The 56594-nt window shown below is 52.6% G+C and carries 61 protein-coding genes (2 of these 61 running past the window's edge); 26 read left to right on the forward strand and 35 right to left on the reverse strand.

Annotation, left to right across the window (positions count from 1 at the left end; translation table 11 throughout):
- The 4 genes from asd to JQC75_RS15620 form a co-directional block, all read left to right on the forward strand.
- Positions 1–267, forward strand: the end of a protein-coding gene (asd, locus tag JQC75_RS15605) for an archaetidylserine decarboxylase (RefSeq protein ID WP_203324946.1). The gene continues 597 nt to the left of window position 1, outside the view; only the last 267 of its 864 coding nucleotides appear in the window; its start codon lies off the left edge, out of view; the stop codon is at positions 265–267.
- On the forward strand, positions 267–1142 hold the full coding sequence (locus tag JQC75_RS15610) for a DMT family transporter (protein ID WP_203324947.1): 876 nt from the start codon (positions 267–269) through the stop codon (positions 1140–1142). The genes asd and JQC75_RS15610 overlap by 1 nt, the downstream gene beginning before the upstream one ends.
- A gap of 71 nt (positions 1143–1213) precedes the next feature.
- Positions 1214–4417, forward strand: coding sequence for a mechanosensitive ion channel domain-containing protein (locus JQC75_RS15615; protein WP_203324948.1), 3204 nt, complete (start codon positions 1214–1216; stop codon positions 4415–4417).
- A 14-nt stretch (positions 4418–4431) separates the two neighbouring features.
- Positions 4432–5154 (forward strand): glycerophosphodiester phosphodiesterase, encoded by a 723-nt coding sequence (locus tag JQC75_RS15620; RefSeq protein WP_203324949.1) that lies wholly within the window; start codon positions 4432–4434, stop codon positions 5152–5154.
- A gap of 10 nt (positions 5155–5164) precedes the next feature.
- Here the strand turns inward: JQC75_RS15620 and JQC75_RS15625 are convergent, their stop codons facing one another.
- Positions 5165–5497 carry a DUF3392 domain-containing protein gene (locus JQC75_RS15625; RefSeq protein ID WP_203324950.1) on the reverse strand — a complete coding sequence of 111 codons (333 nt, stop codon included), beginning with the start codon at positions 5495–5497 and terminating at the stop codon, positions 5165–5167.
- A 54-nt stretch (positions 5498–5551) separates the two neighbouring features.
- Between JQC75_RS15625 and JQC75_RS15630 the strand changes: the two genes are divergently transcribed.
- Both JQC75_RS15630 and JQC75_RS15635 read left to right on the forward strand, forming a co-directional pair.
- Positions 5552–6478 carry a D-2-hydroxyacid dehydrogenase gene (locus tag JQC75_RS15630; RefSeq protein WP_203324951.1) on the forward strand — a complete coding sequence of 309 codons (927 nt, stop codon included), beginning with the start codon at positions 5552–5554 and terminating at the stop codon, positions 6476–6478.
- 247 nt (positions 6479–6725) lie between these two features.
- A complete protein-coding gene (locus JQC75_RS15635) occupies positions 6726–6917 on the forward strand; it encodes a (2Fe-2S)-binding protein (RefSeq protein WP_203324952.1) in 192 nt (63 codons plus the stop codon).
- Between the two features lie 151 nt (positions 6918–7068).
- On the opposite strand, the gene parC is transcribed toward JQC75_RS15635, so the two are convergent.
- The 7 genes from parC to nudF are packed head-to-tail and all read right to left on the reverse strand — an operon-like array spanning position 7069 to position 14957.
- Positions 7069–9339: a DNA topoisomerase IV subunit A gene (gene parC, locus JQC75_RS15640; RefSeq protein WP_203324953.1), complete on the reverse strand. Its 2271-nt coding sequence runs from the start codon at positions 9337–9339 to the stop codon at positions 7069–7071.
- Positions 9336–10472 carry a PQQ-dependent sugar dehydrogenase gene (locus JQC75_RS15645; protein WP_203324954.1) on the reverse strand — a complete coding sequence of 379 codons (1137 nt, stop codon included), beginning with the start codon at positions 10470–10472 and terminating at the stop codon, positions 9336–9338. Before JQC75_RS15645 ends, parC begins: the two co-directional genes overlap by 4 nt.
- A gap of 38 nt (positions 10473–10510) precedes the next feature.
- Complete coding sequence (gene parE / locus JQC75_RS15650) at positions 10511–12397, reverse strand: DNA topoisomerase IV subunit B (protein WP_203324955.1); 1887 nt, start codon at positions 12395–12397, stop codon at positions 10511–10513.
- Between the two features lie 55 nt (positions 12398–12452).
- Positions 12453–13028 carry a YqiA/YcfP family alpha/beta fold hydrolase gene (locus JQC75_RS15655; RefSeq protein ID WP_203324956.1) on the reverse strand — a complete coding sequence of 192 codons (576 nt, stop codon included), beginning with the start codon at positions 13026–13028 and terminating at the stop codon, positions 12453–12455.
- Positions 13029–13056: 28 nt separating this feature from the next.
- On the reverse strand, positions 13057–13896 hold the full coding sequence (cpdA, locus tag JQC75_RS15660; RefSeq protein WP_203324957.1) for a 3',5'-cyclic-AMP phosphodiesterase: 840 nt from the start codon (positions 13894–13896) through the stop codon (positions 13057–13059).
- A 15-nt stretch (positions 13897–13911) separates the two neighbouring features.
- A complete protein-coding gene (locus JQC75_RS15665; protein ID WP_203324958.1) occupies positions 13912–14346 on the reverse strand; it encodes a DUF1249 domain-containing protein in 435 nt (144 codons plus the stop codon).
- On the reverse strand, positions 14343–14957 hold the full coding sequence (gene nudF, locus JQC75_RS15670) for an ADP-ribose diphosphatase (protein ID WP_380797631.1): 615 nt from the start codon (positions 14955–14957) through the stop codon (positions 14343–14345). Before nudF ends, JQC75_RS15665 begins: the two co-directional genes overlap by 4 nt.
- 239 nt (positions 14958–15196) lie before the next feature.
- Here nudF and tolC point away from each other — a divergent pair, with 239 nt between their 5' ends.
- A complete protein-coding gene (tolC, locus tag JQC75_RS15675; protein WP_203324959.1) occupies positions 15197–16495 on the forward strand; it encodes an outer membrane channel protein TolC in 1299 nt (432 codons plus the stop codon).
- A 58-nt stretch (positions 16496–16553) separates the two neighbouring features.
- Here tolC and JQC75_RS15680 read toward each other — a convergent pair whose 3' ends face one another.
- The 3 genes from JQC75_RS15680 to JQC75_RS15690 are packed head-to-tail and all read right to left on the reverse strand — an operon-like array spanning position 16554 to position 18762.
- Positions 16554–17294, reverse strand: coding sequence for a TIGR04219 family outer membrane beta-barrel protein (locus JQC75_RS15680; protein WP_203324960.1), 741 nt, complete (start codon positions 17292–17294; stop codon positions 16554–16556).
- 2 nt (positions 17295–17296) lie between these two features.
- Positions 17297–18268 carry a DUF2333 family protein gene (locus tag JQC75_RS15685; protein WP_203324961.1) on the reverse strand — a complete coding sequence of 324 codons (972 nt, stop codon included), beginning with the start codon at positions 18266–18268 and terminating at the stop codon, positions 17297–17299.
- Between the two features lie 14 nt (positions 18269–18282).
- Positions 18283–18762, reverse strand: coding sequence for a copper chaperone PCu(A)C (locus JQC75_RS15690; protein WP_203324962.1), 480 nt, complete (start codon positions 18760–18762; stop codon positions 18283–18285).
- A 29-nt stretch (positions 18763–18791) separates the two neighbouring features.
- Here JQC75_RS15690 and JQC75_RS15695 point away from each other — a divergent pair, with 29 nt between their 5' ends.
- Positions 18792–19532, forward strand: coding sequence for an enoyl-CoA hydratase (locus tag JQC75_RS15695; protein WP_203324963.1), 741 nt, complete (start codon positions 18792–18794; stop codon positions 19530–19532).
- A gap of 73 nt (positions 19533–19605) precedes the next feature.
- Here the strand turns inward: JQC75_RS15695 and JQC75_RS15700 are convergent, their stop codons facing one another.
- The 3 genes from JQC75_RS15700 to dusA all read right to left on the reverse strand — a co-directional run bounded on the left by JQC75_RS15700 (position 19606) and on the right by dusA (position 21394).
- On the reverse strand, positions 19606–19797 hold the full coding sequence (locus JQC75_RS15700; protein ID WP_203327250.1) for a PspC domain-containing protein: 192 nt from the start codon (positions 19795–19797) through the stop codon (positions 19606–19608).
- A 142-nt stretch (positions 19798–19939) separates the two neighbouring features.
- Entirely contained in the window at positions 19940–20209 is a 270-nt protein-coding gene (locus JQC75_RS15705) for a hypothetical protein (RefSeq protein ID WP_203324964.1), read from the reverse strand.
- A gap of 204 nt (positions 20210–20413) precedes the next feature.
- Positions 20414–21394: a tRNA dihydrouridine(20/20a) synthase DusA gene (gene dusA / locus JQC75_RS15710; protein ID WP_203324965.1), complete on the reverse strand. Its 981-nt coding sequence runs from the start codon at positions 21392–21394 to the stop codon at positions 20414–20416.
- 191 nt (positions 21395–21585) lie between these two features.
- Between dusA and JQC75_RS15715 the strand changes: the two genes are divergently transcribed.
- The gene (locus JQC75_RS15715) at positions 21586–22050 is read left to right on the forward strand and encodes a chemotaxis protein CheX (protein ID WP_203324966.1); all 465 of its coding nucleotides are present in this window, start codon (positions 21586–21588) and stop codon (positions 22048–22050) included.
- Positions 22051–22098: 48 nt separating this feature from the next.
- On the opposite strand, the gene alr is transcribed toward JQC75_RS15715, so the two are convergent.
- The gene (alr, locus tag JQC75_RS15720) at positions 22099–23187 is read right to left on the reverse strand and encodes an alanine racemase (protein WP_203324967.1); all 1089 of its coding nucleotides are present in this window, start codon (positions 23185–23187) and stop codon (positions 22099–22101) included.
- A 30-nt stretch (positions 23188–23217) separates the two neighbouring features.
- A complete protein-coding gene (gene dnaB / locus JQC75_RS15725; RefSeq protein WP_203324968.1) occupies positions 23218–24624 on the reverse strand; it encodes a replicative DNA helicase in 1407 nt (468 codons plus the stop codon).
- Positions 24625–24745: 121 nt separating this feature from the next.
- On the opposite strand from dnaB, the gene JQC75_RS15730 reads away from it, so the two are divergent.
- The gene (locus JQC75_RS15730; protein WP_203324969.1) at positions 24746–26935 is read left to right on the forward strand and encodes a S46 family peptidase; all 2190 of its coding nucleotides are present in this window, start codon (positions 24746–24748) and stop codon (positions 26933–26935) included.
- Positions 26936–27138: 203 nt separating this feature from the next.
- A complete protein-coding gene (locus tag JQC75_RS15735; protein ID WP_203324970.1) occupies positions 27139–30132 on the forward strand; it encodes a TonB-dependent receptor in 2994 nt (997 codons plus the stop codon).
- 251 nt (positions 30133–30383) lie between these two features.
- Here the strand turns inward: JQC75_RS15735 and rplI are convergent, their stop codons facing one another.
- The 4 genes from rplI to rpsF are packed head-to-tail and all read right to left on the reverse strand — an operon-like array spanning position 30384 to position 31835.
- Complete coding sequence (gene rplI / locus JQC75_RS15740; RefSeq protein WP_203324971.1) at positions 30384–30833, reverse strand: 50S ribosomal protein L9; 450 nt, start codon at positions 30831–30833, stop codon at positions 30384–30386.
- 40 nt (positions 30834–30873) lie between these two features.
- A complete protein-coding gene (rpsR, locus tag JQC75_RS15745; RefSeq protein WP_011761169.1) occupies positions 30874–31101 on the reverse strand; it encodes a 30S ribosomal protein S18 in 228 nt (75 codons plus the stop codon).
- 11 nt (positions 31102–31112) lie between these two features.
- Positions 31113–31418, reverse strand: coding sequence for a primosomal replication protein N (priB, locus tag JQC75_RS15750; protein ID WP_203324972.1), 306 nt, complete (start codon positions 31416–31418; stop codon positions 31113–31115).
- 9 nt (positions 31419–31427) lie between these two features.
- Positions 31428–31835, reverse strand: coding sequence for a 30S ribosomal protein S6 (gene rpsF / locus JQC75_RS15755; protein WP_203324973.1), 408 nt, complete (start codon positions 31833–31835; stop codon positions 31428–31430).
- Positions 31836–32058: 223 nt separating this feature from the next.
- On the opposite strand from rpsF, the gene JQC75_RS15760 reads away from it, so the two are divergent.
- Positions 32059–32805 (forward strand): DUF481 domain-containing protein, encoded by a 747-nt coding sequence (locus JQC75_RS15760; protein ID WP_203324974.1) that lies wholly within the window; start codon positions 32059–32061, stop codon positions 32803–32805.
- 71 nt (positions 32806–32876) lie between these two features.
- On the opposite strand, the gene rlmB is transcribed toward JQC75_RS15760, so the two are convergent.
- From rlmB to zapE, 7 genes are all read right to left on the reverse strand, one after another.
- Positions 32877–33617: a 23S rRNA (guanosine(2251)-2'-O)-methyltransferase RlmB gene (gene rlmB, locus JQC75_RS15765; protein WP_203324975.1), complete on the reverse strand. Its 741-nt coding sequence runs from the start codon at positions 33615–33617 to the stop codon at positions 32877–32879.
- A complete protein-coding gene (gene rnr / locus JQC75_RS15770) occupies positions 33618–36044 on the reverse strand; it encodes a ribonuclease R (protein WP_203324976.1) in 2427 nt (808 codons plus the stop codon).
- A 35-nt stretch (positions 36045–36079) separates the two neighbouring features.
- Positions 36080–36694 carry a tetratricopeptide repeat protein gene (locus JQC75_RS15775; protein WP_203324977.1) on the reverse strand — a complete coding sequence of 205 codons (615 nt, stop codon included), beginning with the start codon at positions 36692–36694 and terminating at the stop codon, positions 36080–36082.
- A gap of 117 nt (positions 36695–36811) precedes the next feature.
- Complete coding sequence (locus tag JQC75_RS15780; protein ID WP_203324978.1) at positions 36812–38107, reverse strand: adenylosuccinate synthase; 1296 nt, start codon at positions 38105–38107, stop codon at positions 36812–36814.
- Positions 38108–38455: 348 nt separating this feature from the next.
- On the reverse strand, positions 38456–38848 hold the full coding sequence (gene rpsI, locus JQC75_RS15785) for a 30S ribosomal protein S9 (protein WP_011761177.1): 393 nt from the start codon (positions 38846–38848) through the stop codon (positions 38456–38458).
- A gap of 14 nt (positions 38849–38862) precedes the next feature.
- Positions 38863–39291, reverse strand: coding sequence for a 50S ribosomal protein L13 (rplM, locus tag JQC75_RS15790; protein ID WP_011761178.1), 429 nt, complete (start codon positions 39289–39291; stop codon positions 38863–38865).
- A 282-nt stretch (positions 39292–39573) separates the two neighbouring features.
- Complete coding sequence (gene zapE / locus JQC75_RS15795; RefSeq protein WP_203324979.1) at positions 39574–40683, reverse strand: cell division protein ZapE; 1110 nt, start codon at positions 40681–40683, stop codon at positions 39574–39576.
- Positions 40684–40924: 241 nt separating this feature from the next.
- Here zapE and JQC75_RS15800 point away from each other — a divergent pair, with 241 nt between their 5' ends.
- Complete coding sequence (locus tag JQC75_RS15800) at positions 40925–42274, forward strand: DegQ family serine endoprotease (protein WP_203324980.1); 1350 nt, start codon at positions 40925–40927, stop codon at positions 42272–42274.
- A gap of 95 nt (positions 42275–42369) precedes the next feature.
- Positions 42370–43440, forward strand: a complete 1071-nt coding sequence (gene degS, locus JQC75_RS15805) for an outer membrane-stress sensor serine endopeptidase DegS (RefSeq protein WP_203324981.1) — start codon at positions 42370–42372, stop codon at positions 43438–43440.
- Between the two features lie 110 nt (positions 43441–43550).
- Here the strand turns inward: degS and JQC75_RS15810 are convergent, their stop codons facing one another.
- The 8 genes from JQC75_RS15810 to mlaF form a co-directional block, all read right to left on the reverse strand.
- Positions 43551–43724 (reverse strand): hypothetical protein, encoded by a 174-nt coding sequence (locus tag JQC75_RS15810; RefSeq protein WP_203324982.1) that lies wholly within the window; start codon positions 43722–43724, stop codon positions 43551–43553.
- 89 nt (positions 43725–43813) lie between these two features.
- Complete coding sequence (gene murA, locus JQC75_RS15815) at positions 43814–45070, reverse strand: UDP-N-acetylglucosamine 1-carboxyvinyltransferase (protein ID WP_203324983.1); 1257 nt, start codon at positions 45068–45070, stop codon at positions 43814–43816.
- A gap of 14 nt (positions 45071–45084) precedes the next feature.
- Positions 45085–45342 carry a BolA family protein gene (locus JQC75_RS15820; RefSeq protein ID WP_203324984.1) on the reverse strand — a complete coding sequence of 86 codons (258 nt, stop codon included), beginning with the start codon at positions 45340–45342 and terminating at the stop codon, positions 45085–45087.
- Positions 45343–45365: 23 nt separating this feature from the next.
- Positions 45366–45656, reverse strand: a complete 291-nt coding sequence (locus JQC75_RS15825; protein ID WP_203324985.1) for an STAS domain-containing protein — start codon at positions 45654–45656, stop codon at positions 45366–45368.
- The gene (locus JQC75_RS15830) at positions 45653–46291 is read right to left on the reverse strand and encodes an MlaC/ttg2D family ABC transporter substrate-binding protein (protein WP_203324986.1); all 639 of its coding nucleotides are present in this window, start codon (positions 46289–46291) and stop codon (positions 45653–45655) included. The genes JQC75_RS15825 and JQC75_RS15830 overlap by 4 nt, the downstream gene beginning before the upstream one ends.
- 14 nt (positions 46292–46305) lie before the next feature.
- Entirely contained in the window at positions 46306–46776 is a 471-nt protein-coding gene (mlaD, locus tag JQC75_RS15835) for an outer membrane lipid asymmetry maintenance protein MlaD (protein WP_203324987.1), read from the reverse strand.
- A gap of 40 nt (positions 46777–46816) precedes the next feature.
- Complete coding sequence (gene mlaE / locus JQC75_RS15840) at positions 46817–47539, reverse strand: lipid asymmetry maintenance ABC transporter permease subunit MlaE (protein WP_420832833.1); 723 nt, start codon at positions 47537–47539, stop codon at positions 46817–46819.
- Between the two features lie 46 nt (positions 47540–47585).
- Positions 47586–48398, reverse strand: coding sequence for a phospholipid ABC transporter ATP-binding protein MlaF (gene mlaF, locus JQC75_RS15845; RefSeq protein ID WP_203324989.1), 813 nt, complete (start codon positions 48396–48398; stop codon positions 47586–47588).
- A 182-nt stretch (positions 48399–48580) separates the two neighbouring features.
- Here mlaF and JQC75_RS15850 point away from each other — a divergent pair, with 182 nt between their 5' ends.
- The 12 genes from JQC75_RS15850 to mgtE form a co-directional block, all read left to right on the forward strand.
- Positions 48581–49543 (forward strand): calcium/sodium antiporter, encoded by a 963-nt coding sequence (locus JQC75_RS15850; RefSeq protein WP_203324990.1) that lies wholly within the window; start codon positions 48581–48583, stop codon positions 49541–49543.
- A gap of 43 nt (positions 49544–49586) precedes the next feature.
- Positions 49587–50564, forward strand: a complete 978-nt coding sequence (locus JQC75_RS15855; protein WP_203324991.1) for a KpsF/GutQ family sugar-phosphate isomerase — start codon at positions 49587–49589, stop codon at positions 50562–50564.
- Positions 50564–51112: a 3-deoxy-manno-octulosonate-8-phosphatase KdsC gene (gene kdsC / locus JQC75_RS15860; protein WP_380797652.1), complete on the forward strand. Its 549-nt coding sequence runs from the start codon at positions 50564–50566 to the stop codon at positions 51110–51112. Before JQC75_RS15855 ends, kdsC begins: the two co-directional genes overlap by 1 nt.
- Entirely contained in the window at positions 51109–51666 is a 558-nt protein-coding gene (gene lptC / locus JQC75_RS15865; protein ID WP_203324992.1) for an LPS export ABC transporter periplasmic protein LptC, read from the forward strand. Before kdsC ends, lptC begins: the two co-directional genes overlap by 4 nt.
- Positions 51653–52207, forward strand: a complete 555-nt coding sequence (lptA, locus tag JQC75_RS15870; RefSeq protein ID WP_203324993.1) for a lipopolysaccharide transport periplasmic protein LptA — start codon at positions 51653–51655, stop codon at positions 52205–52207. The genes lptC and lptA overlap by 14 nt, the downstream gene beginning before the upstream one ends.
- Entirely contained in the window at positions 52204–52935 is a 732-nt protein-coding gene (lptB, locus tag JQC75_RS15875) for an LPS export ABC transporter ATP-binding protein (RefSeq protein ID WP_203324994.1), read from the forward strand. The genes lptA and lptB overlap by 4 nt, the downstream gene beginning before the upstream one ends.
- Positions 52936–53046: 111 nt before the next feature.
- A complete protein-coding gene (locus tag JQC75_RS15880; protein ID WP_203324995.1) occupies positions 53047–54528 on the forward strand; it encodes an RNA polymerase factor sigma-54 in 1482 nt (493 codons plus the stop codon).
- Positions 54529–54558: 30 nt separating this feature from the next.
- Positions 54559–54846, forward strand: a complete 288-nt coding sequence (hpf, locus tag JQC75_RS15885; RefSeq protein WP_011761196.1) for a ribosome hibernation promoting factor — start codon at positions 54559–54561, stop codon at positions 54844–54846.
- 2 nt (positions 54847–54848) lie between these two features.
- Positions 54849–55292 carry a PTS IIA-like nitrogen regulatory protein PtsN gene (gene ptsN, locus JQC75_RS15890; RefSeq protein ID WP_203324996.1) on the forward strand — a complete coding sequence of 148 codons (444 nt, stop codon included), beginning with the start codon at positions 54849–54851 and terminating at the stop codon, positions 55290–55292.
- Positions 55289–56140, forward strand: coding sequence for an RNase adapter RapZ (rapZ, locus tag JQC75_RS15895; protein WP_203324997.1), 852 nt, complete (start codon positions 55289–55291; stop codon positions 56138–56140). The genes ptsN and rapZ overlap by 4 nt, the downstream gene beginning before the upstream one ends.
- Positions 56127–56402, forward strand: coding sequence for an HPr family phosphocarrier protein (locus JQC75_RS15900; RefSeq protein ID WP_203324998.1), 276 nt, complete (start codon positions 56127–56129; stop codon positions 56400–56402). Before rapZ ends, JQC75_RS15900 begins: the two co-directional genes overlap by 14 nt.
- A gap of 70 nt (positions 56403–56472) precedes the next feature.
- Positions 56473–56594 carry the beginning of a magnesium transporter gene (gene mgtE, locus JQC75_RS15905; RefSeq protein ID WP_203324999.1) on the forward strand. The gene runs 1243 nt beyond the window's last position, so 122 of the gene's 1365 nt are visible here — the first part of the coding sequence; its start codon is at positions 56473–56475; the stop codon falls past the right edge of the window.

Consider the following 56594-nt stretch of genomic DNA (forward strand, 5'->3'; position numbering starts at 1 on the left):
GTGGGTGCCACCATAGTGGCCAGCATTGAAACTGTGTGGGCCGGCACGGTTACGCCGCCAACCGGCAAAAAAGTCTTTACCTGGGACTACCCCACCGAAGGTCCCGAAGCTCTTACACTGGAAAAAGGCGCCGAAATGGGCCGCTTTAAGCTTGGCAGTACCGTGGTGATGTTGTTTGCCAAGGATGCCATCGATGACTTCGCCGAGGGTGTAAAACCCGAAGCCGTTACCCGTATGGGCCAGCCGTTCGCCAAGCTGGAGGACTGATGTCCAAAACCTCGTCGGGACTGCTTGAGTTACATTCGGCGGTATTGCTGTTTGGCGGTACCGCGCTTTTCTCCAAGCTCATCCCGCTCGGGGCACTCGATATCACCGTCTATCGCTGCGCCATCGCCGCCCTGGTGTTGGCGCTGATTGTAAAGGCCACCCGCCATCCTCTCAGACTTGGCAACACCAGAGATTATGGTATTGCCCTGGCCCTCGGCATTATTGTCAGCCTGCACTGGGTTACCTATTTCGCCTCAATGCAAATGTCCTCAGTGGCCATAGGTATGATTGCGTTTTTTACCTATCCGGTCATGACAGTACTGATAGAACCCCTTATCAACGGTACCCGTCCAGACCTGCGTGACCTTATCTGTGGCATAGCCGTACTCGCAGGCGTAGCGCTGCTGATCCCTGAGGCCAGTTTGGGTAACGATATCACCCTGGGGATTTTGGTCGGGGTGCTGTCAGCGGCGCTCTTTACCGCCCGCAACTTGCTTCACAAGCGCTATTTTGCCCAGTACACCGGGCCCCAGGCCATGTTCTACCAAACACTGGTTGCCGCGCTCTTTCTGGGCAGTTTTGTTGAATCGACCCCACAAGAGCTGAGCACTGATGTTTGGCAGCTGTTAATCCTGCTTGGCGTTATCTTTACCGCCACGCCACACGCCCTTTTCACCTCTGCGCTGCGGCATTTAAGCGCTAAAACTGTGGGCTTGGTGTCCTGCCTGCAACCCTTCTATGGCACTTTACTGGCACTGTTGCTGCTGGGAGAATCCCCCAGTGCCAACACCCTGGTAGGCGGCCTGCTGGTTGTAACCACCGCGATATTTGAAACCGCCCAAAGCCACAAATCACTGCAACAAAAAAAGTCCTGACACAAACATACAAATTCCTGTTTGCTTTGGTAACATGCTTTAGGTATTCAAATTTGCCTCGATCCGGTGCCATGATACGTACTCTGCTGATAGCGCTTGTTTTTATTAGTTTTCTTTGCGAGGCCAACTCCCCACTGCAGTTGGATAAGCGTTTTGGTTTTACTTCAAACCAACCCCAATCGCAGTCAACACCGGAACAGCAGACTCAGGAAATACTAAGCAATATCGAAACGCTATCCCAAATAGCTGGGGAGTATCAAGATAAGTTCCTGACTTTCGACACCGAAAAAGCCGCACTTAATAAAGCCTTTGCCAGCGCGCAAAAAGAGCTGAACTTGGCACGCAGACAGGATTTGAATCAACAGGCTTCAGCCGCACATCTTCGCCTGTCCGAGCTAAAGGAAACCGAGATCCAGCTGCTCCAGCAACAAGCCAGCTTGCTGCAAAGGCACAATCAGTTACCAACGCTGGTGTCTTCAGCACGCCAAGCGTTAGTGCAACATCAAAAGTCGCCCTTATTAACGCCGGATACTGCCGCAGGAGTATTACAACAAACCCAACGACACTATTACGAACAAAACTTGGCAACACTGGAAACGGAACAAGCCACAAGCCAAACACGTATCGAGCTTGTCCAGCTGCGTCTAAAAGTGGTGCGATCCCAGCTTAAGCAACAGGAACTCTTTATTGAAAAGCTTAATCGCGCCATAAGTGACGATCGTCAGGCAATTACCGAGGCGACTCTCGCTGATAGTTTATCCCCCGCAGACGACCATGATGACGATTTGGTTCTTCGGCTTAAAGCCAGCAACGAGCAACTCGGACAGAAGCTGCAAAACCTGACACTGCAAATTGATGATGTTGTGAAACAGCAGGAAGCTGCCGAAACGCGCTCACAGCAACAATCGCAGCAAATTTCCAATATCCAGACGCAGATTGCCTGGGTGAAGACCAACTCAGCCTTTGGCGAGCGCTTTCTGCAAATGTTACATAATCTCCCCAAGCCACCCAACCCCCAAGCGTCAGAACGTCAGATTGCAGAAACGCGTTTAGCCCGATATCAAATTGAGCAATATCTAGCCCTGAATCAGGAGCAGCTTAATCAACAAGACCAGTTTAGCCCGGTTCAATATGACTTGCTGACTGCCGAAAGTAAGCTGCTGAAGCAGCTAATGCTGAGCTTTGATCAACTGCTGAGCGAGCTGGCCAAACTCAAGGTGAGCCAAGAGAATCTGCTTGACCAATACCACACCTTAAAAAACACCCTGAGTGAACATCTCTTTTGGGTGCCCAATGCAGCACCGATAGGCAAACTTTGGATAACAGACTTGCATCGCAGCCTTATTTGGCTGTTTCAGCAAGCGCCTTGGCAACAGTTGTCTCAAGCACTCGATGAACAAGGTGAGTATTGGTCTTGGTGGTTGATTTTATTGGTACTTTGCCTAGCGATACAGGACATTATCAAACCGCATTTTTACCGGGCACTAAACCGCTTAACCGCTCCGGTTGGCAAGGTAACTCAAGATAATTTTATGTACACACTTGAGACCTTGTTGGTCACAGTGGCTTACGCACTTATCCTCCCGAGCCCGGTGATCCTTGCAGGCGCCTTTTTTATGTTGAGCCAATATAACCTCGTACAGGCAGTAGGCTGCAGCTTGCTGGTTATGGGATGTGCATATCTGGTGTACCGCATAATGTTTTTGCTGTCGATGGATAATGGCCTTCTAATTGGCCATTTTGCTCGACCGAAGGAGATTATTGACTTCAGCAAAATGCGCCTGAAATCCCTTATGCTACTCACCATCCCCTTAGTGGCCATCGTCAGTTTTGCCGAAGTCTTAGGGCTGTCGCTGCTCCGTAATAGTATTGGTCGTGGTGCTTTTATCCTATTATGTTTTCAGCTTTTTTGGTTCTATCGGGATATGGTGAAGTTTGCCAATAAATACAAATCAGAACAGCAGGGCCCTAGTAAAAATCGCCGACTGCTGCAACGCCTTTTGTGGATGGTTGTACTACTGACACCCGTAGTCAGTGCGGTGCTTGCCTGGCGGGGTTTCTATTTCACTGCGTTCCAGTTGTTACTGCAGCTGCAACTTTCATTGCTGTTGGTACTGGGCTTTGTGCTTTTGTATCAACTAATAAAACGTTGGATGCTGATTGAACGGCGCCGGATTGCCTTCGACCGCGCCAAGGCGAGACGTGCCGAAAAATTATCTCAGCGTGAACGAGGTGAGACATTACTTGGGGACAACCTCGATGTCTACGAAGAACCATCTGTCGATTTGGAAACCATCTCCAGTCAGTCATTGGGACTGGTGCGCTCACTGCTGATACTCGCCTTTCTCGCCAGCCTGATTGGCCTGTGGACTCAAACTCACTCAGCAATGTACTCTCTATTGGATGGCATCAATCTTTGGAACAGTACAACACTGATTGATGGCAATGAACAAATGGTACCTGTAACCTTAAAGTCGGTACTGTTTGGCATTCTTTTCATCGTGTTTTCGCTAATTATTGCCACCAATCTGCCAGGCCTGCTCGAATTGGTGCTTTTGCAACGGTTGGATTTATCGCCAGGTACCGGCTTTGCCATCAGTACTGTGAGTCGTTATCTGGTGGTAATGCTGGGCACCCTGGTGGGCTTCTCTACGTTGGGCATGGAATGGTCCAAGTTGCAGTGGCTGATTGCCGCCCTGTCTGTGGGCCTGGGCTTTGGCTTGCAGGAGATTTTTGCCAACTTCATATCAGGCCTAATCATACTGTTTGAAAAGCCAGTGAGAATTGGTGATACGGTCACCATCCGGGATCTTTCAGGTACCGTGAGTAAAATTCAAATCCGCGCCACCACCATCATAGATTGGGACAGAAAAGAAATTATCGTCCCCAATAAAGCCTTTATTACAGAGCAGCTGATCAACTGGTCCCTGTCCGATCCGATAACGCGGGTCATCATCAAGGTCGCCGTGGCCAGAGATTCAGATCCCGCCAAGGTTGAAGCCAGCCTATATCAGGCTATCGAGGAATGTGAGCATGCCCTGCCTAATCCAGAGCCTGAAGTCTGGTTTGCCGGTTTTGGTCAGCATACCCAGGACTATGAAGTCAGAGCCTATGCTAAAGACATGGGCAGCCGCTGGCCGCTCAGACACGACCTGCATAAACGCATCCGAACCAAGCTGAAAGAAAATAATCTGGAACTGGCCTATCCACAGATGGAAATCACCATCAAACAAGGGGGTGCGCCAAGTCGTGATCCCCAGATCCAGCTGCGCTGAGCCAAGGAGAATCCATGTTAATTTTCGCTCACCGGGGGGCCAGCGGTTACGCCCCGGAAAATACCCTCAAGGCCATGGCCTTGGCACTGGAGCTGGGGGCAGAAGCTGTGGAACTTGACGTGCATAACGTCGAGGGAGAATTGGTGGTCTTCCACGACAGGCGTTTGGAAGGCAAAAGTAATGGCAAGGGGCTCATTCACCACCAAACGCTGACAGAGCTTCAAAAGCTGTCGGTGCGCGGTGAGCCTATTCCTACCCTATGGCAGGTACTTGAACTCCTTAATGCCCGCTGCATAGTCAATATTGAATTAAAAGGCATACACACGGGCGAGCCCATGAAGGCCATGTACCACAGGGCCATGGCCGAGCTGGGTTATTCTCCGGAACAGCTGCTGATTTCCTCTTTTAACCATCCTGAGCTGGCAGCCTTTAAAGCCGCAGTGCCCGAGGCACGAATTGCGCCGCTTTTGGGCTCGCTTCCACTGGACGGCGCTGCCATCGCAGGGCAGATGCAGGCCTGGTCTCTGCATCTTGATGTGAGCTTTATCAGTCAGGCTATATTGGACCAAGCCCACGCAATGGGGGTGAAGGTATATGTTTACACAGTGGATGATGGCGATGATATCCGCGCGCTTGCAGCCATGGGGGTTGACGGGGTATTTGCCAACTACCCCGATGCGGCAAAGAAGGCCCTTGGCGAGCCTTCAAGCTTCGATTATCAACATTGGTTCGGCTGATGCTGGGGCATCAAAGCTGGCGCTGACGCTGCGCCCATACCCCAATAAAGATAAAACTTAACACCAGTACAGGCACCAACCAGGTGCCTGTCAGCCCCCTGAGCCCCGTCGCCAACTGTGGCGCCAGCCAAACAATTAATATCCCAAAGCCAAACGCATTGATGAGAATAAACAGGCTGGTCCTCACCACAAAGTGACGTGCACCCACCAGTCTTTGCATCGCGCGATTGATATCCGGCGCCAATACGATAAGCACACAGGCCACCAGTGCCGTGGCAATTTCTGACATCCAGGGATGAAGAGATGCCGCCAACTTATTACAGAGTACTTGAATTGTTTCCATACGACTAAAGTAGTTATGATAGCGCAATAACTACAAGAATAAGGGGAACTCACCTTGAGACACAAGCTACTGCTTCTGACCCGCGAAAATGAGCGTTACCGCAGCTTATTGGCTTCCTGCCATCTACCGGAACTTGAACTGCTGGATGACAATCCGGCCAACATTCGACTGGCCGATATTTGGCTGGCGGAGCCTGGGCTTGCCGCCCCCCTTGTTAATCACGCCACTGAACTGCGCTGGATGCAGTCTACCTTCGCCGGGGTCGACTTGTTGGTTAAGCCCCGCCAACGGCGTGACTATCTACTCACCAACGTGCGGGGCATTTTCGGCCCGCTGATGAGTGAATACCTCTTTGGTTACCTGCTCGCCCGGCAACGGGAACATGCACTCTACAAAAGCCAACAGCAACAAAAAATTTGGTTACCGGGCAGCTATAAAACCCTGCAAGGTTCAGAGCTGTTGCTGCTTGGCACGGGATCCATTGCCAAGCATCTGGCCCAAACCGCCAAGCACTTTGGCATGAGAGTCACAGGTATCAATCGCAGCGCCAAAGCCACCCCGGGCTTCGATGAAGTGGCCACTCTGGATGCCTTGCCAACACTCATGGCAAGGGCTGATGCCATTGCCAGTATCCTGCCCAGTACCGAGGCTACCCGGGGCATCTTAAATGAACAGATACTGGCGCAGATGAAACCCGATGCGGTGCTGTTCAATCTTGGCCGGGGTGATGTGCTCGATCTGGATGCGCTGGAGCGTCAGCTCAGGCAACATCCGCAGCAGCAAGCGGTATTGGATGTGTTTAATCAGGAGCCGCTGCCGGAAGAACACCCGATTTGGGGGCTTGGCAACGTCATCGTCACGCCGCATATTGCCGCACCGAGCTTTCCAGAGCAGGTGGCCGAGATTTTCAGCAGCAATTATCACAAGTTTCTCCTCGGAGAGACCCTGTCCCACAGGGTGAACTTCGAACGAGGCTACTAATACAAAGCTTTGAAAAAGCATGAGAAAAGGCGCTATGTGCGCCTTTTTTATTGACCGTGAGCTTTTGGTAAAACCTAATTTCAGCCAAAAGAGCACGGGTTTTCGCCAGCTTTGGGCATTGAGTCTGGCCTGTTTGCAGATAACCGCTAAGTGAGAAATAGCTCACTTATATAAAAAAGCGTTATTGATGATGAGAACGGTTTTTATTTATAATCCACTGCATTCAACCACCGGAGCATTTTTCATCATGTATGTCTGTGTTTGTTATGCCGTAACAGATACCCAAATCCAGGAAGCCGTTCATCAGGGCGATACCACCCTGGCCGCGGTGAAAAAGCGCCTGGGTGTGGGCAGCCAATGTGGCAAGTGCATTCAGACAACTCTTGAAGTGATTCAGCGCCAGCTGGACGTAGAGCCCAATTACTACGAAGTGGCCTGATACGACCACATTGCTACCTCGCAGACGCAGTGCATTGACCGCTATTTAAGAAGCATTTGTTGCGCCCCGTTCGACACAGATTTCAATAAAAAAGCACTGCCACGGCAGTGCTTTTTTATGATTGTGTGTAACACGGGTGCATCCCAAGACCTTACAAGGCGGGGGTGTCACCTTCGCCCAGCTCGACACTGTCTACCCGCTGCAGACCTCTTGGCAGCTTGGCGCCACGACGGCCCCGCTCCCCTCGATAATGCTCAAGATCCGAGCTCTTCAACGTCAGCTTACGCTTACCTGCCCAAAGGGTCACGGCGGAATCTGCCGGCACCAGATGCAAATGTGTCAGGAGTTCTTCCCGGTTCTTGGCCCGCTCACTGGGAATACCGATAATTTTATTGCCCTTACCCTTCGCCAGTTGCGGCAGGGCATCCAGCCCAAAGACCAGCATTCTGCCTTCATTGGTGATGGCCAGAATGGATGGATTGGCGTCTTTATCCACCCGGCGGGGCGCCAGCGCCTTGGCACCGGATGGTAAACTGAGCAGCGCCTTACCTGCCTTGTTACGGGAGATCATGTCGGCAAAGGAGCACACAAAGCCATAACCCGCGTCACTGGCCAGCAGGTAGTGCTGCTGCTCTTCACCCAGGAGCACATGCTCCATGGTTTCGCCCGGCGCCATATTAAAGCGGGTGGTAATAGGCTCACCCTGACTTCTCGCCGACGGCAGGGTATGGGTATCGGTGGAGAAGGCGCGACCTGAGCTGTCGATAAATACGCTTTGTTGGTTACTGCGCCCCTGTGCTGCACACAGGAAGCTATCACCCGCTTTATAAGAGAGGGCGCCTGCGTCTATATCATGGCCCTTGGCACAGCGTACCCAACCCTTTTCTGAAAGCACCACGGTCACGGGTTCGGTGGGCAGCAGCTCCTGCTCGGTCAGGGCGCGGGACTCTTCACGCACCACCAGCGGCGAGCGGCGATCGTCACCGTAGGTTTCGGCATCCTTTTCCAGTTCTTTCTTAATCAGGGTCTTGAGACGTCGCTCCGAACCCAGGATCTGCTCCAACTTATTACGCTCTTCCTCAAGCTCGCTCTGCTCGGTTTTGATTTTCATCTCTTCGAGTTTGGCCAGATGACGCAGCTTGAGTTCCAGAATGGCTTCGGCCTGGCGATCAGACAGACCGAAACGCGCCATCAACTCGGCCTTGGGATCATCATGGAAGCGGATGATCTCAATCACTTCGTCAATATTGAGGAAGGCAATCATCAAGGCTTCAAGGATGTGTAAGCGCGCCAGCACCTTGTCCAGACGGAACTGCAGGCGGCGACGCACGGTTTCGGTGCGGAACACCAGCCACTCGGCCAGCATGTCCTTGAGGCCTTTTACCTTGGGACGGCCATCGAGGCCAATCACATTGAGGTTAACCCGATAACTCTTTTCAAGCTCAGTGGTGGCAAAGAGGTGCGCCATCAGCTGTTCCACATCTACCCGGTTGGAGCGTGGTACCAATACCAGTCGCACCGGATTTTCGTGGTCAGACTCGTCGCGCAGGTCCGTCACCATCGGCAGCTTTTTCGCCTGCATCTGGGCAGCGATTTGCTCAAGGATCTTGCTGGAGCTCGCCTGATGCGGCAGAGCAGAGATCACCACCTCACCGTTTTCCATCTCGTAGACGGCGCGCATCCTGATGGAACCACGGCCAGACTCGTAAATCTTGGCAATTTCATCGGCGGGGGTAATGATTTCCGCCTCGGTGGGATAATCGGGGCCCGGTACCAGCTCCATCAAGCGATTGAGCTCGGTAGCAGGGTTGTCGATTAACTCGATACAGGCGCGGGTCAGTTCGCGGGCGTTGTGGGGCGGAATATCCGTCGCCATACCCACAGCAATACCGGTGACCCCGTTGAGCAGAATGTGGGGCAAGCGCGCAGGCAACACCTTGGGTTCTTTCATGGTGCCGTCAAAGTTGACGCCCCAGTCCACGGTGCCCTGTCCAAGCTCTGAGAGCAGCACTTCAGAGAAGCGGGACAGCCTGGCTTCTGTATATCGCATGGCCGCGAAGGATTTGGGATCGTCAGGTGCACCCCAGTTACCCTGACCGTCAACCAGTGGGTAGCGGTAAGAAAACGGCTGCGCCATCAATACCATGGCTTCGTAACAGGCACTGTCACCGTGGGGGTGATATTTACCCAGCACGTCACCCACGGTGCGGGCGGATTTCTTGTGCTTCGACTGGGCATTGAGGCCCAGTTCGCTCATGGCATAGACGATACGTCTTTGCACCGGTTTGAGGCCATCACCGATATGGGGAAGGGCCCGGTCCATGATCACGTACATGGAATAGTTGAGATAGGCCTCTTCGGTGAAGCGCCTCAGGGGCATTTGCTCCACACCATCCAGGCTTAAGTCAATGGCGTCACTCATGGTTGCTCTTCCTGCGTTGGCGCCTCTTCTTCGGCTTCATGCCTGTAGAAGAACCGGTAAACGTTGCCTTTCAAATCGTCAGAGATAAACAGTGAACCGTCGGCGCCCAATGCCATGCCATAGGGTCGGGCCACCGGAAACTCACCATCCAGAAAGCTTATCAGGGTCTCACGGCGCTTTACTTCCCCCTGGTCCAGGGTAAGCACCACTATCTGGTAGCCAATTTTGCTCGACCGGTTCCAGGAGCCGTTTTCTGCCACCAGCAACTGGTTATGATATTCCGCCGGAAATTGCTCGCCGCGATAAAACAGCATCCCCATGGGAGACACGTGGGCGGGCAGTTCATAAACCGGGCTCACTACCTTGAGGTTTTCAGGCTTCTCGTAGGCGGGCTCAATCACATTGCTGGCGTGCACATAGGGAAACCCATAGTGCATACCCTTGATATCGATTCGGTTTATTTCGTCCGGGGGCAGGTTGTCGCCCATCCAGTCCCGGCCGATATCGGCAAACCACAGCTTGCCATCTTCCGGAGCCCAGTCCATGCCGCGAACGCTGCGCACCCCAGTGGCAATCTGCTCACTGGCACCTGTATCCACATCGATGGCGATAACAGAGCCGAAAGGCGACTCGGCCTCACACACGTTACAGGGTGCACCTATGGCGATATAGAGCCGGCCATCGGGGCCAAATGCCATATAGCGGGCACTCTTTTTGGTATCGCCGGGGAGTTTGGAATAGATCTCTTTGGGGCGCCCTGGACGACGAAGGCGCTGCTCAATTTCTTCATAACGCAGAATTTTGTCATCCAAGGCCACATAAAGATGGCCCTTGTGGAAGGCAATGGCTTCGGGATTGTCCAGGCCTTTACCCACCACATAGCGGCGATCCACGCGTCCGTCGTTATTGCTGTCGACCAACGCCGTGATTGTGCCCCCTTTGCCAGAGCCAACAAACAGGGTGCCATTGTCGCCCACGGCGAGCTGCTTGGCATCCTCAAGCTCTGAGGCATATTGGGTGATACCAAAGCCCTTGGTGACAGTGATTGTCATCGTTTGCTCGGCCTGAGTCTGCGTCGCCAAGCAGGCGAAGCAGGCAATCAGCAAGCGGCCGAGGTGTGTATTACTCAACATTCTCTTTAGCCTGTTATCGTTATCATGGGCAGGCAACCTTAGATGATTGCCAAGTCGCCTTTGGTTTCAAGCCAAGTTTTTCGATCGCCGGAACGTTTTTTCGCCAGCAACATGTCCATCAGTGCAACGGTATCGTCGCTGTCGTCTATGGTCAGCTGCACCAGACGACGGGTATTCGGGTCCATAGTGGTCTCACGCAGCTGCATGGGGTTCATTTCACCCAGCCCTTTAAAGCGAGTCACCTGAGGCTTACCTTTTTTACCTTCGGCGGCAATCCGGTCGAGGATCCCCTGCTTTTCCGACTCATCGAGGGCGTAGTATACCTCTTTGCCGATGTCGATACGGAACAGCGGCGGCATGGCGATGTACACATGACCCCGCTCCACCAGTACCCGGTAGTGCTTCAGGAAGAGTGCGCACAGCAAGGTCGCAATGTGCAATCCGTCCGAGTCGGCGTCTGCCAGAATACACACCTTGCCATAACGCAGCTCAGAAATATCATCGCTGTCGGGGTCGCAGCCGATTGCCACAGAAATATCGTGCACTTCCTGGGATGCCAACACCTGTGAGGCCTCAACCTCCCAGGTATTCAAGATCTTGCCCCGAAGCGGCATGATGGCCTGAAACTCGCGATCACGCGCCTGCTTAGCGCTGCCGCCTGCCGAATCCCCTTCCACCAAAAAGAGTTCTGAAGTCATGGGATCCTGGCCGCTGCAATCGGTCAGCTTGCCGGGTAAAGCAGGTCCCGCCGTGACCCTTTTACGGGCGACTTTCTTGGCCGCTTTCAAACGCTTCTGGGCGTTGGAGATACACATCTCCGCCAGCATTTCGGCCAAGTCAGTGTGGGAGTTCAGGTACAGGGAAAACGCATCGCGCACTATGCCGGATACAAAGGCCGCACTTTGACGACTGGAGAGCTTCTCCTTGGTTTGACCGGCAAACTGGGGGTCTTGCATCTTGATGGACAAAATGAAGGCCGTTTTATCCCAGATATCTTCTGGACTGAGTTTTATCCCGCGGGGAATGAGGTTTCGAAACTCACAAAACTCCCGCATGGATTCCAAAAGCCCCTGACGGAAGCCATTGACGTGGGTGCCTCCAAGCGGGGTTGGAATGAGGTTCACGTAACTTTCGGCCAGGTATTCGCCGCCCTCAGGTAACCAGGTAATGGCCCAGTCAGCGGCTTCATGATTACCGGCCAGACTGCCTACAAAAGGCTCGGGAGGCAACATGGGGACATCCCCTACGGCACTCTTCAAATAATCTGTCAGCCCCGCTTCAAAGTACCATTCATGCACTTCACCGCTTTGCTTATTGGTAAATTTGATCCTGAGGCCGGGGCACAGTACGGCCTTGGCTTTCAGTAGATGTGTCAGTTTGGTAATGGAGAAGTTGGGTGAGTCAAAATAGCTTGGATCAGGCCAGAAATGTACCCGGGTACCCGTGTTGCGCCGACCGCAGGTGCCGGTCACAGTGAGATCTTCAACCTTGTTACCGTGTTCAAAGGCCATCTCGTAGACCTGGGCATCACGACGAACGGTAATTTCGACACGGCGGGACAGGGCGTTAACCACAGAAATACCCACGCCGTGCAGACCACCGGAAAATTGATAGTTTTTATTGGAAAACTTACCACCCGCGTGGAGTTTGGTGAGGATAAGTTCAACCCCGGTTATGCCCTCTTCCGGGTGGATATCCACCGGCATACCCCGACCGTCGTCGATAACTTCAAGGGAATTATCGGTGTGCAGAATAACATCGATACGAGTTGCGTGCCCCGCCAGCGCCTCATCCACACTGTTGTCTATGACTTCCTGCCCCAGATGGTTGGGGCGTGTGGTATCGGTATACATACCGGGACGGCGCTTAACCGGCTCAAGGCCGTTCAACACCTCAATGGCATCAGAATTGTATTGGTTGGTCATGGCGCACGTTATTCTTCGTTATTCAGGCCATGGTGCGGCCCTGCGAGTCGGTTTGTCAAGGTAACTCTAAAAAAGCGGCAATATCCGGTAATTGCCGCTCAAAACCCACAAAACTGTGGTCTCCACCGGGTTCTATCAACATCCGGCAGCAATGGTATTTGCCGAGGGCCAGGCGGTAGTCCAGCACCTCGTCACCGGTTTGCAATAATACAAAAAAACGGTCGGGATTGGCTATCGCAGCAACATCATAGCGCTTGAGCGCTTCGCGGTGGGATGGCAACACCTGATAGTCCTCTCCGGTGTAGGGATTGTGCTGCGGCCCCAAAAAGGTTTCAAAAAGATCGTAGGGCGAAACGGCGGGATTAATCAGCGCGGCCTTTCCGCCGTAGGTTTCCGCCAGATAAGTGGCAAAAAAGCCCCCGAGGGAAGAACCAATAAATCTCAGCGGCTCGCCCCGCGCTTTGGCCTCTTCAGTTATCTGGCACAAGAGTGAAGCAGCCTGGTCAATATCTGCGGGCAATTGCGGCTGCACCAAGCGGAGACCGGCATGGTGGGCCGCGACAAAGTTTGCACTCAGTACGGCTTTTTCAGACTGCGGGGAGCTGTTGAATCCATGAATATAAAGCAGCATACATCCTCAGGCTGCGGTCTGCTGAACCTCAGTAACCGCTGGAGCTGTGGTCCGGGGCAAACCGATTGCCCGGCACACGATAAACATGTGTATGAATGCTACCATCGCTCAAAAGCTCCAGCAAACGGTAGCCGGGCTGCAGATGGTCAAGGGCAAAGTAAGGCGACTTGGGCTTGAATTGAATACAGGTAGAAGGCGTCGCCATCAGCGGCAGCTCGCCCTCGGCGGTGGCATAGACTTCATCCACGGCCTGATGCACATGCCCCCAGAGAATGCCTTTAACCTGAGGGTATGCTGAAACCCGGGCAAGAAAGTCGCGGCCATTGTCCATACAGTGCTGATCGAGCCAGGCACAATCCATCAGGATGGGATTATGGTGCATCACCAGCAATGTATGATGATCGGGAAACTCGGCGATGGCTCGGTCAATGAGTGAGAACTGCAGCTCCCCCATATGACCGCCGGGCTTTCCCCGCACGGTACTGTCCAGCATCAGAATTTGCCAGTTGCCAATCAGGATTCGCTGCTGACCAAAGACCCTTGGGCCTTGCATATGCAGGTTCATGACCCTGGGGTCATCATGGTTGCCGGGCAGGTAATGGCAAGGTAAATCAAGAAACTCGATGGCCTCTACGAAGTTGCGATAGGAATCAGGAGTGTAATCCTGACTGATATCACCGGTAGCAAGCATCAGGTGCGCGGGATAATGGGTGGCATTGAGAGTATTAAGCACAGCCGCCAGGCTCTGAGTGGTGTTCACGCCCAGCAGTTGTCCGTCGTTGCTGGCAAATAAATGTGGATCGGTGATCTGCACCAGACGCGCAGCTTCCCCTTCTGCCAACGAATATTCAACAGCCTCTTTCAGCACTATGTCTACCCACAATTAAGACCGCACTGCCGATTGATATCGACAGCCAATCTTCAATAACTCTTCCAGGAATGCATTTACCTGGTACTTTTCATCACTTTGGTACATTCGCAAATTGGGATAATCATACACCGCACTGAGGAGTGAAAACTGCCGACCAGTTAACACTTCTGCTAATTTAGCATCATGATAAATCCGAACCAATACCTTAGGGTCTTCAACCAGCGGAGTTTTTCCAAGTGGACGGGAAATTTCGACCAACTGAGTGTAGCGGGTATTTTCCACCAGCGTGATTTTAAGAATGCCGTGGCTGCCGCGAACACTGACGGGTGCATCCATGGCAAGCGCAGAGGGGAGCCAGCGCAGCAATAACGCATAGTTCCTGCCACACAAGGCCAAAAAGCCGTTGAGATCCGGCTGATATCTGGCTTTTACTCCCTTGCTGTTCAAAGGTCACTCCGTCTGAGTTTATGCCTGTTCAGCTCCAGCCACTGCAGACCAATCACGGTTGAGCCGTTATCGATTTCACCGGTTTCCACCATGGCATAGGCCGCTTCGCGGCTCATCACATGCACCCGAATATCCTCATGCTCATGGGCCAGGCCATGCAGGCCAGCGGCCTCACTGGCATCAACCTCGGCCAGAAAACAATAAAAGCGTTCACTGCAGCCTCCCGGGCTGGAAAGATAACTGCCGATGGGCAGCATTTGCGAAGCCGTAAGCCCCGCTTCTTCCATCAACTCTCTGCGGGCAACGTCCTCGGCCGATTCGCCTTCTTCAATCATGCCGGCCACCAACTCCAGCAACCAGGGATACTCAGATGTGTCCAATGCCGGAAACCTGACCTGCTCAATCAATACCACCTGGTCAGTCACAGGGTCATAGGGGAGCACCACCACAGCGTGGCCGCGTTCAAACACCTCCCGCGAGACGACCTCACTCCAGCCTCCGGCAAACAGGCGATGGCGAAACTGATATCTGACCATCTTGAAAAAACCCTGATACAGGGTGCTTGAGTCCAGTACTTCAATGTCTTCGCGACGGAAGAGTCTGTTAAACATTCGCGGCTCCATGACGACGTGATTCACTTATTATCATGGGTTTCGCACAAAGATTTAAAATAAAATCTGTTACACTTCGGGTTTGACTCAAAAATGGTTGATTTTTTAGTATTTCAACCATTAACTTTTAGCTGTTTCGGGAAGCGTCGGGAAGCGCGAACCGCCCGGATTAAGGGCATGTGATTTTAATCCAGTTAATAACCCCGCCTTCGGGGACATTGTCTCAATAAGGACAGCCAATGAAATTCAAGCTCAGCTCTCTGTGCGCCGCCGTGCTTCTGGCCGCCGGTGCATCAAATGTCCATGCCGATGATCTGCTGCAAATTTATCAGCAGGCACTGACCAACGATCCTCTGGTTCTGCAGGCTCAGGCTCAGCGCAACGCGCTTTACGCCCAGATTGAAGAAAACCGCGCTCCCCTGCTGCCAACCATCAGTGCCAACGTTGGTTACAACAAAGCATGGAACGATCCATCTGAAGACTCAGATGGTTTTACCGGCGGCGTTAAGCTGAACCAGGTGATTTACGATCACAGCGCCTGGGTAGGCCTGTCCCTGGCTGAAAAAGCCGCAGCCCAAGCCGATGCGGCTTATGCCTCTGCGCTGCAAAACCTCATTATCCGAGTGACCAAAGCTTACTTTGACGTGCTCAAGGCCAAGGACAACTACGAGTTCCAGGGCGCAGAGAAGCGCGCCATTGAGCGTCAGCTCGAGCAGACCAAGCAGCGTTTTGCCGTGGGATTAACCGCAATGACCGACGTGCACGAAGCACAGGCTCAATATGACCTGGCTTCTGCCACCGAAATTCTGGCGGAAAACACACTGTCAAACAGCTATGAAGCGCTCCGTGAAATCACTGGTATCGATCACAAGTCTATCAATGTGCTGGATACCAATCGTTTCAGCGCTGCCTCCCCTGCCCCGGCCGTTCCCAATGAATGGATCAAGATGGCAGAGAACAACAGTACTGACCTGCTGACCCAGCGAATTGGTAAAGACATTGCCGAAGAGACGATTTCACTCTACAAAGCAGGCCACTATCCTTCACTGAGCTTGAGTGCCGGTTATTCCAAGGGCTTCGAGCAGACGCCAGGCCCTGACTTCGACAACAGCTCGATTGGCATCAACCTGTCTATCCCCATCTTCGAAGGCTTCAGGGTCTCCTCCAAGGTGGAACAGGCCCAATACAAGTATGTGGAAGCCAGTGAGAAGCTGGAGCAGACGTATCGCCGTGTAGTGAAGGATGTACGAAACAACTTCAATAACGTGGGTGCCTCAATCAGCTCTATCCGCGCCTATGAGCAATCCGTGCTGTCGTCCGAAAGCGCGCTCGGTGCCACTCAGTCAGGATTTGAAGTGGGTACCCGTACCATAGTTGACGTACTCAACCGTACCCGTGACCTCTACGACTCCAAGCGTAAGCTGTCTGATGCGCGTTACAGCTACATCAGCTCGGTTCTGGCCCTGAAACAAGCCGCCGGTACCCTGAATGAAGATGATGTTATCGCCATCAACAACGGTTTGAAGACCGCTGAATAATCGCAGCCAGTATAAAGAAACCGCCTGATGGCGGTTTTTTTATCGCGCTGATTCTTAATCAGAAAAGCAGTTCAACACCGGCAAAATAGCCTTTGAAACTGCTGTCAGTGCTGATGCCATCGAAGTTGTTCACATCAAAGCTGAACTCACGGTAGCCGGCACGAACCCGGGTATCGAGGGCAATGCCATCAAACTCCCAGCCCAGCCCCACGCTGTAATCGTACACCTGGCTTTCATCCAGCCCCGCCATCAGGTCGGCAAAGCCGTAGAGGCCCAGACCTGGCAGCCCAACCACAGCGCTGGCGTAGCCCATGATGATGCCATCGGTAAAGTCCTTCTGAGCGGCGGCGCCTGCAGCATTACTGATGCGCAGTGAACCGTTCATCTTTTTGTAGGCCCCACCCACATCCAGCGACACTATGTCGTTGTCCAGCAGTTCGTAATAGAGCACAAAGTCGGTGTTGCTCAAATCCATGGTGCTGTAGAGCTCACCGTTGAAAGGAATGCCGCCGAACGGCAGGGTCACATCTGCATTAAACCCATCTTCTTCAAGGCGATTTTCACGGATCAGCAGATTCGGCAGCAAGGGCACAGGATGCTCAATGGCAAACCAAACACTTGCCTGACCCGAAGTGTCATAGTCAAATCCGTGCAGGTTACCGGCATCGTCAGGTACATTGCCTTTGGCATCGGCGTGCCAATAATCGGCACCGACTTTAAAACCAACAACCGTGGCCGCATTGGCAGAACAAGCGGCAAAAGCGGAAAGCAGTGAAGCAGCCAGAATGGTTTTTTTCATAATTAACCCTGTGAAAGCAAATTGGTTAAATCAATGAGCGCCGCATTGGCGCGGGAGACGTAATTGGCCATAACCAGTGAATGGTTAGCCACATAGCCAAAGCCTGAACCATTGAGGACCAGCGGGCTCCATACGGTCTGCTGGGTGGATTCCAGCTCGCGAATGATCTGCTTTAAACTGACTTCGGCATTTTTCTTCTTGAGCACATCGGAAAAATCGACCTCGACGGCTTTCATGAAGTTGAGTAAGGCCCAGCAAGAACCGCGGGTCTCATAGAACACATCATCAATTTGCCACCAGCTGGTTTTGATTTGCTGCGCGGCTAAATTGGGCGTGGATTGACGCGCCGAATTATCCCCGGCCAAATCCGTATTAAGCCTTTCCTGGCCAACACTGGCAGAGAGCCTCTGTGACATGCTGCCAAGGCGTTTTTGCACCTCTTTAAGCCATTCGTTGAGGTTATCGGCGCGGGCATAGAACTGCGCATCCCTGTTACTGGTATCGGCAATGCGGGCACGGTAGAGTTTCAGCAGTTTGACCGCGTCGCTGTATTCACTTTCCGCGCTGGGAACCAGCCAGGAGGTGTGATCGATATTGAGCTTGGAGTGCGCCTCCAGCAAGTCATTATCGGCGGTCGATTGTGACTGGGAGCGACTGAACTCTTTGCGCATCACCAGCGCCAAATCGCGCACCTGCTCCAGGGCGCCAAACTCAAACGCCGGCATATTGTCCATAAACACCGACGGTGGCGTGGTGTCGTTGGATAGCCAACCGCCTTGTTTATTCAGAAGCGTTTCAACGGTATTTATGAGTGAGGAGGTGGTGGCATAACCTACCACCTGCTGGCCGTTTTCAGCATTGAGCACTTCCGGCTCGAGCACATCAGGTTCGACACTCCACCAGACACTGACGCCATACATGATGACGACCACAACGGCCGCTACGCCAGCGACCTTTTTCCATGTCACTTGCATCTTGAATTACTCCTTTAATGATGATGGTGATGATGCTCATCTGCCTGAGCATTCCCGGCCTTGGCAACCGGCAGTTTGATCTCAAGCGTCTGACCATCCTTGAATTTAAGCAGCAGCGTCACGAGGTTTCCTTCGGCGAGCGGCGATGCAAGGCCAAGCAGCATGACATGGTCTCCCTGCTCACCCAGCACCAGAGTGCCATGGGATGGCAGGTCAAAACCTTCAACCTGGCGCATTTTAACGATGTCATTTTCTGTCAGCAGGGTATGAAGCTGTGCTTCTTTGGCGATGTCGGTTTCAACGGCAACCAATTCGGTGGCAGGGCCATGATTCTCGAGGGTGAAATACGCTGCAGTGTTGGGGGCAGAGGGTGGCATGGCACGCACAAAACCATCCTTTACTATAATCTCTGCCATGGCAGGCATGGACAGCAGACCAACCAGGCCGAAATTAAACATGTGTTTGAATATCGATTTCAATGTCATACACTCCATGTCAAGCCAAGCAATTTGAGGACAACCCCATGAGTAAAATACTCGTCAAGGATCTGGATGGCGTGCGGGTCATCAGTTTTAACCGCCCGGAAAAACGCAATGCTTTAGACCTTGATATGTACAGCCAGCTCACAGAATACCTTATGCAAGGTGAGAGCGACAATGACATTCGAGCCTTCTTGCTGACCGGTGAAGCCAATTGTTTCACATCGGGGAATGATGTTGCTGACTTTTTACAAAACAGTGAATTAGGTCCAAATCATCCTGCCGTACGCTTCCTGTATTGCTTGCTGGAGCTCAAAAAACCTGTGGTGGCGGCGGTGAGCGGCAGCGCCGTTGGCATAGGCACCACGTTGCTGCTTCACTGCGATCTGGTTTATGCCGATAACAGCGCAAAATTCCAGCTGCCCTTCGTCAATTTGGCATTGGTGCCCGAGGCAGGCGCAAGTATCTTACTGCCCGAGTTGGTTGGCTATCAAAAGGCTGCTGAACTCTTACTGCTCGGGGAACCCTTCGACGCCGAGACGGCATTGTCATTCAGGCTCATCAATGCACTGTGTCCAAGAGACGCTTTACAGCAAACGGCACTGGATAAGGCCCGCAAACTGGCGAGCCAGCCCCCGCAGGCACTGCAACAAACCCGGCAGCTGATGCGTCCACACAAACACAGGGTGCAGCACCAGATGCATCTGGAATTGGAAGCCTTTGGGGAAAGATTAAGAAGCGATGAGGCCAAGGCCCGCTTTCAGGCATTTCTCACCAAGGCCTGATAACTCTGCCCCTTGCTAACGACACTGAGACAATACCGTTAACAAGGGGCAGATTAGCTCAGCATTAGCCCCATCAAGCCTCCCACTTATCCATCACCAGTGCCAGCGCGAAGTAAATCAACAAGGTGATGGCCGGATTGATGAGTGTCGACACCATCCAGGCAACCCGCGTCCACATGCAGGACCAGCCAAACTTGGTTGCCATTTGGGCGGCGACACCGCACACCAGACGACGGGGGTTTTTAAGGCGCATTTCAATACCCATATTCACGCTTTTCCTTTCACTGAAGTTAAATTCTGTGCCAACGCATCAGATAAGTCACCAGAGTACAGGCCAGAAAGCTTGCAACGGGTAACATTAACACCAATGCGGTTTTCATTGAGAGTCCCAGTGTCAGCCACATGCCTTACTCCTTGGCGGCAACCAGCGCCTTTTTCTGCTTATCATCTTCAGCAGACGCCGTTTCTGTCAAAGCAGTCCAGCTCTTGGTCAGTTCAGCTTTGAGCTCCAGCTCCAGGTCCAGGGCAGCGTTTTGCAGCATTTCCTTGGTTTGGTTCATCACGCTCACTTCGACAGAGCGCAGCACATCGGTAGTTGAAAATTCAGTTGCTTGAGCGTTATTTGCCATTCCCAAAGTAACCATCAGGGCCACGGCGGTCAGTGTGCGATTAAACATGGTGTTCACTCCTGTTGTTAACCTATGTCACATCAGGTATTACAAGTGTCGTGCCAAGTTTAATAATATTTTTAACCAATTGTTTTTAATTGATTTTTTAGTTTTCCTTTCGGAATATTGGGTCTTAAGGCGGGCAGTTGAATCGAAGACCGGTGAAATTAACCACAGTTGTGGTTAATTTCACCAAATGTCTTTATGAAGGCGTTAGCTGGTTGTAAGCTCCATTGCTTTTATTGCATTTTCAATCACTTCGATACCTGCTCCCGGCTTATGGGCATTTTCACTCAGGTATCGCCGCCAGGCGCGGGAACCCGGCAAGCCTTGGTACAAGCCTATGATGTGGCGGCTGATATGATTCAGGCGTCCACCTTCGGCAAGGTGTTTCCCGATATAAGGAAGCAACTTCCCGATAACCTCCTCACGACTTCCCACCAGGGCAGGCTTTTGGCACAGCTCTGTGTCCACCGACGCCAATATGTAGGGATTCTGATAGGCCTCACGCCCCACCATGACCCCATCAAGCTGCGCCAAATGCGATTTAGCCTGCTCTATACTGGTCACGCCACCATTGATGCTGATGGATAGCTGGGGGTAATCCCGTTTCAGTTGATACACCCGCTCATAATCCAGGGGCGGAATCTCACGGTTCTCTTTCGGGCTTAAGCCCTGCAACCAAGCCTTGCGGGCATGAATAATAAAGGTATCGCAGCCAGCCGCTGAGACGGTATCGATAAAGTCGGTGAGAAAACCATAAGAGTCCTGTTCGTCGATGCCGATACGGGTCTTTACAGTCACCGGGATGGACACCTGTTGACGCATAGCGTCAACACACTCAGCAACCAACTTAGGCTCGGCCATCAAACAGGCACCAAAGCGACCATTTTGCACCCGGTCTGACGGACAACCCACGTTGATATTGACTTCATCATAGCCACGGGCCTCAGCAAGCCTGGCACAGGTCGCCAGATCCTTGGGATCTGAGCCACCCAACTGCAAGGCCAGCGGGTGTTCCTCTTGGTTGTAAGCCAGATAATCGCCTTTGCCATGGAGAATTGCGCCTGTCGTCACCATTTCGGTATAAAGCAGCGCCTCTTTGGACATCAGACGTGCAAAATAGCGGTAATGTCTGTCGGTCCAATCCAGCATGGGGGCGACAGAGAAGGTGCGGTTGAGTGGCGATGGCATGAGCTTTCCCCATCCTGTAGACTGCGTAAAAGGGCGGCTATTTTACACTCACACAATAAAAAACGACACCCATAATAGCCGCTGCACGACTGGGCAAAAGTTCACTCAGCCCCATAAATTCATCTACGCTTATGGGTATGTGGTCACCACCAGGGGGTCGCACCCAGGCTATCAGCGAGGAATCGCCAAGCATGAATGTCGAATTTATCAATCCGTTTTTACAATCTCTGCTCAATGTGGTGTCGACCATGGCGTCGATGCAACTCACACCGGGGAAGCCCCGGCTGAAAACCGATAATCTTGCCAAGGGGGATGTCTCAGGGCTGATAGGCATGGTGGGTCCACAAACCAAGGGCTCAATGTCTATCACTTTCGAGCAAAGTCTGGCGCTGCAGATCATGCAAAATATGCTGGGCGAAAACCCGGGGACCATCAACGATGAAGTCACAGATATGGTGGGTGAAATCACCAACATGGTGACAGGGGGAGCCAAAAATCTGCTGAGTGAAAAAGGGTATGATTTTGAGATGGCGACCCCTGTGGTTGTGGCAGGAACGGGTCACAGAATTTCCCACAAAGCCGATGGCACCAAAATCATCATGCCATTCACCAGCCCCTATGGCACTGCGTACATTGAGATTTGTTTTGAAAATTAATGCTGTACAGAATAAAAACAGGCGCTCAAATGAGCGCCTGTTTTTATGTTAATCGAGGCAAACCGCCACTCTGGGTGTAAGCTTGGTCACCAGCTCATAGGCAATGGTGCCAATTCGCTCAGCCACTTCTTCCACGGGCAGGTCCTTGCCCCATAACAGCGCTCGGTCACCGACTTTATCAGTGGCATCCGGGCCCAAATCCACCGTCAGCATATCCATGGATACACGGCCAACGATGGGCACCCGACGGCCATTAACAAGCACAGGCGTACCTTCCGGGGCATTACGGGGATAACCGTCACCATAACCTATAGCCACTACCCCGAGGCGCGTGTCGCGACTGGCAGTCCAGTATGCGCCATAGCCCACACTCTCCCCTGCGCTGTGCTCCCGCACCGCAATCAATTGCGAGACCAACTCCATTGCCGGTTCAAGTCCGTGGTTACTGCCCAGGTCGCCCGCCACCGGTGATACGCCGTAAAGCGCAATGCCCGGACGAATCCAATCGGCCTGGCTTTGTGGCCAGTAAAGCACCCCCGCTGAGTTAGCCAGGGTTCTGTCACCGGGCAATCCCTGGGTCAGGGCGTTAAAATGCGCCATTTGTGTTGCCGTAAACTCCTTTTTTGGCTCATCGGCGCAGCTGAAATGGGTCATCAGATGCACGGGTTTGGCCACATTGGGGTTTTGCTGCAGTCTCCGGTAGACACCCTCAAACTCACTGGCATGAAACCCCAGTCGATGCATACCTGAATCAATTTTGAGCCACACGGTGACCGGCTTGGACAGACTGACTGATTCCAGCATGTCCAGCTGGGAGACATGGTGAACGACCGTGTCTATGTCATGCTCCACCAACAGGGGCAAATCTTCGCTGCGGAAAAAGCCTTCCAGCAACAAAAGCCTGGCCGATACACCTCCGGCTCTGACTTCCAGAGCTTCCTCAAGCCTTGCCAGCCCGAAGCCATCTGCATCTGAATGGGCATCGGTTAGCACTTGGGCCACATTGAGCAGCCCATGGCCATAACCGTTGGCTTTCACCACGGCCATGACCTTGCTGCCCGGGGCAATTTGACGCAGCCGTTTAAGGTTGGCCTTCAGCGCGCGACTGCTGATTTCTGCGCGGGGAAAAGGTTTCAATACATCTGCCTTGTGAGAGTCGAGCAAGGATCAGTCTTCTTCAAACTGAGGGCCGGCATAGTTGTCAAAGCGGGAGAATTGCCCCTGGAAGGTCAGGCGCACCCGGCCAATGGGGCCGTTACGTTGTTTACCAATAATGATTTCGGCCGTGCCCTTGTCCTGGGAGTCGTTATTGTATACCTCGTCCCGGTAGATAAACATGATAAGGTCCGCATCCTGCTCGATAGAGCCGGATTCACGAAGATCCGAGTTTACCGGGCGCTTATCGGCCCTTTGTTCCAGCGAGCGGTTAAGCTGCGACAGGGCAATCACAGGGATTTCCAGCTCTTTGGCCAGCGCCTTGAGTGAGCGGGAAATTTCGGCGATTTCCAGGGTACGGTTATCTGCCAGCGCCGGTACCTGCATCAACTGCAGGTAGTCCACCATGATCATCGACAGGCCACCCCACTCCCGTGCCACCCTTCTGGCGCGGCTGCGCACTTCGGTTGGCGTCAGGCCCGAGCTGTCATCGATATACATCTTGCCCTGCTCGAGCATCAGCCCCATGGTGGAAGACACCCGCGCCCAATCCTCGTCATCCAGCTGGCCGGTACGTACCTTGGTCTGGTCAACTCGGCCAAGGGACGCGAGCATACGCATCATGATCTGTTCCGAGGGCATTTCGAGACTGAAAATCAGCACCGGCTTGTCTTCGTTCATGGCGGCGTATTCACAGAGGTTCATGGCGAAGGTGGTTTTACCCATAGACGGACGCGCCGCCACAATCACCAGGTCGCCGCTTTGGAAACCCGCCGTCATCCGGTCGAGATCCGAAAAGCCGCTGGATACCCCCGTCACACCATTGTGGGGGTTGTTATAAAGCTGCTCGATTTTATCGACGGTTTTTTCCAGGATAGCCTTGATGTCTTCAGGCCCCTCGTTGGCATTGGCCCGCTGCTCAGCAATCTTGAACACCTTGGTTTCCGCCAAATCCAGCAAGGCACTGGAGTCACGACCTTCGGGGTTGTATCCCGCGTCGGCAATCTCATGGGCGACCCGAATCATTTCCCGCACCACGGCGCGCTCACGCACGATTTCTGCGTACGACAATATGTTGCCGGCGCTGGGGGTGTTTTTGGCAATCTCACCCAGATAGGCAAAACCACCGGCATCGTCCAGCTCGTTATTCAGTTCGAGCTGTTCCGACACAGTAATCAAATCCAGGGGCTGACCCTGCTCCACCAGCTTTTGCATGGCAGAAAAAATCAATCGGTGGGAGCGGGAATAAAAGTCTTCGCGAACCACGGCTTCTGCCACTTTGTCCCAGGCCTCGGCATCCAACATCAGGCCGCCAAGCACCGACTGCTCGGCCTCGATGGAATGCGGCGGCATTTTGATGGCTTCAACCTGGGCATCTTTGAACTTGCCCTTTGGCTTAAAGGCGGCTTCCTGTGACATTCAGTCTCCCAATATCCAACGGATTTGCAAAATATGGTATAAAACTCACCGACTTTGGCATCACCAAAGCCAAACGCATCCCATCCACGATGGACTCACGAACAATAATTAAGGAATCAACATGCGCAACCTAGTGGCAGCGGCTCTGGTGCTCTCATCAGGGCTGGCACTCGCCGACGAAGGCCAGTGGCAACCTTATCAAATGCCTTCCATCGCAGACAAACTCAAGGCCCGCGGTATTGACATCCCAGCAGAGCAGTTGGCCGACTTAAGCCGCTATCCCATGAACGCCGTGGTGGGGCTGGGCTATTGTACCGCCAGTTTTGTATCCCCCCAAGGTCTGGCGGTGACAAATCATCACTGCGCCTTCAGAGCCATTCAATATAACAGCAGCAAAGAGAAAAACTATCTTGCCGATGGCTTCCTGGCGACCAGCATGGACAAAGAGCCTTCTGCCGGTCCCAATGAGCGCCTGTACGTCACCGAAGCCGTGACAGATGTGAGCGCGCAAATCCGTGACGCCCTGCCCGAAGAGCCACTGGCCCGTGTTGAAGCCATTGAAAACCGCCAAAAAGCGCTGATTAAAGAGTGCGAGAGCGACGACAACTATCGCTGCTCAGTCAGAAGCTTCCACAACGGCCTGGAATACTATCTCATCAAACAGTTGATGATCCGCGATGTACGCCTTGTGTACGCACCTCCTGAAAGTGTTGGCGGCTACGGCGGCGATATAGACAATTACGAATACCCACGCCACAGCGGCGACTTTACCTTCCTGCGCGCCTATGTGGGTAAAGATGGTAAACCGGCACCTTATGCTGAAGACAACGTGCCATATCAGCCAAAAAGCTTCCTAAAGATCAACGCCAGCGGCGTGAAAGCCGGTGACGGTGTATTTGCAGCAGGCTATCCAGGCTCAACCAGCCGCTACCGTTTGACCACCGAACTTGAGTTTGCCAGCGACTGGCTCTATCCCACCCAGGCCAAACGCTTCCAGGCCCGCATCGATACCATCGAAGCCATGGGCGCTGCCGATGCTGAACTGGCCATCAAGTACGCCGGTACCGTGGCTGGCATGGCCAACCGCATGAAGAAGCTGAACGGCCTGCTCGATGGTTTTAAGGCCACCGACATTGCCGCTATCAAGCAGCAACGTGAAGATGCCTTTATGACCTGGTATGCCAGCCATGGCGATACCAAACAGATGGATGAACTCAAGGCGCTGATTAAAGAGGGCCAAACTCAGTACCAGACCACCTACTACTTCAACAATGCCCAATCGAGCGACCTGCTCGCTGCAGCAAACAGCCTGTATCGTCTGGCCAAAGAAAAACAAAAAGCCGATGCTGACCGTGAGCAGGGCTATCAGGAACGGGACATGAAGATGTTCGCCGATCGCCTGAAGCGTATCGATTCCAGTTTTGATGTGAAAGTCGACAAGGTGCTGTGGCAGGCGGATATCGAAGAGTATCTCGGCCAAGACCAACGCGTCGATGTGCTGGACAGGATGCTGACAGTTAAAGAAGGCCAGGATCTGTCATCCACCCTGGATGGACTCTATGCTGCCACCGGCCTTACCGACCAGGCCACACGTCTTGGTTGGATGGACAAAACCCCGGCAGACTTTGAAGCAAGTAACGATCCCTTTATCAAACTTGCAGTGGCCCTGTACGACACCCGTATGGCCCAGGAAAAAGCGGAAAAGACCCTGGACGGCAAGCTCAGCATTGCCCGCCCGGCGATGATGCAGGCCGTGATTGCCTATAACAAGGATAAAGGCTGGCCGGTATATCCCGATGCCAACGGCACCCTGCGTATTACCTATGGTATGGTGGATGGCTATCAATCACGTGATGCACTCTACAAGCAGCCTTTCACACGTCTGGAAGGCATTGTCGCCAAACACACTGGCGTAGAGCCGTTCAACGCCCCGCAAAAGGTGCTGGATGCCATCAAGCGTGGTGACATGGGCAAGCATAAGGTGGATGACCTCTACCCTGACGCCCGCAGCTTTATGTGTAAGCTGTTCTCTTGTCAGGATAAACCGGAAGCCTTCAATTCGGTGCCGGTAAACTTCCTCTCCAGCGTAGATACCACGGGCGGCAACTCAGGCTCTCCGGTATTCAATGGCCGTGGCGAATTGGTTGGACTTAACTTTGACTCCACCTATGAAGCCATCACCAAAGACTGGTTCTTCAACCCGGAAATCACCCGTGCAGTACACGTGGATATCCGCTATATCCTGTGGATGATGGATAAGGTAGATAACGCGCAGAATTTGTTACAGGAACTAACCTTGGTAACCAATTGATAATCTTTAATTAAAAAAAGGCCGCTTACTGATAGCGGCCTTTTTTTGTTTTCACTGACACAACCTGAATCACAAATTAACATTGATATAACTTTTGGGTACACTTTATACACATAATGTGAGAAGATTTTCCAGCCAACCTGCATCCATAAGCGGGTAAGCGTATGAATCTAAAATAACAAACGTTCAAAGGAATGCTTCTCATGTCTAGAACCAACTTCCGCCGCTCGCTAGTGGCAGCATCTGTATCAGCACTGTTTGCGCTTTCTACTCCAGTACTCGCAGCAAACAACGATGGCACCATTACAGGTAAAATTACAGCCAGTGAATCTCAAAGCTCAATTGCCGGTGCTACGATCGAGATTATTAATACTAAAACAGGATTCAGTAAGACCATCCAGACAGACGAAAACGGCCAGTATCGTTTGAGAGCTTTACCTGTTGGTACATATACAATTACCGTAAGTTCAGACGGGTTCAGCTCTACAAAGGTTGAATCCTTTAATGTTGGCATTGGTAATCAGAGTGTTAACTTGAGCCTTAACCCACAAGTTGGTGAAGTCATATCAGTTACGGGGTCAAGAGTGGCGATGGTTGATACCTCAACTTCGGAGTCCGCACTTAACATCAGCGCCATTGAGTTAGAACGTATTCCTGTGCCCAGAAGTGTTACTTCGGTAGCACTATTGGCGCCAGGAACTACTCGAGGAGATAGCCGCTTTGGGGGCGCATCATTTGGCGGTTCATCGGTCGCTGAAAACCAAATCTATATTAACGGCTTGAACGTCACAAACTTCCGAAATGGTTTAGGTTTTTCTAACGTACCGTATGATTTTTATGACCAATTCCAAGTTAAAACAGGTGGTTACTCAGCTGAATTTGGTCGTTCAACTGGTGGTGTTATTAACGCCGTTACCAAGTCAGGTTCTAATGAATTCGAATTTGGAGCCAACGTATATTGGGAGCCTGCATCGTTAAGAGAAAACTCTCCAAACGTGAGGAAGTCAGACGGAACTTGGTACTCTTATCGGTCTGATAATGAAAGTTCAGACTTGAACTTCAACATCTCCGCATCAGGCGCGATTATCGAAGATCATCTTTTCTTCTACGCTATATACAACCCACGTAAGAACGAAGGCCAGTACGATAGTACTAAGACTGGTGGAAACTTTGGTGACTATTCATCTGACACTGCTTTCTGGGGAGCAAAGATAGACTGGCATATCAATGATGACCATCGTATTGAGCTCTTGGCATTCTCAGATGAAGACGAGGAAGTCACTGACACCTATATTGAAGAAGACGGCGAGCTCAAATACCAGTCAACTGCTTACGATAAATCAGGTGGTATGAACTGGTCTGCTCGCTATATTGGTTCCATTACCGATAACCTCGTGATTAAAGCCATGTACGGAGAACTTAATTACGATCTGTCGAGTGGTTCCAACGTCGCTGATGAGTGTCAATTGGTCTATGACTACCGTTACTATTACGGTGCGCTTACTGATGTACCAGTAAACGGATTCTCAGTTGGCTGCGCAACTAGTAACGATTATTTTGTCGAAGAAGGTGAAGACACCCGTAAAGCGATGCGCTTAGATTTGGAATGGCAAATCGCTGATAGTCATTTACTTAAGTTTGGTTTTGATCACGAAACCAACACTTCAGCTTCTCTACAAAAATATTCGGGCCCCGATGGCGCTTATTGGTTGGTAAACAACGCTCAGGACGCATACGCCGGTGTAACTCTCAATGGCGTGGTAATGACGGAAGATACTGACTACATTCGCAACAGATTCAGAACTGTTTCCGGTAATTTTGAAACAACCGCCTCAGCCATTTACATTGAAGATATCTGGAACATTACAGATAGCTTGACCGCAAGCATAGGGTTACGGCAGGAAGCGTTTGATAACAAAAATGGCGATGGTGATACCTTCGTTAAAATCGATGATATGTTAGCGCCTCGCTTAGGTATATCTTGGGATATCAATGGCGACGGTGAGTCAAAACTGTTTGCAAACTATGGCCGCTACTTCTTACCTGTAGCAAACAATACCAACGTTAGACTTGCTGGTAACGAGTATGATTCCAGAACTTATTACGTTTTGGAAGGATGGCAACAGCAAACTTTCGCCAACGGAAACACATATTATGACCCTATTTTGGGTGAGCAAATCGGTGCGGTGAACATTCTAGCCGATGGTTCAGTACCAGATACTCGCTCTGTTGTAGATGCAGACCTCGATCCGATGGCACAGGATGAATTCATCTTAGGCTATCAGGCAATGATAAATGAAGACTGGCGCTGGGGAGTTAAATTCACTCACCGAGTAATGGATGGTGCCATTGATGATATGATTATCGACCATGCAATAGCCAGCAAGTTTGGTTGCCAAAATTATCACCCACATCAGTATGTGCTGGGTAATCCCGGTGAAGAAATGACTGTCTACACTGATACTAACTGTGATGGTGACGTGGATGGATGGGCAACCTTCACCCCTGAAGAACTGGTATATGACAAGGCTGAACGTAAATACAACGCTATCGATCTGAATTTTGCACGTCAGTGGGATGGTGTATGGAGTTTGGATGCCACTTATACTTGGTCACAGAGCTATGGTAATGCCGAAGGTTTGGTTAAGTCTGATAACGGCCAAACTGATGCTGGCTTGACTACTGACTGGGATTTCCCTGAGCTGATGGATGGTGCCTATGGTTATTTGCCGAATGACCGCAGACATCAATTTAAGATTTATGGTGCCTATGAAGTTATTGAAAACCTGACTATGGGTTTCAACTTTAATTTGGAGTCAGGCCGTCCGATCAGTGCTTTTGGTTTAGGTCATCCCAATGTTGGCGAAGTTGACTATGGTAAAACCTACTATATTTCTCAAGCTTATGAAGATGAGAATGGTGATACCCAATACACCTACACTAAAGTAGGCCGCGGTCAAATGGGTCGTACTTCTTGGAACCCAAGGTTGGATCTGAATCTTAAGTACGAAATGGAGTTAATGAACATGCAGACACAATTCCGTTTGGATGTCTTTAACGTGTTAAATTCGGCTGCTGAAACCCGCGTAAATGAAGACATAGAGCTTGGTTTGGGTAAGTCTAACCCTGACTATAAACTGCCTAATGCTTTCCAGACTCCACGCTATGTGCAGCTCTCGGCATCAGTTAAGTTCTAACGATCCAATACGTAATCCCAATAAAAGCACCGCCTAAAGGCGGTGCTTTTATATGCGTTAGCAATAGAAATGTCTTATCCGCTCAAATTTTAGGACTATGGTATTGGCGTCTTTCAAAAATGGGAAAGTCTCATCAAGAGATTGGTACTAATTTCGGAAAAGGTCAGCCCCTTTAAATGTGTATCATAGACATATGTAAACCATAAAAAAACACCGCCCGGAGGCGGTGTTTTCTTTGAAATCAAATCTGATTATTCAGCAACAACAGTTACTTTAACAACAGACTTAACTTCAGTGTGCAGCTGTACTTCAACTTCGAAGTCACCAGTGGTGCGCAAAGCGCCCAGTGGCAGACGAACTTCGGCTTTAGCCAGTTCAACGCCAGCAGCAGTCACGGCATCAGCGATGTCGCGAGTACCAACTGAACCGAACAGCTTGCCTTCGTCACCGGCTTTAGAAGCGATAACTACGGCTTCCAGAGCAGCGATCTTCTCGGCGCGGTCAGTAGCAGCAGCCAGGTCAGCAGCCAGTTTGGCTTCCAGCTCAGCGCGGCGGGCTTCGAAAACTTTTACGTTTTCAGCGTTGGCAACAACGGCCTTGCCCTGAGGCAGCAGGAAGTTACGAGCGTAACCAGCCTTTACAGACACCTGGTCACCCAGGTTGCCCAGGTTTGCGATTTTATCAAGCAGAATAACGTTCATTATCAAATCCTCTCTATAAGATTAGGCTTCAATGCTGGAATTACTGATGCAGATCAGTGTATGGCAGCAGAGAAAGATAACGAGCGCGCTTGATGGCGCGAGCCAGTTGGCGCTGGTACTTAGCGCTGGTACCGGTGATACGGCTAGGAACGATTTTGCCGCTCTCAGTGATGTAGTTCTTCAGAGTAGCAATATCTTTGTAATCGATCTCTGCAACACCTTCAGCGGTGAAACGGCAGAACTTGCGACGACGGAAATAACGTGCCATGTGACAGTCTCCTAAGATTTCAATTCGACATTTTCGGCATGCAGTACCAAGCGACTTTGTCCACTCCGACTCTGCTGAGTCGACAGAAAACCTGTTACCTGGATCTCCATGCCTGCCTGCAACTTATCTGTTATGCACTCAAAGTGCTGACCGCTCATGATTGCCTGAATTTGGCAATATACGTTTCTGGGCAAATCGGCTTCGAAACGTTGGCTTCGGTGCTCAAGCTGAACCACACAGTGTGGGATCCCGGCTGGGCTTTTAAAGCGTCTGACCCTTAATAAAGAGCCAGTCAGCACCAAAGAGTTTGCGGTCACAAACAGAAATTACTCGGCAGATTCTTCAGCGTGTTCTTCAGCTTCATCAGCTTCAGAAGAGCGCTCACTGATGGCAGCACGACGAGCATCACGCTCATCTTTAGCTTTAGCCATTGGAGAGGCTTCGGTGATGGCACCCTTGGTGCGCATTACCATGCTACGCAGAACAGCGTCGTTGAAACGGAAAGCTGTCTCCAGCTCTTCAACAGACTCAGCAGTGGCTTCAACGTTCATCAGAACGTAGTGGGCCTTGTGCAGATCCTGGATTGGGTAAGCCAGTTGACGACGACCCCAGTCTTCCAAGCGGTGGATCTTGCCGTTAGCGTCGGTGATAACACCGGTGTAACGCTCGATCATACCAGCTACTTGTTCACTCTGATCAGGGTGAACCATAAATACGATTTCGTAATGACGCATTTATTGCTCCTTACGGGTTTGTAGCCTCGTTATTGGCTCAGCCGGACCAAGTTAGAGGCAAGGAACGAATTCAATAGGGCTGATAAGGCGCGAAATAGTACATAATGACGGCGAAAAACTCAAGCAATAACTTTGTTCTGCCCACCATCGAAGGTATGATTGCCCATCGCAACTTCGCCCGGGAGTCCGGGCCTGTAGTCAATTCAGGAATACAGGCTGAATAATGATAAATAAGCGCATTCTTTCCATCGGCTGCCTGCTCTTAAGCCTCAAGGCTCAGGCACTTGTACCACCCCAGTATCAGGAACCCGCAACCGGGCTGACCGCAGAAGTGGAAGCCGGCCTGCAGCTCAATACGGGCAACACCCAGTCCACCAGTTTTAATGGCCGCACCAAGCTGGTTTACGACACCAAAAAAGCCAAGCAGGAAGCCTTGCTGAAGGCCTATTTTGCCTCCGATGCTGAAAAAACCACGGCCGAGAAATACGACGTCCAATTACAGTCAAACTACAAGGTCGAATCCGGTTACTTTTTTGGTCGCGGTGAAGGAACCTGGGATGAGTTTGGCTCTTACACCCGCCTTTACACTGGGTCGGTAGGTTATGGTTTTGATGCCATCAGCAGCTATGCCACCAAACTCAAACTCGAAATTGGCCCGGGTTATCAATACAGCCTGGCCAAAGCCACTACCTCAGAGCCGGAACCTGACGCCAATACCGATGTGATTTTGCGGGCAGCAGCCAAATTTGAGCAGCGAATTCATGAATACAGCAGTTTTACTGCCGACCTTACCGCAGAGACAGGCCAAAACAACAGTGCCGTGATCCTCGACATGGGCTACAAAAATATCCTGTTTCAGGATTTGGCCTTTAAGGTCGGTATGAACGTGAAATACACAGAGGTGGTGCCCGATGGCACGGAGCAAGTGGATACTGTCACCACCTTTAACCTGCTGTATACCTTCCAGTAAGCCTAACTGAGAGTTGTTAGCCAAATAAAAAAGGATTGCCGTGGCAATCCTTTTTTATTGCAATGATGGGGTTATGCCAGACGCTGACGTACTGCCTCAAACAAGCAAATGCCGGTTGCCACAGACACGTTCAGGCTCGACACACTGCCCGCCATGGGAATGGAAATCAGGGTATCGCAACCTTCGCGGCTAAGACGTCTGAGGCCCTTGCCTTCTGCACCCATGGCAATCGCCAGCGGTCCCTTGAGATTTGCTTCATAGAGTGTCGAATCGGCCTCGCCAGCGGTACCGGCAATCCACACACCACGCTCCTGAATACGTTTCATGGTGCGTGCAAGGTTGGTCACCTGAAACAAGGGTACGGTTTCCGCCGCGCCGCAGGCAACCTTGCTCACTGTCGGTGTCAATCCGGCAGAATTGTCCTTTGGCACTATCACCCCATGCACACCCGCCGCATCGGCATTACGCAGGCAAGCTCCGAGATTATGGGGATCTGTGACACCATCCAGGATCAGTAAAAATGGGGTTTCAGTAGCATCCAGCAAGGCTTCAAGATCGTTTTCAGTCAATACCTTGGCTGGACGTACCCGAATGATAATGCCCTGATGCTGGGAGCTTTCGGCCTTTTCATCCAGGGTTTTACGTGCCGCCTGCTGGGCCTTGATGCCCCAGCTTTGCGCTATTTCCAAGAGTGGCAGCACCCGTTCGTCCTGACGGCCGGTCATCAGCCACAGCTCGAGCACGCGCTCAGGGGCATGCTTCAGCACAGACTCAACCGCGTGAATGCCAAACACCAATTCCTGTTTTTTCATTTATTTCTTTCTCTTAACTCGTTTGGCGGCCTTTGGCTTAGCCTCAGTCGCCTTTTTGGATTTCTTACCGTCTTTGGCCTTGGTTTCCCGTTTCTTGGTATCTGAGCCACCCAATTTGCCACCGGCCAGCTGGCTGCGTACGCTGCCGCCTTTGCCAGACTTACCGTTACCACTGCGTGCGCCTTCAAGATTGGCTCTGTCGCGGGCCGTCAGCGGCTTCTTACCGGCTTTTTTCCGACCGGGACGCTCGCCTTCCATCTGCAACTCAATTTGTCTGTCGTCCAGATTGACCGAGGCGACTTTCACAGTCACGGGATCGCCTATCTGGTATATCTGCCCGGAGTTTTCACCAATCAAACGCTGACGCTGAGGGTCGTACTGGAAGTAATCGCTACCCAGACTGGAAATGTGCACCAAACCATCGATAAAGAGCTCATCCAGGCGCACAAACAGGCCAAAGCTGGTCACCGAGGCAATTACGCCACCGAAACTGTCGCCCACGTGGTCCTGCATAAACTCACACTTGAGCCAGTCAGACACATCGCGGGTGGCTTCATCGGCGCGGCGCTCTGTGGTGGAACACTCCTCACCAAGCAGATCCAGCTCTTCCAGCTGGTAGTGGTAGCCACCATCAGCGGTCCACTTCTCGCTGGCCTCGCCCTGCTCTTTCGCAAGCAGATAGCGAATAACCCGGTGCAGCACCAAATCCGGATAACGGCGAATCGGTGAGGTAAAGTGGCTGTAGGCTTCGAGCGCCAGACCAAAGTGACCTTCGTTGTCCGGGGTGTAAATAGCCTGACGCATGGAGCGCAGCAGCATCACCTGAATAAGCTCGGCGTCGGGCCTGCCTTCTACCTGAGCCATCAGCGCCTGATAATCGGCGGGCTCGGGTTCAAGACCACCGGTCATCGACAAACCTCGCTCGGCGAGGAAGTCTTTAAATTGCGTCAGCTTTTGCTCAGACGGCTTCTCGTGCACCCGATAAAGCACATGTCCTTTGTGTTTAATCACAAACTTGGCGGCCGCCACGTTGGCGAGGATCATACACTCTTCAATGATCTTATGGGCCTGATTGCGGGCACGGGGCACAATGCGGTCAATCTTGCGTTGCTCATTGAAAATAAACTGGGTTTCCAGGGTTTCAAAGGCAATGGCGCCGCGGCCTGCACGCTGCTCATCCAGGCACAGATACAGTTCCTGCAGTACCTGAAGGTGCGGGAAAAGCGTCTTGTGTTCTTCTTTTACCTCGCCGCCTTCCAGCATGGCTGCCACCTGGGTATAGGTGAAGCGAGCGTGGGAGTGCATCACGGCCGGATAGAACTTGTAGCCCGACAGCACGCCCTTGGCGGAGATAGTCATCTCAGCCACCATACAGAGGCGATCTACGCCGGGGTTCAGGGAGCACAGGCCGTTGGAGAGCTTCTCCGGCAGCATGGGGATAACCTGTGACGGGAAGTACACAGAGTTACCCCGGGCACGGGCTTCTTTATCCAGCGCCGAATCGGTGCGTACATAATGGCTCACATCGGCGATAGCAACCCACAGGCGCCAGCCGCCACCGCGCTTACGCTCGGCAAACACGGCATCGTCAAAGTCACGGGCATCTTCACCGTCTATGGTCACCAGCGGCAATTCACGCAGGTCTACCCTGCCGTCCTTGTCTTCGTCGGTCACATAATCCGGGATGCGGCGCAGTTTCTTCTCAATCACCGCTGACCACTGGTGTGGTAGGTCGTAATTGCGAAGGGCAATCTCAATTTCCATCCCGGGCGCCATCTGCTTGCCCAGAACTTCGGTCACCTTACCACCGGCACGCACGTAGCGACCGGGGCGGCGGGTAAGTTCAATCACCACCACATCACCATGACGTGCGCCATTTTTATCTTCGTTGGCAATGAGGATTTCGTGGGGGATACGCTTGTCATCCGCCACGACGAAGGCCATGCCGGCATCGACATAAAAGCGCCCTACCAGGGCGGCGCTGCGTTCAGACAAGAGCCTCACAATACGGGCATCACGGCGGCCTCGGCGGTCTATCCCGGCTTTTTGTGCCAGCACCTTATCGCCATGGAAGTAGAGCTGCATGTCGCGCTCATTGATAAAGAGGTCATCGCCGCCGTTATCGGGGCGGAAGAAGCCAAAGCCATCTTTGTGGCCAAGTACAGTACCACTCATCAAATCCATGCGCTCAGGCAGGCCGTAACATTGGCCACGGGTAAATACCAGCTCGCCGTCACGTTCCATGGCACGGAGTCGGCGACGCAGTGCTTCCAGTCGTTCTTCATCATGGATTTTTAAAGCCTCGGCAATACTTTCGCGAGGCTGAGGGGAGGTTTGAGACCTCAAATATTCGAGGATAAATTCCCGGCTGGGGATGGGGTTATCGTATTTTTCCTGTTCGCGCTCAAAATGCGGATCGTTAATCATTCAGTTTCCATTGTTCATCCGGCTCTTGCCGAATATCAGTAATTCCAAAGATGCTCACCCCGGGCTCTGGCCACGGCGCTGGCAGGCATCATAGATTCAAGTTTTTGCAGTAATCGCCAGGCGTGATCTTTAGTCTTCTGATCATTAAACGCCTCGTTATACAGCCAGTGGTAGGCCATCTCGTAGTCTCTGGGACTGCCGAAACCCTCGTTGTACAGGCGCACCAGCATCATGCGCGCCTTTTGGTCGCCGTTGGCGGCGGCGGGGTACAGATATTGTACCGATCTGTGCTTGTTCTTGAGCACATACTTGCCATCTTCATAATAGCGGGCCACTTGTAACATGGCTTCTGTGCTGCCCTGCCCGGCCGCATCTTTCAGCAACTGCAACCCACGGGGCACATCCTTTTTAATGCATACCCCATGGATAAACATCTCGCCCCATAAAAATTGGTACAGGGGCTGTTTGAGCACCTCTGCATGGGCTTCAATATCCTGCACCAATTGGCAGTCGTCCTGTTTTACCCGCACTAGATGCTGTTCAGAGCGAATAAGTGACAGCAATTGCTCCTGAGTGTAGACATCAACGGCCTCGGTGGCCATCAGAGCAGGCGAGACAATCATTAACAAGACTGAGGAAAGGCGCAACATAAGGAAATCCCGAGGGCTGGCAGATAACCAATTTATCGGCAGTATAACTCAAATCTTGAGTCTGTCCCCTTAATGGACAGACATAAAAAAGGCCGCGAATCGCGGCCTCTTACTACATCAGTTGAACGGACTGACCCGGATAAAGGTCTCGTTTCGATCCGGACCGGTAGAGATGATGTCGATTGGCGTCTCCAAAATCTCTTCGATACGTTTGATGTAATTAACGGCCGCCTGTGGCAGCTGCTCCATGGATGTCACACCGAAGGTGTTCTCGCTCCAGCCGGGCATGGATTCATAAACTGGGGTCACCAGTTCATAACCTTCTGCCGCAAGAGGAGTCACTGTGGTCACAGTGCCATCTGGCTGCTGATAACCCACACAGATCTTCACTTCTTTCAGGCCGTCCAGTACGTCCAACTTGGTCAGACAGATACCGGTCAGGCTGTTGATCTGGATAGCGCGTTTCATGGCAACGGCATCGAGCCAGCCTGGACGGCGCTTACGGCCAGTGGTCGCACCAAACTCGTGACCCTTGGTACCCAGGTGGTCACCAATTTCACACTCGAGTTCAGTTGGGAAAGGACCAGCACCCACGCGAGTGGTGTACGCCTTCATGATTCCCAGCACATAGTCCAGATGACATGGGCCAAAACCGCTGCCCGTGGCTACGCCGCCGGCGGTGGTGTTGGACGAGGTCACGAACGGGTAAGTACCGTGGTCGATGTCCAGCAGTGTACCCTGAGCGCCTTCAAACAGAATGTTTTCACCGGCCTTACGGGCCTGATCCAGCAGTTCGGTCACGTCAACACACATGGACTTGAGGTAATCAGCCAGTGCCAGTGCATCGTCCAGCGTCTTCTGGTAATCAACGGCTTCAGCGCCATAGTACTCGGTCAGCATAAAGTTGTGATACTTCATCACTTCTTTCAGCTTCTCGGCGAAGAGCTCGGCATTGAACAGATCACCCACGCGCAGACCGCGACGGGATACCTTATCCTCATAGGCTGGACCAATACCACGGCCAGTAGTACCGATAGCCTTGTTACCACGCGCCTTTTCACGGGCGATATCCACCGCACAGTGGAATGGCAGGATAAGCGGACAAGCCTCGGAGATCAGCAGACGCTCTTCAACGGGTACGCCACGCTCTTTCAGCATGCTGATTTCTTTCATCAGCGCGTCTGGAGCCAGCACAACACCGTTACCGATAATGCATTTTACATTATCGCGCAGGATGCCTGAGGGGATCAGATGGAGAACGGTTTTAACACCATCGATTACCAGAGTATGACCAGCGTTATGGCCGCCCTGATAACGAACTACGTATTTTGCCTGTTCAGTGAGAAGGTCGACAATCTTACCTTTTCCCTCGTCACCCCACTGGGTGCCGAGAACAACTACGTTTTTGCCCATTGTTTGCTGCAAGGTTGCGGTTAAAGCAGAATTTTAGCAGATTTCGGGGGGGGATGGGCAAGGGATTTATGAAAAAATAATCAATCGTTGCTGCAAACACTGCGGGTAAAACAGCGAAATTCAGTACTAAAGATGTTGATTCATTTGGATTATCCGGCATTCATGCTGAAGCACTTCCGTCTTTTTAGCACGACGCATAACCTCTGTCGCTTCTGGCGTCTTTTTACAATCCCGTTACTTTAACCAGGGCTAAACACGCTGATTTCAGCTAGGTTAACTGGCGTAAATAACCGTCAGATAATAAAAAACCCGGCCAAGGCCGGGTTTTTTGCAGACTCGAAGCGAAAATTAACGCTTGGAGAACTGTGGTCTACGACGTGCTTTGCGCAGACCAACTTTCTTACGCTCAACCTGACGGGCATCACGGGTAACGAAACCAGCGGCACGCAGAGTAGGACGCAGAGACTCGTCCAGCTCCATCAGAGCACGGGTGATACCGTGACGGATGGCACCGGCTTGGCCAGTGATACCACCGCCCTTAACAGTCACATAGATGTCCAGCTTTTCAGTCATTTCAACCAGCTCGAGCGGCTGACGAACAACCATACGAGCAGTCTCACGACCGAAGTAAACATCCAGAGGACGCTTGTTAACGATGATGTTACCGCTGCCTACTTTAGCGAATACGCGAGCGGTAGAAGTTTTGCGACGGCCAGTGCCGTAGTACTGAGTAGCAGCCATTTACTTAATCCCGTTTAGATATCAAGAACTTGAGGTTGTTGTGCAGCGTGGTTGTGCTCGGCGCCAGCGTATACTTTCAGCTTGCGGAACATAGCACGACCCAGCGGGCCTTTTGGCAACATACCCTTGACTGCTTTCTCGATGATCATTTCTGGCTTGTGAGCCTGCAGCTTTTCAAAGTTGATTTCTTTGATGCCGCCTGGGAAACCAGAGTGAGAGTAGTACATCTTGCCTGCAGCTTTGTTGCCAGTCACAGTCACTTTCTCAGCATTGATAACGATGATGTAGTCACCGGTGTCAACGTGAGGAGTGTACTCAGGCTTGTGCTTACCGCGCAGACGGCTAGCAATTTCAGTAGCGATGCGACCCAGAGTCTTACCTTCGGCGTCAACAACGTACCAGTCACGAGATACAGTTTCTGGCTTGGCAGTAAAAGTCTTCATTATTACAAAAACCCAAAGTTAAATTCTGTCACACATATTATCCGAACCCCGGATAACACATTTGCCTTTTCCAGTACCCCTTCGAGTAGGGAAATCGGCTTTGATTTCCGCCTCTTCGGCGGAGGTAACGTGGGCAGGTCGCGAATTATAGCCAAGACCGGGTTAAAAATCACCTGCTTTTTCAAATCAAAATCAAAAAAGATCGCGAGGATCCGGCGCTTGGCGGTTTACAGAATAGAGATAGCTCAAGGCTTCCCGGCTGCACTTGGCCGACTTGCCATGCTACGGCAAATGCTCCAGGGCCAGATAATCGTGTGACTGCATTTCAATCAATCGGGAACGGCAGCGGCGGAATTCGAAACTGAGAAGACCTTCGCTGTAGATATCTTCCAGGGCGACCTCGGCAGAAATGATGAGTTTCACGTGGCGCTCGTAAAACTCATCCACCAACGCCAGGAAGCGGCGGGCAATATCATCCCCGGTTTCCCGGGCACCCATTTGTTCGACCCCTGACAGCAGTACGGTGTGATACAGCCTCGCCAGCTCCATATAGTCACGCTGACTGCGTGGACCGTCGCACAGGGCACGAAAATCGGCAAGCAGCACACCCTGGGCCTGCTTGCGAATGCTCAGCTGGCGGCCTTCAACTTCGATGGGGGCAGTCTGCACCTCCGACTCAGGCGTCAGCTGGTCGAAATATTTCAGCAGATTGGTTTCTGCCTGGGCATCCAGCGGGAAATGGTAAATCTCTGCCTGCTCCAGCGTGCGCAAACGATAGTCAATGCCGGAGTCCACATTCAGCACGGCGCAGTGACGATTAATCAAAGCGATGGCCGGCAAAAAGCGCGCCCGTTGCAGGCCATTACGATACAAGTCATCGGGGATGATGTTGGAGGTGGCTACCAGTACCACACCTTCATCAAACAACGCCTCAAACAGGGTGCCAAGCAACATGGCATCTGTGATATCCGAGACAAAAAACTCATCAAAGCAAATCACCCGCACCTTGGCGGCCATCTCTTTGGCAATCACCAGCAAAGGATCGCGGGTGCCCTTGAGGCGATCGAGATCCAGATGCACCTGATGCATAAAGCGGTGGAAGTGCGCCCTGAGTTTGGCGTCAAAGGGCAGGGCCTCATAAAAGGTGTCCATCAGGTAGGTTTTGCCACGGCCCACGCCGCCCCAGAGATAAAGTCCCCTGACATAGGACTTCTTACCGAACCCGAATTTACTGCCAAGACGGCCAAAGAGCCCCGGTGCCTGCTCACTGGCAATAAGCTCTTCATACACCTTTTGTAACGCCTTCACCGCCTGCTCCTGAGCCGGGTCGTGGGAAAAGCCTTCTTTTAACAAGTCCTGTTGGTAATGCTGCCAGGGGGTCAGTTGTGACACTTGAAATATTCTCTGGGGGACATATATGAAATTGGGTGAATGTTAACATGCCGGGGCGACCAAGGTAATAGCCGAAGCACCCGACAAAAGTCGCCTGAAGGCTCCCCGAATGAGCAGATGAAAGGCGTATTAACCTTTGTTAATCGTAACGAACTTTGTTGTTACACCCGGGTCGGAAGGGTTATACAAGTGCCAAGCCTGTCACTTTGAAACCGATCCCCGAATTGGAGCAATGACTAAGATGAAAGCAAAACTCTCCCTCGTATCCGCCGCTATTTTAGGTGCGACCCTGACTCTGGGCACCCTGCCCGCTCATGCCTCACTGCCGGTTGCCGTTGATGGCCAGCAGTTGCCAAGTCTTGCACCCATGCTGGAAAAAACCACTCCTGCTGTGGTTTCCGTCGCCGTATCGGGCACCCATGTTTCCAAGCAGCGCGTTCCTGATGTGTTCCGTTATTTCTTCGGCCCCAATGCCCCACAGGAACAGGTGCGAGAGCGCCCCTTCCGAGGCCTCGGCTCAGGTGTCATTATCGATGCAGACAAGGGCTATATAGTCACCAACAACCATGTGATAGATGGCGCCGATACTATCCTCATTGGTTTGCTCGATGGCCGTGAATTTGAAGCCAAACTGATAGGCAGCGACAGCGAATCCGACATTGCACTTCTGCAAATCAAGGCTGACAAACTGACCGAGATTAAGTCAGCCGACTCTGATGCCATCCACGTGGGCGACTTCGCCGTGGCCATTGGTAACCCCTTCGGTCTGGGGCAAACGGTTACCTCAGGCATAGTATCGGCTCTGGGCCGCAGTGGCCTGGGAATAGAAATGCTGGAAAACTTTATTCAAACCGACGCCGCCATTAACAGCGGTAACTCCGGCGGCGCACTGGTGAACCTGCGGGGTGAGCTGATTGGTATCAACACCGCCATTGTTGCGCCCGGCGGCGGTAACGTGGGCATTGGTTTTGCCATTCCCGCCAACATGATGCATTCACTGGTGGATCAGATTATCGAACACGGAGAAGTACGCCGTGGGGTGCTGGGCATTTCCGGGCGCGAGCTCGACAGCAAGCTGGCCGAAGGTTTCGGCCTGGACTCTCAGCACGGCGCCTTTGTGAATGAAGTGATGCCAGACAGTGCCGCCGACGATGCGGGCATCAAGGCCGGTGACATCATCGTCAGCTTAGACGGCCGCAAGATTAAGAGCTTCCAGGAGCTGCGTGCCAAAATAGGTACGCTGGGCGCAGGCGCCAAGGTGGAACTTGGCATCATTCGTGACGGCAAAAACAGGACGGTAAAGGTCACTCTGGGCGAAGCCTCCAATCAAACCGCCGAGGCTGACGAACTGCATCCCCAGTTGGCTGGCGCTAAGCTGGAAAGCACCTCCAAAGGCGTGGAGATAATGGAAGTACAGGAAGGCTCTCCTGCGGCCTTAAGCGGTCTTCGCAAGGGTGACATCATAGTCGGTGTCAATCGTACTGCCGTGAAAGATCTGAAGGAGCTCAGAGAGCAACTGAAAGAGCAGGACGGCGCTGCGGCCCTGAAAGTGCTGCGCGGTAAGAGCATCCGCTATCTCGTACTGAGATAAGCCTTAGTCCCGGTCATAAGCCCAGCCTCTCGCTGGGCTTATTGTTTTGAAACGTGCTAATCTAGTTCAACTTTTTTACAATTCGAATCACCCCAATGAAAAGCGCTTTACTCTATTTAGGCAAAGCCGTGCTCTTTGGCTTAGTGATGGCCGCCGTGTTTCTGCTCGCGCAAAATTATCTGGGTAACGACCATGGCAACCTGTTCAGGGATCGTGGCAATGGTGGCAGTGAACTCTCTTTTGCCAAGGCCGTCAGACGCGCCGCACCTGCGGTCGCCAACATTTACAACATCAGCATAGATCAACGTCAACCGCTTAACAGTGGCGCTCTGCAAGGGCTGGGCTCAGGCGTGATCATCAGTAAAGAAGGCTACATACTCACCAACTACCACGTGATTAAAAAGGCCGATGAAATCGTCATCGCCCTGCAGGACGGCCGACGTTTCAGCGCCGAAGTGGTAGGCTCAGATCCCGAAACCGACTTGAGCGTGCTCAAGATTGAGGGGGATAAACTGCCTGTGGTGCCGCTAAACCTTACCACCCCACCCCAGGTGGGTGACGTGGTGCTGGCCATCGGTAATCCCTATAACCTGGGTCAAACCATTACCCAGGGCATTATCAGTGCTACAGGGCGTAACGGCCTCAGTTCAGGCTATCAGGACTTTTTGCAAACCGATGCGGCCATTAACGCGGGCAACTCGGGTGGTGCTTTGATTGATACCAATGGCGATGTGATAGGTATCAATACCGCCGCCTACCAGATAGGCGGTGAAGGCGGTGGTCACGGCATCAGCTTTGCGATTCCTATCCGTCTCGCCTACTCCATCATGGGCAAACTCATCGAACACGGCCGGGTGATCCGCGGTGCACTGGGGATTTCCGGTGAAGCCCTGACCCCTTTTATGGCACAGGTGCTGAAAATGCAGGAAGTCCGCGGTGTGCTGGTGACAGGCGTGGATCGCAATGGTCCGGCAGCCAATGCCCAGATGCTACCGAGGGATGTGATTATCGAGTATGGCGGTGAAAGTGTGGTCAGTGCTGAAATGCTGATGGACCGCATTGCAGAAACCAAACCCGGTACCGAGGTGAAGATGACCATCATTCGTCAGGGCAAGGCTTACACCTTACCCGTGATCATCGGCGAGAAGGCGACCGAGTATAACTAACCACAAGATTTTGACCATAAAACAAAAATCCCGGCCAATGTCCGGGATTTTTTCATCATATCAATACATGGGTGTTAATACGCAGGCTTGAGTGCATGCACGGCCGGAGGTCACGGCTCCTTTGACGGACTGGCAACATCCACCAGCCTGACCCAGAAGGCCATTTCCAGGCACACACCCAGTGCCACCAACACCATGGATGGCAACGTGGCACCGGCAAGATAGCTCAGCAGCGCCGCGATCAATAGGAGTGCCGGTACCGCCCACCTTGCGATTTTCATCATTTCCCTGACTCCGACAAAAACAAATACGCAACCATCCTATAACAAAAAAACCGCCGGTCAAGGCGGTTTTCATTGCTTAAAGATTAAGCTTACTTCACCCGAACGACCTTGCCACCGAGGCCTTCGAACTTGGTCTCAATGTGCTCGTAGCCGCGGTCAAGGTGATAGATACGATCCACCAGCGTAGTTCCATCGGCCATCAGACCCGCAATCACCAGGCTCGCAGAGGCACGTAAATCGGTGGCCATGACCTGGGCACCGCTCAAACGCTCAACCCCATGCACTATGCAGGTGTGCCCTTCCAGCTCCATGTTGGCACCCATACGCATCAGCTCGGGCACGTGCATAAAGCGGTTTTCAAAGATGGTCTCAGTGATGGTGCCAGTGCCTTCGGCCAGGCAGTTGAGCACACAAAACTGCGCCTGCATGTCGGTGGGAAACGCCGGATAAGGTGCGGTCTTGATGTTTACCGCCTTAGGGCGTTTGCCATGCATGTCCAGCTCAATCCAATCGTCACCGGTATTGATGTCGGCGCCGGCATCTTCCAGCTTGGCGAGCACTGACTCCAGCGAGGAAGGATCGGCATTTTCGCAGCGGATACGGCCGCGGGTCACGGCGGCGGCCACCAGGAAGGTACCGGTTTCGATACGATCCGGCATCACACGGTAATCACATCCATTCAGACGCTCAACCCCGGTGATTTTCAACGTGGCGGTACCTATACCGCTGATTTGAGCGCCCATGGCCACCAGACAATTGGCAAGGTCTATAACCTCAGGCTCGCGGGCAGCGTTTTCAATCACGGTCACGCCATCTGCCAGGGCTGCAGCCATCAGCAGGTTTTCGGTGGCGCCCACGCTCACCATATCCATAAAGATATGGGCGCCCTTGAGCCGACCGTCTACCCGTGCCTTGATGTAGCCTTCCTTAACCTCAATTTTGGCCCCCATCTGCTCCAGGCCATGCAGGTGCAGGTTCACCGGACGGGCACCGATGGCGCAGCCACCGGGCAAAGACACATCGGCAGTACCAAAACGAGCCAGCAAGGGTCCCAAAATCAAAATTGAGGCTCGCATGGTTTTCACCAACTCATAAGGCGCAACGAAATGATCGATACGCGACGAGTCGATGGTGATGCGATCGCCATCCTGGGTTACCTCAGCTCCCAGGCAACGCAGCAGCTTACAGCTGGTATCCACATCGCGCAGGCTGGGCACATTGGTCAATACAAATTCGGACTCGGCCAGCACCCCAGCCATCAGAATGGGCAGGGCGGCATTTTTCGCACCGGAAATCACCACAGTACCGGCAAGAGGACCGCCGGACTGAATAGAAAGCTTATCCACGATATCTCTCTTGCTTAGAGCGGCATGTTGAAGATTTTTTCACGCTTCCATTGGGTTGGCGTGAAAGTTTTGATGCTGAGCGCATGCAGGGCACCACTGGTGATTTGATCCATCAGGGGGGCGTAAATGGCCTGCTGCTGTTTGATGCGGCTCATGCCGTCAAAGCACTCACCTACCGCCACGACCTGATAGTGGCTGCCATCGGAAGTCACATGCACTTCCTCGAGACCCAAAGCCTGGGTCAAAATTTCTTCAATCTGTTTGCAATCCATGAATGAACTGAACCTTAGTTGCGCTAGGCTTCTTCGACGAAGAAGGCTTCTAAATCATAAAGGGCGATGAGTTTACCAAGCTGAGGCGATGGAGACATCAGGGTAATACTCTGGCCACGGCTATGGGCACGTTGCCATAATTCCAGCAAAAATGCGACACCGGCGCTGTCGCTGTAGGACAATTGCCGCAAATCCAAACAGGATGTGTCCGCTGGCACTAAAGTGGCCACCTCCGGCCACAGCTGTTTAACGACGGCCGCATCCAACCGGCCGGCCACCGCCAGGGTGTTGCCTTGCTGGGTGAGGGTAATCAATTGGCAGCCGCCTTGGTGCCCTTGGTCACAGAGGTAGCCGCCTTTTCATTGAGCATCACTATCACCTGCTCTATGCCTTTTTGGCGAATAAGCCCGGTAATTTCTGACTGTTTTGACTGCAGCAGGCTCACGCCTTCAGCCACCAGGTCAAAAGCTTTCCAGCTATCGTCTTTGAGGCGACGGGCCTTGAACAGCAGCTTGATAGGCGGACGACCCGACTCGATGATGCGGACATTCACATCCACAATTTTCTCTTCTTTAAAGTCCACTGCCGGGGCATATTCCACCGTTTGATTGGTGTACTCGGTAAAGGCCTGGGCATAAGTGGTCACCAGATAAGCTTCAAAGGCCTCGACAAAGCGGTTACGTTCATCTTCGGTAGTCTCTTTCAGATACTGGCCCAGTACCTTGTATGAGGCATACTTGTAATCCACGTAGGGCATCAGCTCTTCGCGCACTATCACCTTGAGGTGATTGGCATCTGCATCGATTTTAGCCTTATCGGCATGGAAACGTTTGAAGGTTTTATCCGCCACGACCTGAATCATGTTGTAGGGGTTATTACTGTCCACGGTTTCAGCCTGCACCTGAATACAGAAGAGACTGACAATTAACGTGAGTACTGCTCTAAACATAGTGATTCTCCCGATTAATCCTTGGAACCCATGCTGTAAAGGAACTGGCCGATAAGATCTTCCAGCACCAGTGCCGACTTGGTATCGGCAATCCGGTCGCCGTCTTTCAACATGGCAATATCATCATCAACAAACCCGGGGGTTAATCCCAGGAATTGCTCACCCAGCAGGCCGGATGTGAGGATAGACAAGCTGCTGGTTTCCGGAAAATTGCGATAGCGGCCGTCCATGGACAGGCTTACTACTGCAACCAGCCGCTCGGGGTCGAGTTCAATGTTACTGACCCGACCCACGACCACGCCGCCTACCTTCACCGGTGAGCGCACCTTCAGACCGCCCACATTGGCAAATCTGGCATAGAGGGTGTAGCTGCTTTTCCCTGCCTGAACCTCGACATTGGCCACCTTAAAGACCAACACCAAAAAGGCGGCGATACCCGCAAGCAGGAACAAACCAACCCAAATCTCAACTTTCCGTGACAACATGCTAAAGTTTCACTCCTTGCAGCAAGCTGAACGCCTGGCCTTAGCCAAACATGAGGGCGGTCAGCAGAAAATCCAATGCCAAAACGGCAAGACTCGATTGCACCACAGTGGCGGTGGTCGCCTTGCTGATCCCCTCAGGGTTAGGCACCACTTCATAACCGCGGTACAGGGCAATCCAGGTCACCACAACGGCAAACACCAGGCTTTTAATCAAACAGTTTACTATGTCCTGTCGCCATTCTACCGACGCCTGCAAAATCGACCAGAAGGCGCCATTATCGATGCCTTTCCACTCCACACCAACGATATGACCGCCCCAGATACCTACGGCGGTAAACATCAGCGCAAGCAGCGGCATGCTGATAACACCGGCCCAGAATCGGGGCGCAATAATTTGCCGCAGAGGATCAACGGCCATCATTTCGAGGCTGGAGAGCTGCTCTGTACTTTTCATCAGGCCAATCTCTGCAGTCAGCGCCGAACCGGCACGGCCGGCAAACAGCAGCGCTGTGACCACAGGTCCCAGCTCCCTGAGCAAACTCAATGCCACCATGGGGCCCAGACTTTCTTCGGTGCCAAAATCCACCAGAATGGTGTAGCCCTGCAGTGCCAGTACCATGCCGATAAAGAGGCCTGACACCAGAATAATGATCAGCGACTGCACACCCACCACATAAAGCTGCTTGGTCAGCAGCGGTAAACCTTTGCGGGGTTTGGGAACAGAAAAGATGGCGCCCCATAGCATCACGCCAGCCCGGCCCATACCGGAAACCTGGCTTATAGCGCCACGTCCCAAACGCGCAACTGCGTCAATTAACGCCACCGGTCAACTCCTTCATATAATCGTTGGCTGGATAATGAAAAGGCACAGGGCCATCGGGTTCGCCGCCGATAAACTGCCGCAATTTGGGGTCGTTGGATGCCTTGAGGTCTGCCGGAGTGCCCTGGGCGATAATACGCTTATCGGCAATCACATAGACGTAGTCGGCTATGCTCAGCACCTCCCCCACGTCGTGGGACACCACCACGGAAGTCAGATTGAGGGCATCTGACAGCTCACGGATAAGTTTGGTCAGCACCCCCATGGAAATGGGGTCCTGTCCGGCAAAGGGTTCATCATACATCACCATTTCCGGCTCGAGGGCAATGGCACGGGCCAACGCGACCCGCCGCTGCATACCGCCGGAGAGTTCGCTTGGCATCAACACGGCTGCGCCCCTGAGCCCTACTGCTTCGAGTTTCATCAGCACAATGCGACGTATGATGGCCTCATCCAGACCCGAGTGCTCCCGCAGCGCAAAGGCGATATTGTCAAACACATTCATGTCGGTAAAAAGCGCGCCGCTTTGGAACAACATGCTCATACGTTTGCGCAGCTCAAAGAGTTCACTTCGACTGATGTCGTGGATATTCACGCCGTCAAACAAAACCTCACCGTGATCCGGTACCAATTGTCCGGCCATCAGCTTCAGCAGGGTAGTTTTGCCAATGCCGCTGGGACCAATAATGGCAGTCACCTTACCCTTGGGAATAGACAGACTGATATCTTCATAGATGACACGTTCGCCGCGGCTGAAACCCAAACTACGGATTTCGACCAATACGTCGGACTCTTGATTCATTGTGGATCCCTGCGCTTGAGATGAAGTGACATTCGGCCATCCTGGCACCAGATTGAAGAGGGCAAATTGTACGGAATTGCCGGGATTGCGACAACCGCTTACACACTTCCCGCCCCGGATACTTTTAATTTGCCCGATTTCCAGCGAAAATGCGCCTTGGTATTCATGGATTTTGTCAATAAATGTTACTCAACATCTTAATGCTTGTTGCGGGTCTGGCGGTTTTGGTATGGAGCGCCGACAAATTTGTTTACGGTGCCGCAGCCTTTGCCCGCAATCTGGGCCTGCCCCCTATGCTCATTGGTCTGACGATAGTTGCCATGGGCAGTTCTGCTCCTGAAATGTTTGTGGCCGCAACCGCCTCTATGGATGGCATGCGCGATACCGCTGTGGGCAACGTACTTGGCTCCAACGTCGCCAATATCACCCTGATTTTGGGCTTGACCGCCATGATTGGTGCCATCGCCGTCAGTTCACAAACCCTTAAGCGGGAAATCCCCATGATGCTGGCAGCCACGGCGCTTGCCGGCTATTTCCTCCATGATGGTCTGCTCACCCGCACTGAGGGTTGGGTGCTGATGGGCGCCTTTTTGCTGCTGATGCTGTATCTCATCTGGCACGCCCTGACCAACAAGGATCCCGACCCCCTTGCCGCAGAAGCCGATGAAGAGATCCCTAAAGATGTCCCGACTTCCAAGGCATTGATTTGGCTGGTTGTCGGCATAGTGCTTTTGCCGCTCTCTGCCGATTGGATGGTCGATGGCGCCGTGGGTATTGCCAAATACTATGGCCTGTCAGACCTGGTTATTGGCCTCACGATTATCGCCGTGGGCACCAGCCTGCCTGAACTTGCCGCCTGCGTGGCCAGTGCGCTCAAAAAAGAAGATGATCTGGCCATCGGCAATATTGTCGGCTCCAACATGTTCAACATCCTGGCCGTGCTGGCTCTGCCCGGCATCATCGCCCCCGGCGTGGTCGATGCTCAGGCTGTCAGCCGCGACCTGTATATGGTCATGGCCACCAGCATAGCGCTGGCGCTCTTTGTGCTGCTCAGTGGCAAAGACCGCGAACTCAAGCGTTGGCACGGCGGTTTGTTCCTGGTGATATTTATCGGTTATCAGTACGTGCTGTTCCAGGCGCACTGACCCTGATCTGTCGGTTTAATCCGGCACAGACAGAGAGACAGATATGGTAGACAGAAAGCAACTGCGCCAATGGGGCAGCAAGGTTATCGATATCGAAAAAGCGGCACTGGACAATCTGTACCAGTTTGTCGACAGTGATGCCTTTGCCGACGCCTGCGAGCTTATCCTGCGCTGCACCGGCAAGGTTATCGTGATGGGCATGGGCAAATCCGGCCACATTGGCAACAAGATTTCCGCCACTCTGGCAAGCACCGGCACCCCGGCCTTTTTTGTTCATCCGGGGGAGGCGAGCCACGGCGACTTGGGCGTGCTCAGCGACAACGACATAGTGTTGGCCATCTCCAACTCGGGGGAGTCCAGTGAAATTCTCACCCTGATGCCAGTGATTAAACGCCGTGGTATTCCTATCATCTCCATGACAGGCAAGCCTGAGTCCACCATGGCCAAGCATTCACTTTTGCACCTGTGTATCAAGGTGCCGGAAGAAGCCTGTCCGCTGGGGCTGGCCCCCACCTCATCGACTACGGCGACCCTGGTGATGGGTGATGCCCTGGCGGTTGCACTGCTGCAAGCCAAAGGTTTCACCAAGGACGACTTCGCCATGTCGCACCCCGGTGGCGCTCTGGGCCGCAAGTTGCTGCTTCACGTCAGTGATGTCATGCATAAAGGTGATGAGCTGCCGCTGGTACAGGATGATATTTGTATTACCGATGCCCTGTACGAAATCTCCAAGAAAGGCTTGGGGATGACGGCAATCGTTAACGCTTCAGGCGCTCTGGTCGGCATCTTCACCGACGGCGACCTTCGCCGGGTAATCGATGCACAAATCAATCTGCGTCAAACCAGTATTGCCGATGTGATGACCCGCAATTGCATCACCATTGGTGAGCACATACTCGCTGCCGAAGCGCTTAAACTCATGGATGAAAAAAATATCAACGGCCTGATTGTGATTGACGCCGGGCGACGCCCAATCGGTGCGCTCAACATGCTGGACATGGTTAAAGCAGGGGTTATCTGATGCACGAAGGACTCTACGGCCCCATTGATGATGCCATCTGGAACAAGGCCAAAGGTATCAAGCTGCTCATTTGCGACGTAGATGGGGTGTTTTCCGACGGCCGCATTTATCTGGGAAACCAGGGCGAAGAGCTTAAGGCATTCCATACCCGCGACGGCTATGGCGTTAAGGCCCTTCAAGGCGCCGGTGTCGCTGTTGCCGTGATCACCGGGCGCAAATCCCAGATTGTGGAAAACCGCATGACGGCCCTTGGGGTCGCTCATATCTATCAGGGTGTCGATAACAAGTTCGTGCCCTATGAGGAATTGCTCGACCTCTATGGTGTCAAGGCTGCCGAAGTGGCTTACATTGGCGACGATATGGTGGATTTGCCGGTCATGAAGGCCGTGGGACTGGGGGTTTGTGTAGCCGATGGTCATCCCTATGTTCGCCGACACGCCGACATGGTTACTACGCTGCCCGGTGGACACGGTGCCCTCAGAGAACTTGCCGACCTCCTGTTAATGAGCCAGGGCAAGTTTGATTCGGCCCACGGGATGAGCGTATGAACCGCGTCACCCTCGCCATCATTTTGCTGTTCGGCACCGCCCTCACGCTCTACTGGCAGGTGCAAAGCAAAAAGGCCAGCCAACCTCAACTCACAGACAGTGTGCAAAAGCCAGATTACGTGGCCACCGACCTTCGCAGTATCAGTTACAACGAGCAGGGCAAGTTGGAAAGCCGCGTCAGCGCCGCCTACATGGAACACTTCGATGGCGACGCGCAGACCCTGTTTACCCAACCTGTCTACACCCTGTTTCCCGAAGATGGTCAGGGTGAATGGCGCCTGACCGCCAAAACCGGCAAACTGGACAAAGCCAGTGACAAAGTCATGCTCGAAGAAGAAGTGCTGATTGAGGCGCTGACCATTGACGAGCCGCTGCAGCAGCTTAATACCAGTTATCTGGAGTTGGATCTCAAGACGATGATCCTCACCTCCGACAAAGAAATTATTATCAGCGGCAATAACTTCCACTTGAGCGGCCATGGCCTCTATGCTGATCTCAACGCCAAGGAAGTTAAGCTCTTAAGCAAGATTAAGGGAACCTATGAACCTAAATAAGTCGCTCATTCTGGTGCTGCTTTGCACCTGCAGCGCCGTGGCTTTTGCCAACACCAAGTTTGATTTGAGCCAGGAAGTAAAAATTGCCGCGGCCAACAGTTATGCCGACCTGAAAAACAAACGCATCGTTTACGAAGGCCCGGTTACCCTGACCCAGGGCAGCCTGGTGCTGAAGGCCGGAGAACTGAGCTCCTTTACCGACGAGAAAAGCGGCAAGCGTATTCTGCTCGCCAAGGGTAACCCTGCCACCTACAGCCAGCAGGTTGAAGATGGCCGCACAGTGCATGCCAGCGCCGAAGAAATCAGCTACAACATCGACAGTCGCGTTATGAGCCTCAAAGGCAACGCCAAGGTCGAGCAGGATGGCAGCCAGGTCAGTGCCGACTCCATCGTATACGACATCGAAAAGCAGCAGCTCACCTCCCAAAGCAGCGGTAAAAAAGACGACAGGGTTATCACCATCATCAAGCCCGAAAATTACCAGCAGGATCTGCAGGATAAGGGCAAGACAGAGCAACCTCAGCAAGAGAAACAACAATGACCCAACTGACCCTGAAGGCCAGTAATCTCGCCAAGAGTTACAAAAACCGCCAGGTTGTCAAAAACGTCAGCCTCACCGTCAACACCGGTCAGGTAGTCGGCTTGCTGGGCCCCAACGGCGCCGGAAAAACCACCACCTTTTACATGGTGGTCGGCCTGGTGCAGAGCGATAAGGGCAGCATACATATCAATGACGATGACCTGACGCTGGATCCCATGCACCTGCGGGCCCGCAAAGGCATTGGCTACCTGCCACAGGAAGCCAGCATCTTTCGCAAGCTCTCGGTGCGTGACAACATCATGGCCGTATTGCAGATGCGCAAAGAGCTGAATGCCGATGAGCGCGAAGAGTCGTTGGAGCAGCTGCTGGAAGAGTTTCACATCACCCACATTCGCGACAATCTGGGGATGTCACTCTCAGGTGGCGAACGTCGCCGGGTCGAGATTGCCCGGGCACTCGCCGCCAACCCCAGATTTATCCTGCTCGATGAACCCTTCGCCGGTGTTGACCCCATTTCCGTTATCGATATCAAAAAGATTATCGAGCAACTCAAAAATCGTGGCCTCGGAGTCCTTATCACCGACCACAACGTGAGGGAAACCCTCGATGTCTGCGAAAAGGCGTATATCGTCAGCCACGGTAATTTGATTGCTGAAGGCACCCCTGCCGAAATCCTCGACAATCAGCAGGTGCGTGCAGTGTACTTGGGTGAGCAATTCAGGCTATAGTTAATTAACAAAGCCCCCTTCTCATATCCGGAGAATCAGGGTGGTAAATCACCGGATAACCTGATAGAAAAGCTTTCTACCTGAATAATTTAGTGAAGGATTCGCAGTACAATGAAAGCGTCGCTCCAGCTAAAACTGGGACAACAACTCACAATGACGCCACAGTTGCAGCAGGCCATTCGCCTGCTTCAACTCTCTTCGCTTGAACTGCAACAGGAAATTCAGCAAGCCCTCGACGCCAATCCTCTGTTGGAAATGGACGACGAACTGGGCAGCGATCAGTTTGATGCCGATGACGGCGATAAAGAATTTGACGACCAGTTCAACCAGGAGTCCGTATCAGACGATGCCAGTGACACCGCCTCACTGGAAACTTCAGACGCCCTCAACCAACAGTCCATGCCAGACGAACTCCCGATGGACACCACCTGGGATGAAGTCTTTACGGCTGCCCCCGTCTCCGGCCCCGGGATCCGTGGCGAAGATGATATGCCGTTTCAGGGCGAAACCAGTGAAGGCCTGTACGAACATCTGGAATGGCAGAAAAATCTCACCCCTTTTTCCGATACCGATCTGGCCATTGCCACTGCCATCATAGATGCCATCGATGACAAGGGGTATCTGACCCAAAGTCTTGAAGAAATTCTCGAGGCCGTGGGCGATGAAGAGGTTGAGCTGGATGAAGTTGAGGCCGTACTCAAACGTATTCAGCATTTCGACCCCATCGGGGTGGCTGCCCGAGATTTGGCGGAGTGCCTGCTCATTCAGCTTGGGCAGTTTCCGCCAGACACCCCCCATCTGGACAATGCCAAGCTGCTTATCCGTGACCATCTGGATTTGATTGCCAACCGCGACTTCCGCACCCTGATGCGAAAAACCCGCCTCAAGGAAGAAGAGCTCAGAGACGCAATCGTCCTTATCCAGGGGCTGAATCCCCGTCCCGGCGAGTCTGTCACCAGTACCAAAGACGAGTATGTCATTCCCGATGTCTCGGTCAGTAAAAAAAATGGCCGTTGGGTTGTAGAGCTTAATCCCGATTGTATGCCTAAACTGAGTGTGAACCAGCAATATGCCGCCATGGCGCGCACCAGTCGTAATCAGGCCGACAGCCAGTTTATCCGCGGGCATTTGCAAGAGGCCAAGTGGTTTATCAAGAGTCTGGAGAGCCGCAACGACACCCTGCTGAAAGTCGCCAACTGCATAGTGCAGTTCCAGCAGGGCTTTTTTGAGTATGGTGAAGAGGCCATGAAACCCATGGTGCTCAACGATATCGCCGAAGCGGTAGAGATGCACGAATCCACCATCTCACGGGTTACCACCCAAAAGTACATGCATACCCCAAGGGGTATCTTTGAACTCAAGTATTTTTTCTCCAGCCACGTCGGGACCGAAGATGGCGGAGAATGCTCATCTACTGCCATCCGTGCCTTTATCAAGAAGCTGGTGGCAGCAGAAAATCAGAAGAAACCATTAAGCGACAGCAAAATGGCGGAACTTCTGGCAGAACAAGGAATCAACGTTGCAAGACGCACTATCGCCAAATACCGAGAGGCGATGCTGATCCCACCGTCGAACCAACGTAAGAGTTTATAACCCACCCAAGGTCTTTGGAGGAAAGTGTCTATGCAAATCAATCTGACTGGGCATCATATCGAAATCACTGATTCACTGCGTAACTACGTAGAGAGCAAGTTCTCCAAGCTTGAACGCCATTTCGAACAGATCAATAATGTCCACGTTGTTCTCAATGTTCAGAAATTGCAGCAAATCGCAGAAGCCAAGCTTCACCTCAACGGTGGCGAGGTATTCGCCACTTCAGAACATGAAGACATGTACGCCGCCATTGACGCCCTAATTGATAAATTGGACCGTCAGGTTATTAAACACAAAGAGAAACTGACCAAACATTAACGATGGAACTAAGTACCATCCTGGCGCCGGAGTGCACTAGCTGTGCCACTCCGGGCAGCAAGAAAAAGGTGCTGGAGCTGATTAGCGATCTCGCTGCTGCCCAGAATCCCTCCCTCTCGTCACAAGAGATATTCGAAAGCCTGCTGGCCCGTGAAAAAATGGGCAGCACTGGTATTGGCAATGGTATTGCCATTCCCCATGGCCGCCTTGGCACCATAGACAAGCCTGTGGCTGTGCTTATCAAGTGTGAAGAAGCCATAGGTTATGACGCCATTGATAAGCAGCCGGTGGATATTCTGTTTGCTTTGCTGGTGCCGTCGGACCAGTGTCAGCAACATCTCAGCACCCTGGCCGCCATGGCCGAAAAGCTGAATGACAAGCAGATCCTCAAGCAGCTGCGCAAGAGTCACGATGAAAAGGAACTTTATCAGGTAATCACCGGATGAAACTCGTTATAGTCTCCGGGCGCTCAGGCTCCGGAAAGTCGGTAGCCCTCAGGGTACTGGAAGACTTGGGCTACTACTGCGTCGATAATTTGCCACTGCAGCTGATTGGGCCACTGCTTGCCCAGCTTAAGGGCAATAACGACAAGGTCGCCATCAGTATCGATATCCGCAATATGCCGGAGCAGGAAAAGGCCCTCGAAAAAGAGCTGGCAAGGCTCCCCGAAGGCGTAGAGCTCACCAGCTTTTTCCTTAACTCCAGCGACAAGGTGCTGCTGAAACGCTACAGCGAAACCCGCCGTTTGCATCCCTTGTCCCGCAGCAAGGTCTCACTGCAGGAAGCCATCAAGCTTGAAGGCAAGATGTTGGCCCCCATCTCCAACATGGTCGACCACTTCATAGATACCTCCAATCTGAATGTCTACGAACTGGCCGATGCCGTCAGGCAAATATTGCTTGGCCGCACCGACAAAGAGCTGGTGATCATCTTCGAATCCTTCGGCTTCAAGCATGGCATGCCCACAGAAGCGGATTTTATGTTTGACGCCCGCTTTCTGCCCAATCCCCATTGGGAACCGGAGCTTAGGCCCCTTACAGGTCTGGATGAGCCGGTTAAGCTGTTTTTAGAGCGCCAGGTCCTGGTCAACAAGTACATCTGGCAAATCGAAAACCTGCTGGAAACCTGGTTGCCCCACCTCGAGCGCAATAACCGCAGTTACCTCACCATCGCCATTGGCTGCACCGGTGGTCAACACCGCTCTGTGTACATCGCCGAGCAGCTTGCCAAACGCTTCGCCAACTCTCACCACAAGGTTGAGGCCCGCCACCGGGAACTGAATGCCAAAACTTGAACGTGACGTCACCATAGTCAATAAGCTGGGCCTGCACGCCCGTGCCGCCACCAAACTGGCGGTATTGGCATCGGAATTCAAGGCCAGTGTAACCCTGGTTCAGGGCACCAAACAGGCCTCGGCCGCCAGCGTACTGGGCCTCTTGATGCTTGAGTCCGGCATGGGAAAAACCATCCATATTATTGCCGAAGGTGAGGACGCAGAGCAGGCCATGGATGCCGTGTGTAACCTCATCAACGCCCGCTTCGACGAAGACTGCTGAGCCGGCTTCGTTTCGTCCATCCCCTTAAATTTGCTAATATATCTCCCAATTCATCTCTTGGGGGAAAGCGATGGCTGTCGAACTTCTTGATAACGAACAAACCGAGCTGCTGCTGAATCGGCTCAACGAAGCCCTGGGCAGCGGCATGTTTGTGCACGTGCGCCAGATGCTGCTTAACATGGCGGCGTCCGA

This window comes from Shewanella litorisediminis (assembly GCF_016834455.1).
GTDB lineage: Bacteria > Pseudomonadota > Gammaproteobacteria > Enterobacterales > Shewanellaceae > Shewanella > Shewanella litorisediminis.

Excerpts from the sequence above, each read along its gene's own strand:
- JQC75_RS15615 (WP_203324948.1), top strand. The coding sequence starts at position 1,214 with ATGATACGTACTCTGCTGATAGCGCTTGTTTTTATTAGTTTTCTTTGC.
- JQC75_RS15625 (WP_203324950.1), bottom strand. The coding sequence starts at position 5,497 with ATGGAAACAATTCAAGTACTCTGTAATAAGTTGGCGGCATCTCTTCAT.
- rpsR (WP_011761169.1), bottom strand. The coding sequence starts at position 31,101 with ATGGCACGTTATTTCCGTCGTCGCAAGTTCTGCCGTTTCACCGCTGAA.
- parC (WP_203324953.1), bottom strand. The coding sequence starts at position 9,339 with ATGAGTGACGCCATTGACTTAAGCCTGGATGGTGTGGAGCAAATGCCC.
- JQC75_RS15735 (WP_203324970.1), top strand. The coding sequence starts at position 27,139 with ATGTCTAGAACCAACTTCCGCCGCTCGCTAGTGGCAGCATCTGTATCA.
- JQC75_RS15700 (WP_203327250.1), bottom strand. The coding sequence starts at position 19,797 with ATGGGTATTGAAATGCGCCTTAAAAACCCCCGTCGTCTGGTGTGCGGT.
- lptC (WP_203324992.1), top strand. The coding sequence starts at position 51,109 with ATGAACCGCGTCACCCTCGCCATCATTTTGCTGTTCGGCACCGCCCTC.
- rpsI (WP_011761177.1), bottom strand. The coding sequence starts at position 38,848 with ATGGCTGCTACTCAGTACTACGGCACTGGCCGTCGCAAAACTTCTACC.
- lptB (WP_203324994.1), top strand. The coding sequence starts at position 52,204 with ATGACCCAACTGACCCTGAAGGCCAGTAATCTCGCCAAGAGTTACAAA.
- JQC75_RS15730 (WP_203324969.1), top strand. The coding sequence starts at position 24,746 with ATGCGCAACCTAGTGGCAGCGGCTCTGGTGCTCTCATCAGGGCTGGCA.
- kdsC (WP_380797652.1), top strand. The coding sequence starts at position 50,564 with ATGCACGAAGGACTCTACGGCCCCATTGATGATGCCATCTGGAACAAG.
- JQC75_RS15690 (WP_203324962.1), bottom strand. The coding sequence starts at position 18,762 with ATGGAGTGTATGACATTGAAATCGATATTCAAACACATGTTTAATTTC.
- rplM (WP_011761178.1), bottom strand. The coding sequence starts at position 39,291 with ATGAAGACTTTTACTGCCAAGCCAGAAACTGTATCTCGTGACTGGTAC.
- JQC75_RS15695 (WP_203324963.1), top strand. The coding sequence starts at position 18,792 with ATGAGTAAAATACTCGTCAAGGATCTGGATGGCGTGCGGGTCATCAGT.
- dnaB (WP_203324968.1), bottom strand. The coding sequence starts at position 24,624 with ATGTCACAGGAAGCCGCCTTTAAGCCAAAGGGCAAGTTCAAAGATGCC.
- rlmB (WP_203324975.1), bottom strand. The coding sequence starts at position 33,617 with ATGAAAAAACAGGAATTGGTGTTTGGCATTCACGCGGTTGAGTCTGTG.
- JQC75_RS15685 (WP_203324961.1), bottom strand. The coding sequence starts at position 18,268 with ATGCAAGTGACATGGAAAAAGGTCGCTGGCGTAGCGGCCGTTGTGGTC.
- parE (WP_203324955.1), bottom strand. The coding sequence starts at position 12,397 with ATGACCAACCAATACAATTCTGATGCCATTGAGGTGTTGAACGGCCTT.
- JQC75_RS15855 (WP_203324991.1), top strand. The coding sequence starts at position 49,587 with ATGGTAGACAGAAAGCAACTGCGCCAATGGGGCAGCAAGGTTATCGAT.
- JQC75_RS15705 (WP_203324964.1), bottom strand. The coding sequence starts at position 20,209 with ATGTTTAATCGCACACTGACCGCCGTGGCCCTGATGGTTACTTTGGGA.
- JQC75_RS15820 (WP_203324984.1), bottom strand. The coding sequence starts at position 45,342 with ATGGATTGCAAACAGATTGAAGAAATTTTGACCCAGGCTTTGGGTCTC.
- JQC75_RS15800 (WP_203324980.1), top strand. The coding sequence starts at position 40,925 with ATGAAAGCAAAACTCTCCCTCGTATCCGCCGCTATTTTAGGTGCGACC.
- mlaD (WP_203324987.1), bottom strand. The coding sequence starts at position 46,776 with ATGTTGTCACGGAAAGTTGAGATTTGGGTTGGTTTGTTCCTGCTTGCG.
- rapZ (WP_203324997.1), top strand. The coding sequence starts at position 55,289 with ATGAAACTCGTTATAGTCTCCGGGCGCTCAGGCTCCGGAAAGTCGGTA.
- rnr (WP_203324976.1), bottom strand. The coding sequence starts at position 36,044 with ATGATTAACGATCCGCATTTTGAGCGCGAACAGGAAAAATACGATAAC.
- mlaE (WP_420832833.1), bottom strand. The coding sequence starts at position 47,539 with ATGGGCCGGGCTGGCGTGATGCTATGGGGCGCCATCTTTTCTGTTCCC.
- mlaF (WP_203324989.1), bottom strand. The coding sequence starts at position 48,398 with ATGAATCAAGAGTCCGACGTATTGGTCGAAATCCGTAGTTTGGGTTTC.
- JQC75_RS15760 (WP_203324974.1), top strand. The coding sequence starts at position 32,059 with ATGATAAATAAGCGCATTCTTTCCATCGGCTGCCTGCTCTTAAGCCTC.
- lptA (WP_203324993.1), top strand. The coding sequence starts at position 51,653 with ATGAACCTAAATAAGTCGCTCATTCTGGTGCTGCTTTGCACCTGCAGC.
- dusA (WP_203324965.1), bottom strand. The coding sequence starts at position 21,394 with ATGCCATCGCCACTCAACCGCACCTTCTCTGTCGCCCCCATGCTGGAT.
- JQC75_RS15645 (WP_203324954.1), bottom strand. The coding sequence starts at position 10,472 with ATGTTGAGTAATACACACCTCGGCCGCTTGCTGATTGCCTGCTTCGCC.
- JQC75_RS15810 (WP_203324982.1), bottom strand. The coding sequence starts at position 43,724 with ATGATGAAAATCGCAAGGTGGGCGGTACCGGCACTCCTATTGATCGCG.
- tolC (WP_203324959.1), top strand. The coding sequence starts at position 15,197 with ATGAAATTCAAGCTCAGCTCTCTGTGCGCCGCCGTGCTTCTGGCCGCC.
- JQC75_RS15775 (WP_203324977.1), bottom strand. The coding sequence starts at position 36,694 with ATGTTGCGCCTTTCCTCAGTCTTGTTAATGATTGTCTCGCCTGCTCTG.
- nudF (WP_380797631.1), bottom strand. The coding sequence starts at position 14,957 with ATGTTTAACAGACTCTTCCGTCGCGAAGACATTGAAGTACTGGACTCA.
- JQC75_RS15830 (WP_203324986.1), bottom strand. The coding sequence starts at position 46,291 with ATGTTTAGAGCAGTACTCACGTTAATTGTCAGTCTCTTCTGTATTCAG.
- JQC75_RS15680 (WP_203324960.1), bottom strand. The coding sequence starts at position 17,294 with ATGAAAAAAACCATTCTGGCTGCTTCACTGCTTTCCGCTTTTGCCGCT.
- JQC75_RS15780 (WP_203324978.1), bottom strand. The coding sequence starts at position 38,107 with ATGGGCAAAAACGTAGTTGTTCTCGGCACCCAGTGGGGTGACGAGGGA.
- JQC75_RS15635 (WP_203324952.1), top strand. The coding sequence starts at position 6,726 with ATGTATGTCTGTGTTTGTTATGCCGTAACAGATACCCAAATCCAGGAA.
- rpsF (WP_203324973.1), bottom strand. The coding sequence starts at position 31,835 with ATGCGTCATTACGAAATCGTATTTATGGTTCACCCTGATCAGAGTGAA.
- rplI (WP_203324971.1), bottom strand. The coding sequence starts at position 30,833 with ATGAACGTTATTCTGCTTGATAAAATCGCAAACCTGGGCAACCTGGGT.
- JQC75_RS15880 (WP_203324995.1), top strand. The coding sequence starts at position 53,047 with ATGAAAGCGTCGCTCCAGCTAAAACTGGGACAACAACTCACAATGACG.
- JQC75_RS15715 (WP_203324966.1), top strand. The coding sequence starts at position 21,586 with ATGAATGTCGAATTTATCAATCCGTTTTTACAATCTCTGCTCAATGTG.
- degS (WP_203324981.1), top strand. The coding sequence starts at position 42,370 with ATGAAAAGCGCTTTACTCTATTTAGGCAAAGCCGTGCTCTTTGGCTTA.
- ptsN (WP_203324996.1), top strand. The coding sequence starts at position 54,849 with ATGGAACTAAGTACCATCCTGGCGCCGGAGTGCACTAGCTGTGCCACT.
- JQC75_RS15850 (WP_203324990.1), top strand. The coding sequence starts at position 48,581 with ATGTTACTCAACATCTTAATGCTTGTTGCGGGTCTGGCGGTTTTGGTA.
- hpf (WP_011761196.1), top strand. The coding sequence starts at position 54,559 with ATGCAAATCAATCTGACTGGGCATCATATCGAAATCACTGATTCACTG.
- JQC75_RS15620 (WP_203324949.1), top strand. The coding sequence starts at position 4,432 with ATGTTAATTTTCGCTCACCGGGGGGCCAGCGGTTACGCCCCGGAAAAT.
- JQC75_RS15900 (WP_203324998.1), top strand. The coding sequence starts at position 56,127 with ATGCCAAAACTTGAACGTGACGTCACCATAGTCAATAAGCTGGGCCTG.
- JQC75_RS15610 (WP_203324947.1), top strand. The coding sequence starts at position 267 with ATGTCCAAAACCTCGTCGGGACTGCTTGAGTTACATTCGGCGGTATTG.
- JQC75_RS15655 (WP_203324956.1), bottom strand. The coding sequence starts at position 13,028 with ATGCTGCTTTATATTCATGGATTCAACAGCTCCCCGCAGTCTGAAAAA.